At 72.0% G+C, this 57231-nt stretch carries 48 protein-coding genes and 1 tRNA gene (1 of these 49 only partly in view); 32 read left to right on the forward strand and 17 right to left on the reverse strand.

What is annotated here, in order from left to right; genetic code table 11:
* Positions 1–130: 130 nt before the first annotated feature.
* Positions 131–2680 carry an ABC transporter permease gene (locus ACGFNH_RS31580; protein ID WP_393659644.1) on the reverse strand — a complete coding sequence of 850 codons (2550 nt, stop codon included), beginning with the start codon at positions 2678–2680 and terminating at the stop codon, positions 131–133.
* 46 nt (positions 2681–2726) lie between these two features.
* Positions 2727–3539 carry an ABC transporter ATP-binding protein gene (locus ACGFNH_RS31585; RefSeq protein ID WP_393659646.1) on the reverse strand — a complete coding sequence of 271 codons (813 nt, stop codon included), beginning with the start codon at positions 3537–3539 and terminating at the stop codon, positions 2727–2729.
* Positions 3540–3918: 379 nt separating this feature from the next.
* Here ACGFNH_RS31585 and ACGFNH_RS31590 point away from each other — a divergent pair.
* Both ACGFNH_RS31590 and ACGFNH_RS31595 read left to right on the forward strand, forming a co-directional pair.
* Positions 3919–4002 (forward strand) — tRNA-Leu (locus tag ACGFNH_RS31590).
* A gap of 144 nt (positions 4003–4146) precedes the next feature.
* Positions 4147–4995: a Bax inhibitor-1/YccA family protein gene (locus tag ACGFNH_RS31595; RefSeq protein WP_393659648.1), complete on the forward strand. Its 849-nt coding sequence runs from the start codon at positions 4147–4149 to the stop codon at positions 4993–4995.
* Positions 4996–5112: 117 nt separating this feature from the next.
* Here ACGFNH_RS31595 and ACGFNH_RS31600 read toward each other — a convergent pair whose 3' ends face one another.
* Positions 5113–5343 carry a DUF4287 domain-containing protein gene (locus tag ACGFNH_RS31600; RefSeq protein ID WP_360845145.1) on the reverse strand — a complete coding sequence of 77 codons (231 nt, stop codon included), beginning with the start codon at positions 5341–5343 and terminating at the stop codon, positions 5113–5115.
* Between the two features lie 121 nt (positions 5344–5464).
* On the opposite strand from ACGFNH_RS31600, the gene ACGFNH_RS31605 reads away from it, so the two are divergent.
* Positions 5465–5776 carry a hypothetical protein gene (locus tag ACGFNH_RS31605; RefSeq protein WP_393659650.1) on the forward strand — a complete coding sequence of 104 codons (312 nt, stop codon included), beginning with the start codon at positions 5465–5467 and terminating at the stop codon, positions 5774–5776.
* Between the two features lie 114 nt (positions 5777–5890).
* Here the strand turns inward: ACGFNH_RS31605 and ACGFNH_RS31610 are convergent, their stop codons facing one another.
* The 3 genes from ACGFNH_RS31610 to ACGFNH_RS31620 form a co-directional block, all read right to left on the reverse strand.
* A complete protein-coding gene (locus ACGFNH_RS31610; RefSeq protein ID WP_393659652.1) occupies positions 5891–6802 on the reverse strand; it encodes a hypothetical protein in 912 nt (303 codons plus the stop codon).
* A gap of 232 nt (positions 6803–7034) precedes the next feature.
* Positions 7035–8255, reverse strand: coding sequence for an acetyl-CoA C-acetyltransferase (locus ACGFNH_RS31615; protein WP_393659654.1), 1221 nt, complete (start codon positions 8253–8255; stop codon positions 7035–7037).
* A gap of 552 nt (positions 8256–8807) precedes the next feature.
* On the reverse strand, positions 8808–9863 hold the full coding sequence (locus ACGFNH_RS31620) for an SGNH/GDSL hydrolase family protein (protein ID WP_393659655.1): 1056 nt from the start codon (positions 9861–9863) through the stop codon (positions 8808–8810).
* A gap of 254 nt (positions 9864–10117) precedes the next feature.
* On the opposite strand from ACGFNH_RS31620, the gene ACGFNH_RS31625 reads away from it, so the two are divergent.
* Positions 10118–11503: a cystathionine beta-synthase gene (locus tag ACGFNH_RS31625; protein WP_393659657.1), complete on the forward strand. Its 1386-nt coding sequence runs from the start codon at positions 10118–10120 to the stop codon at positions 11501–11503.
* 693 nt (positions 11504–12196) lie between these two features.
* Here ACGFNH_RS31625 and ACGFNH_RS31630 read toward each other — a convergent pair.
* A complete protein-coding gene (locus tag ACGFNH_RS31630; protein ID WP_393659659.1) occupies positions 12197–12622 on the reverse strand; it encodes a hypothetical protein in 426 nt (141 codons plus the stop codon).
* A gap of 114 nt (positions 12623–12736) precedes the next feature.
* On the opposite strand from ACGFNH_RS31630, the gene ACGFNH_RS31635 reads away from it, so the two are divergent.
* Positions 12737–14158 (forward strand): AMP-binding protein, encoded by a 1422-nt coding sequence (locus tag ACGFNH_RS31635; RefSeq protein ID WP_393659766.1) that lies wholly within the window; start codon positions 12737–12739, stop codon positions 14156–14158.
* 92 nt (positions 14159–14250) lie between these two features.
* Here the strand turns inward: ACGFNH_RS31635 and ACGFNH_RS31640 are convergent, their stop codons facing one another.
* Positions 14251–15171: an NADP-dependent oxidoreductase gene (locus ACGFNH_RS31640; protein WP_393659661.1), complete on the reverse strand. Its 921-nt coding sequence runs from the start codon at positions 15169–15171 to the stop codon at positions 14251–14253.
* Between the two features lie 247 nt (positions 15172–15418).
* On the opposite strand from ACGFNH_RS31640, the gene ACGFNH_RS31645 reads away from it, so the two are divergent.
* Positions 15419–16297: a MurR/RpiR family transcriptional regulator gene (locus ACGFNH_RS31645; protein WP_393659663.1), complete on the forward strand. Its 879-nt coding sequence runs from the start codon at positions 15419–15421 to the stop codon at positions 16295–16297.
* A 63-nt stretch (positions 16298–16360) separates the two neighbouring features.
* On the opposite strand, the gene ACGFNH_RS31650 is transcribed toward ACGFNH_RS31645, so the two are convergent.
* Positions 16361–17716 (reverse strand): APC family permease, encoded by a 1356-nt coding sequence (locus ACGFNH_RS31650; protein WP_393659664.1) that lies wholly within the window; start codon positions 17714–17716, stop codon positions 16361–16363.
* A gap of 100 nt (positions 17717–17816) precedes the next feature.
* Positions 17817–19259 (reverse strand): diaminopimelate decarboxylase, encoded by a 1443-nt coding sequence (locus ACGFNH_RS31655; protein WP_393659666.1) that lies wholly within the window; start codon positions 19257–19259, stop codon positions 17817–17819.
* Positions 19260–19350: 91 nt separating this feature from the next.
* Here ACGFNH_RS31655 and ACGFNH_RS31660 point away from each other — a divergent pair, with 91 nt between their 5' ends.
* The 11 genes from ACGFNH_RS31660 to ACGFNH_RS31710 all read left to right on the forward strand — a co-directional run bounded on the left by ACGFNH_RS31660 (position 19351) and on the right by ACGFNH_RS31710 (position 31823).
* Positions 19351–19944, forward strand: coding sequence for a helix-turn-helix domain-containing protein (locus tag ACGFNH_RS31660; RefSeq protein ID WP_393659668.1), 594 nt, complete (start codon positions 19351–19353; stop codon positions 19942–19944).
* 58 nt (positions 19945–20002) lie between these two features.
* Positions 20003–21208, forward strand: coding sequence for an NAD(P)/FAD-dependent oxidoreductase (locus tag ACGFNH_RS31665; protein ID WP_393659767.1), 1206 nt, complete (start codon positions 20003–20005; stop codon positions 21206–21208).
* Positions 21196–21462: a (2Fe-2S)-binding protein gene (locus tag ACGFNH_RS31670; RefSeq protein ID WP_393659670.1), complete on the forward strand. Its 267-nt coding sequence runs from the start codon at positions 21196–21198 to the stop codon at positions 21460–21462. The genes ACGFNH_RS31665 and ACGFNH_RS31670 overlap by 13 nt, the downstream gene beginning before the upstream one ends.
* Entirely contained in the window at positions 21459–22826 is a 1368-nt protein-coding gene (locus ACGFNH_RS31675; protein ID WP_393659672.1) for an FAD-dependent oxidoreductase, read from the forward strand. Before ACGFNH_RS31670 ends, ACGFNH_RS31675 begins: the two co-directional genes overlap by 4 nt.
* Positions 22827–22979: 153 nt before the next feature.
* Positions 22980–24008, forward strand: coding sequence for a dihydrodipicolinate synthase family protein (locus ACGFNH_RS31680; RefSeq protein WP_393659674.1), 1029 nt, complete (start codon positions 22980–22982; stop codon positions 24006–24008).
* Positions 24005–25024 (forward strand): proline racemase family protein, encoded by a 1020-nt coding sequence (locus ACGFNH_RS31685; RefSeq protein WP_393659676.1) that lies wholly within the window; start codon positions 24005–24007, stop codon positions 25022–25024. The genes ACGFNH_RS31680 and ACGFNH_RS31685 overlap by 4 nt, the downstream gene beginning before the upstream one ends.
* A 185-nt stretch (positions 25025–25209) precedes the next feature.
* The gene (gene hutU, locus ACGFNH_RS31690; protein ID WP_393659677.1) at positions 25210–26868 is read left to right on the forward strand and encodes a urocanate hydratase; all 1659 of its coding nucleotides are present in this window, start codon (positions 25210–25212) and stop codon (positions 26866–26868) included.
* Between the two features lie 230 nt (positions 26869–27098).
* The gene (locus ACGFNH_RS31695; RefSeq protein WP_393659769.1) at positions 27099–28298 is read left to right on the forward strand and encodes an allantoate amidohydrolase; all 1200 of its coding nucleotides are present in this window, start codon (positions 27099–27101) and stop codon (positions 28296–28298) included.
* Positions 28289–29659 (forward strand): formimidoylglutamate deiminase, encoded by a 1371-nt coding sequence (locus ACGFNH_RS31700; protein WP_393659679.1) that lies wholly within the window; start codon positions 28289–28291, stop codon positions 29657–29659. The genes ACGFNH_RS31695 and ACGFNH_RS31700 overlap by 10 nt, the downstream gene beginning before the upstream one ends.
* A 233-nt stretch (positions 29660–29892) precedes the next feature.
* Positions 29893–31098 (forward strand): imidazolonepropionase, encoded by a 1206-nt coding sequence (gene hutI / locus ACGFNH_RS31705; protein WP_393659681.1) that lies wholly within the window; start codon positions 29893–29895, stop codon positions 31096–31098.
* Positions 31099–31112: 14 nt separating this feature from the next.
* On the forward strand, positions 31113–31823 hold the full coding sequence (locus tag ACGFNH_RS31710) for a YoaK family protein (RefSeq protein WP_393659683.1): 711 nt from the start codon (positions 31113–31115) through the stop codon (positions 31821–31823).
* Positions 31824–31902: 79 nt separating this feature from the next.
* Here ACGFNH_RS31710 and ACGFNH_RS31715 read toward each other — a convergent pair whose 3' ends face one another.
* Positions 31903–32898 (reverse strand): RNA polymerase sigma factor SigF, encoded by a 996-nt coding sequence (locus ACGFNH_RS31715; protein WP_393659685.1) that lies wholly within the window; start codon positions 32896–32898, stop codon positions 31903–31905.
* A gap of 242 nt (positions 32899–33140) precedes the next feature.
* On the opposite strand from ACGFNH_RS31715, the gene ACGFNH_RS31720 reads away from it, so the two are divergent.
* The 6 genes from ACGFNH_RS31720 to ACGFNH_RS31745 all read left to right on the forward strand — a co-directional run bounded on the left by ACGFNH_RS31720 (position 33141) and on the right by ACGFNH_RS31745 (position 39016).
* Positions 33141–33521, forward strand: a complete 381-nt coding sequence (locus ACGFNH_RS31720) for an STAS domain-containing protein (RefSeq protein WP_393659687.1) — start codon at positions 33141–33143, stop codon at positions 33519–33521.
* Between the two features lie 176 nt (positions 33522–33697).
* Entirely contained in the window at positions 33698–34183 is a 486-nt protein-coding gene (locus ACGFNH_RS31725) for an ATP-binding protein (protein ID WP_393659688.1), read from the forward strand.
* Positions 34184–34340: 157 nt separating this feature from the next.
* Positions 34341–35042 (forward strand): LPXTG cell wall anchor domain-containing protein, encoded by a 702-nt coding sequence (locus ACGFNH_RS31730; protein ID WP_393659690.1) that lies wholly within the window; start codon positions 34341–34343, stop codon positions 35040–35042.
* A 409-nt stretch (positions 35043–35451) separates the two neighbouring features.
* The gene (locus ACGFNH_RS31735; protein WP_393659692.1) at positions 35452–36444 is read left to right on the forward strand and encodes a hypothetical protein; all 993 of its coding nucleotides are present in this window, start codon (positions 35452–35454) and stop codon (positions 36442–36444) included.
* Positions 36441–37613: a hypothetical protein gene (locus tag ACGFNH_RS31740; protein WP_393659694.1), complete on the forward strand. Its 1173-nt coding sequence runs from the start codon at positions 36441–36443 to the stop codon at positions 37611–37613. Before ACGFNH_RS31735 ends, ACGFNH_RS31740 begins: the two co-directional genes overlap by 4 nt.
* A 38-nt stretch (positions 37614–37651) precedes the next feature.
* Positions 37652–39016 (forward strand): hypothetical protein, encoded by a 1365-nt coding sequence (locus ACGFNH_RS31745; RefSeq protein WP_393659771.1) that lies wholly within the window; start codon positions 37652–37654, stop codon positions 39014–39016.
* A gap of 127 nt (positions 39017–39143) precedes the next feature.
* Here the strand turns inward: ACGFNH_RS31745 and ACGFNH_RS31750 are convergent, their stop codons facing one another.
* Positions 39144–40670, reverse strand: coding sequence for a peptide MFS transporter (locus ACGFNH_RS31750; RefSeq protein ID WP_393659696.1), 1527 nt, complete (start codon positions 40668–40670; stop codon positions 39144–39146).
* 314 nt (positions 40671–40984) lie between these two features.
* Here ACGFNH_RS31750 and ACGFNH_RS31755 point away from each other — a divergent pair, with 314 nt between their 5' ends.
* Positions 40985–41665: a response regulator transcription factor gene (locus ACGFNH_RS31755; RefSeq protein ID WP_393659698.1), complete on the forward strand. Its 681-nt coding sequence runs from the start codon at positions 40985–40987 to the stop codon at positions 41663–41665.
* Positions 41666–41693: 28 nt separating this feature from the next.
* The gene (locus tag ACGFNH_RS31760) at positions 41694–42956 is read left to right on the forward strand and encodes an ATP-binding protein (RefSeq protein ID WP_393659700.1); all 1263 of its coding nucleotides are present in this window, start codon (positions 41694–41696) and stop codon (positions 42954–42956) included.
* On the opposite strand, the gene ACGFNH_RS31765 is transcribed toward ACGFNH_RS31760, so the two are convergent.
* The gene (locus tag ACGFNH_RS31765; protein ID WP_393659701.1) at positions 42940–43449 is read right to left on the reverse strand and encodes a GtrA family protein; all 510 of its coding nucleotides are present in this window, start codon (positions 43447–43449) and stop codon (positions 42940–42942) included. The two genes, ACGFNH_RS31760 and ACGFNH_RS31765, sit on opposite strands and share 17 nt — an antisense overlap.
* A gap of 197 nt (positions 43450–43646) precedes the next feature.
* On the opposite strand from ACGFNH_RS31765, the gene ACGFNH_RS31770 reads away from it, so the two are divergent.
* The 4 genes from ACGFNH_RS31770 to ACGFNH_RS31785 all read left to right on the forward strand — a co-directional run bounded on the left by ACGFNH_RS31770 (position 43647) and on the right by ACGFNH_RS31785 (position 47852).
* A complete protein-coding gene (locus ACGFNH_RS31770) occupies positions 43647–44798 on the forward strand; it encodes a 5-(carboxyamino)imidazole ribonucleotide synthase (protein ID WP_393659703.1) in 1152 nt (383 codons plus the stop codon).
* Positions 44795–45337, forward strand: a complete 543-nt coding sequence (gene purE, locus ACGFNH_RS31775; RefSeq protein ID WP_393659705.1) for a 5-(carboxyamino)imidazole ribonucleotide mutase — start codon at positions 44795–44797, stop codon at positions 45335–45337. Before ACGFNH_RS31770 ends, purE begins: the two co-directional genes overlap by 4 nt.
* Positions 45338–45348: 11 nt before the next feature.
* Complete coding sequence (locus ACGFNH_RS31780) at positions 45349–46542, forward strand: dipeptidase (RefSeq protein WP_393659707.1); 1194 nt, start codon at positions 45349–45351, stop codon at positions 46540–46542.
* A gap of 128 nt (positions 46543–46670) precedes the next feature.
* Positions 46671–47852 (forward strand): dipeptidase, encoded by a 1182-nt coding sequence (locus ACGFNH_RS31785; RefSeq protein WP_393659709.1) that lies wholly within the window; start codon positions 46671–46673, stop codon positions 47850–47852.
* A 207-nt stretch (positions 47853–48059) separates the two neighbouring features.
* On the opposite strand, the gene ACGFNH_RS31790 is transcribed toward ACGFNH_RS31785, so the two are convergent.
* Positions 48060–49403 (reverse strand): UDP-glucose dehydrogenase family protein, encoded by a 1344-nt coding sequence (locus tag ACGFNH_RS31790; RefSeq protein ID WP_393659711.1) that lies wholly within the window; start codon positions 49401–49403, stop codon positions 48060–48062.
* 180 nt (positions 49404–49583) lie between these two features.
* Here ACGFNH_RS31790 and ACGFNH_RS31795 point away from each other — a divergent pair, with 180 nt between their 5' ends.
* A complete protein-coding gene (locus tag ACGFNH_RS31795) occupies positions 49584–50744 on the forward strand; it encodes an acyl-CoA dehydrogenase (RefSeq protein ID WP_393659713.1) in 1161 nt (386 codons plus the stop codon).
* 86 nt (positions 50745–50830) lie between these two features.
* Here the strand turns inward: ACGFNH_RS31795 and ACGFNH_RS31800 are convergent, their stop codons facing one another.
* Positions 50831–52135 carry an LCP family protein gene (locus ACGFNH_RS31800; RefSeq protein ID WP_393659715.1) on the reverse strand — a complete coding sequence of 435 codons (1305 nt, stop codon included), beginning with the start codon at positions 52133–52135 and terminating at the stop codon, positions 50831–50833.
* A 129-nt stretch (positions 52136–52264) separates the two neighbouring features.
* On the opposite strand from ACGFNH_RS31800, the gene ACGFNH_RS31805 reads away from it, so the two are divergent.
* Positions 52265–52813 carry an acyl-CoA thioesterase gene (locus ACGFNH_RS31805; protein ID WP_393659717.1) on the forward strand — a complete coding sequence of 183 codons (549 nt, stop codon included), beginning with the start codon at positions 52265–52267 and terminating at the stop codon, positions 52811–52813.
* 82 nt (positions 52814–52895) lie between these two features.
* Here ACGFNH_RS31805 and ACGFNH_RS31810 read toward each other — a convergent pair whose 3' ends face one another.
* Positions 52896–54374 carry an LCP family protein gene (locus ACGFNH_RS31810; protein WP_393659719.1) on the reverse strand — a complete coding sequence of 493 codons (1479 nt, stop codon included), beginning with the start codon at positions 54372–54374 and terminating at the stop codon, positions 52896–52898.
* Between the two features lie 147 nt (positions 54375–54521).
* Between ACGFNH_RS31810 and ACGFNH_RS31815 the strand changes: the two genes are divergently transcribed.
* On the forward strand, positions 54522–55571 hold the full coding sequence (locus ACGFNH_RS31815; RefSeq protein WP_393659721.1) for a glycosyltransferase family 2 protein: 1050 nt from the start codon (positions 54522–54524) through the stop codon (positions 55569–55571).
* A 187-nt stretch (positions 55572–55758) separates the two neighbouring features.
* Here ACGFNH_RS31815 and ACGFNH_RS31820 read toward each other — a convergent pair whose 3' ends face one another.
* Positions 55759–57231, reverse strand: partial view of an LCP family protein gene (locus tag ACGFNH_RS31820; protein ID WP_393659723.1) — the 3' portion only. The gene runs 171 nt beyond the window's last position; 1473 of the gene's 1644 nt are visible here — the last part of the coding sequence; its start codon lies off the right edge, out of view — the gene reads right to left on this strand; it ends in the stop codon at positions 55759–55761.

A 57231-nucleotide genomic window follows, 5' to 3' on the forward strand; every position in this document is an offset into this window, starting at 1 on the left:
CGCCCCCCCGGGGGCGGGCCGCGGGGGTCGGGCGAATCCGCGGGGGGGGGGCGGCCCCCCCCCCCCCCCGCCCCCGGGCCGGGCCGCCCGGGGCCCCCCGCCGGGGCCGGCGCCGTGTCCAGGGGTGCGGCTACTCGGCCTTGATGGCCTCCAGCGCATTGAGCCTGGCCGCCCGGCGCGCCGGCCAGAGTGCGGCCAACACACCGACCAGCGCGGCCATGCCCAGGAAGATGCCGATCTCCGCGAACGGGATCTTCATGGTGTACGTGGTCACCGTCCCCGAGATGGAGGTCCCGGCGGCCCAGGCGATGAAGAGTCCGAGGCCGATGCCGAGGACCGCGCCGAACAGCGAGATGACCACGGCCTCCAGACGGACCATCCGCTTGACCCGCGAGCGGTCGAGGCCGATCGCCCGCAACATCCCGATCTCGTGCTTCCGCTCGAAGACCGACATGGCCAGGGTGTTCACCACACCGAGGACCGCGATGAGGATCGCCATGGCCAGCAGCCCGTAGAGCATCTTGAGCAACAGGTTGATCGCCTGGGCGAGCTCGTCGCTGATGGCCTGCTTGTCCTTCACGGAGATGGCAGGGTTCTTGCCGAGCGCGTCGATGATGGCGGCCTCGGCGGTGTCCGACGGCCCGCCCTTCATCTTCACCAGCACCTGGTCGTCGGCGACCTTGTCCAGGTGCGGGTCCACCACGGAGGTCGCGGCGTACAGGCCCTGGAACATGTCGTTGCCCTCGTAGACCCCACCGATCTTCACGGCCCGGGTCTTGCCGTCGTCGAACCTGAACCGCACGGAGTCGCCCACGGCGACGTGCAGGTCGTCGGCGAGCTCCTCGTCGATCAGCGCCTTCTTCCCGGTCAGGCCGTCGAACGAGCCACTGCTGAACTTGAAGTTGAGCAGTTCCGGGGCGGTGCGGGGGTCGACGCCGGTCATCTGCGTGAAGTTGCTTCCTGCCTCCCCGTACGCGGTCCGCAGGGGGCTGCTCGCCTCGACCTCGGGGAGCTCGTCCAGCTTCGAACGGACTTCGGGTGACAGCTCGTTGAAGTTGGCCATGGTCACCGAGTAGTCGGACTTCAGGGAGTCCACGGCCATCTTGTTGATCGCCGCCTGCATGGAGGTGGCGAGGACGGTCATGCCGGTGATGAGCGTGAGGCCGATCATCAGGGCCGCCGCGGTGGCGGCCGTACGGCGCGGGTTGCGGACCGCGTTCCGCCGCGCCAGGGTGCCGGCGACCCCGAAGCGGGCGAGCACCGGGGCCGCGGCCGCGATGACCGGACGGGACAGCAGAGGCGTGAGCACGATGACGCCGATGAGGACGAGTGCGGCGCCGCCCGCGAGGACGGTGTTCGCGGAGCCCTGCGTGCCCATGAACACCATGGCCGTGCCGAGAGCGGTGATGGCGGAGCCGATGCTGTTGCGCACGACGAGGCCGCGGGTGGTGGGCGTGGCATGCACGCTGTTCATCGCGGCGACCGGCGGGATCCTCGCGGCCCGCCGGCCGGGCAGCCAGGCGGCGAGCATGGTGATGACGACACCGACCAGCAGCGCGTACAGGCCGGTGCTGGGGGCGATGACGAGCGGGCCGTCGGGCAGTTCGGCGCCCATGGCGTTCACACCGGCGCGCATGGCGACGGCGACGCCGCTGCCGAGCAGGAAGCCGGTCACCGAGGCGACCAGGCCGATGAGGAGGGCCTCCAGGAGGACGGAGCGGGTCACCTGACGGCGGGTCGCGCCGATGGCGCGCAGCAGCGCCAGCTCCTTGGTGCGCTGGGCGACGAGCATGGTGAAGGTGTTGGCGATGAGGAAGATGCCGACGAACAGCGCGATGCCGGCGAAGTAGAGGAGCACCTGGCTCATCTGCTCGGTGTCCTTGGCGATGTTCTCGGCCTGCTCGTCCGCCAGCACCTTGCCGGTGGTGACCTCGGTGCCCTTCGGCACGATCTTCTCGACGGCGCTCTTGAGCGCGGCATCGGAGGCGCCCGGCTCGGCCCGGACGGTGATCTCGCTGTACTCGCCGCCGGTGTCGAGGACCTTCATGGCGGTGGCGTTGTCGAAGAGGACGAGGCTGCCGCCCGCCGTGACGCTGCCGTCGTCGGTGTCGAAGACGCCCGTGATGCGCTGCTTCGTCACCGGGCCGTCGGTGGAGACACGGGCGGTGTCGCCGGGCTTGAAGCCGGTGCGCTCCGCGGTGCGGCTGTCGAGGGCGATCTCGCCCCGCGCCTTCGGCGCGCGGCCGTCGGTGAAGGTGTAGCGGTCGTCCTTGCCGCCGGGGCCGGGGTAGTAGTTGGCACCGGTGCTGCCCCAGCCCTGGCCGACGAGCTTGCCGTCCTTGTCGGCGAGGGCGGTGAAGCCGGTGAGGGTGCCGGTGGCCGAACGGGCGCCCGGCGCGTTCTCGATCCTCTTGAGCAGCCGCTCGGTGAGGACGGGGTCCTCCTTGGCCTCGTCGCCTCCGCCGCCGGACTCGCCGTACGAAGCGGACGCCCCGTCGGAGCGCACGGCGACCGAGACGTTCTCGAAGCTCTTCGCGGACCGGTTCTTGAAAGCGGTGCCGACGGAGTCGGTGAAGATGAGGGTGCCGGAGACGAACGCGACGCCGAGCATGACGGCGAGCACGGTCATCATCAGCCTGGCTTTGTGCGCGAGCACATTACGCACGGCAGTACGGAACATGGTTCTGTGTCCTGGGGTCGGGCCGGTGGCGGTCGGTTGTGCGCTGTCAGCCAGTGGGGCTCTTGGCGGTCCGGGAGGCGGGGGCGCCGGCGCCTCCGGAGATGCGCAGCATGCGGTCCAGGACGGAGTCGGCGGTGGGCTCGCGCAGTTCGTCGACGATCCGGCCGTCGGCCAGGAAGATGACGCGGTCGGCGTACGCGGCGGCGACCGGGTCGTGGGTGACCATCACGATCGTCTGGCCCAGCGCCCGGACCGAGTTGCGGAGGAAGCCCAGGACCTCGGCGCCGGAGCGGGAGTCGAGGTTGCCGGTCGGCTCGTCCGCGAAGATGATCTCCGGCTTGGAGGCCAGGGCCCGTGCCACGGCGACGCGCTGCTGCTGACCACCCGACAGCTCCGTGGGGCGGTGCTTCAGGCGCCCCGACAGACCGACGGTCTCGATGACCTGGTCCAGCCACTGCCGGTCGGGCTTGCGGCCCGCGATGTCCATGGGCAGCGTGATGTTCTCCAGGGCGTTGAGCGTGGGCAGCAGATTGAAGGCCTGGAAGATGAAGCCGATCTTGTCCCGGCGCAAACGGGTGAGCTGCTTGTCCTTCAGGGACGTCAGCTCCACTTCGCCGATGCGCGCGGAGCCGGAGGAGACGGTGTCCAGGCCCGCGACACAGTGCATGAGCGTGGACTTGCCGGAGCCCGAGGGCCCCATGATCGCGGTGAACTCGGCCTGCCGGAACTCGACGGACACGTGGTCCAGGGCGACCACCTGGGTCTCGCCTTGGCCGTACACCTTGGACAGTTCCGTGGCGCGGGCTGCCACGGCGGTGGTGCGGGCGGCGGTCTGGACGCCGTACGGGGTGGTGGTCACGGGAACGGGCTCCTGTCGGGCCGTGGGGCGGATGGGCGGATTCCATCGTCCCGTCCGGAAAGCCCGTCAGGATCAGTCCAGGTTCTGGTTCCAGGGGCAGCCCAGGGAGGTACCCGGAGGCCCCCGTGTCCTCCTTGGGGATGACCACGACCCCCGAGAGTCCCCCTGAGAAGGGCGACGACTTTCCGTCAATCCCACGGCATGGAGGCGGAGCCGTGTACCCCGCCCGGGCATGTGCCTACCGCAGGTACCGCGTGTCTGACGCTCTCTCAGTTGCCCATAAAATCAGACAACCTCGCACCGCCCGGCCGGAGTTCGAGGGATGAAGCCGGATAGGCTCTGTGTGCGCCCTGGGGGGACCGTCAGAGTCCGGGACCCTGCCCGGATGGTGGAATGCAGACACGGTGAGCTTAAACCTCACTGGCCCTATTGGGCCGTGCCGGTTCAAGTCCGGCTCCGGGCACCCGCAAATTCCCCGGGCGCACACCGGGCGGCGGCCCGGTCTCAGGGCTTCCTCTCAAAGATCCTCCCGTGGTACTAGGGTGCATTCTTTGCCCACCCATTACTCTGATGGCAAGGTCGCGCCCGGCGGCCATGGAGGAGTGAGATGAGGAGCAGCAACCCGGTCTTCTCGCGACGGGGATTCAGCCGCGACAATGGCTTCGCGAGCTTCAACGCGGCGCAGCAGGCCGGGGGCCCCGCCGCAGTTCAGCAGGGCAACCCGTACGCTTCGGGCAATCCGTACGCCCAGACCGCGGACGGCACCTTGCAGGGCGCGCCCCCGGTAGCACCGCCGCAGACCGACCGGATGACGATGGACGACGTCGTCATGCGGACGGGCATCACGCTCGGCACCGTCGTGGTCGGCGCGGCCGTCGCATGGATCATGAGCATGCCCCTGCCGCTCGCTGTGGGCTGTGGTCTTGTCGCGATGGTCCTGGGCCTGGTGCAGGCGTTCAAGCGCAAGGCCTCGCCTCCGCTGATCATCGCCTACGCCGCCTTCGAGGGCCTGTTCCTGGGTGCGCTGAGCAGCGCCATCAACGAGCGGCTCGACGGCGCCCCGATGCAGGCCGTGCTGGGCACGATGGCCGTCTTCGTCGGTGTGCTCATCGCCTACAAGACCCGCCTGATCCGGGTCAATCAGCGCTTCTACCGCTACGTGATGGCCGCCGCGATCGGCTTCCTTCTGCTGACCGCGGTGAACCTGCTCTTCATGGCGTTCGGCGGCGGTGACGGACTCGGCTTCCGCAGCGGCGGACTCGGCATCCTCTTCGGTGTCGTCGGCGTCATCCTCGGCGCCTGCTTCCTCGCCCTGGACTTCAAGCAGGTCGAGGACGGCATCGCCTACGGCGCCCCCCGCGAGGAGTCCTGGCTGGCCGCCTTCGGCCTCACCATGACCCTGGTGTGGATCTACCTGGAGCTGCTGCGCCTGATCTCGATCCTGCGCGGCGACTGACCGCAGTCCGGCGGGCCCGGGCGCGGACCCGCCGGACACCGGACACAGCGAAGGGCCCGGAGGCTTGCCTCCGGGCCCTTTCGTCTTTCTCGCTCGGGGCGGGGTCCGCGGTCGGTGCTAGAGCAGCTTCCGCGCGGCGCGCCGCAGGTCGTACTCGTGGATGATCGCTTTCGCGTGGCCGTAGGCGAGGTTGTGCGCGCCACGCAGCCAGTTGACCTTTTCTTCGAAACGGAAGAGGGCGGGGCCTTCGTCGACGGTGCGAAGCCAGTCGGAGACTTCACGGCCGGTGCACTGAGGGATACGGGAGAGCAGGTTCCGGTGGGTCTCTTCGGAGAAGACTTGGGACATCGGCGCCTCCGGACGCGTCCATTGCCGGGTCATGAGCCTGGCCAGGTGTGGTCCTTCACGACACCGTGCCTGAGTGTTCGCCTGTTGGCAACAGGCAGGGGGAGGCGCATAGGCTCGCGCCGTGCTCGATGTGACGCCTCTGGTGACTGCTGTGGATCAACTCGCCGACCGGCTGCGGGCGGCCCCGCAGAGCAGGCTGCAACGCGGTGCTGCGGCGGAAGGGCTTGCCCTTGCGCGGGAGTTGGCGGCCCGGGCGCACCGCCTGGAGTTCCCCGGGGAGGATCCCTGGCCGATGCCGGATGCGGGGATGTTCGCGGTGTCCGACCAGGTGGCCGTGGCCGGCCATGATTTGGCCGAAGCCCTGCGGTCGGCCTCGGAGGAGGAGCTGGCGGAGGCGGTCGCGCTCGTGGAGAAGGCGACCGGGCACGTCTAGCCGCGGGTGCGTGTGCGGGTGCGGCGCGGACTCGTGCCCTGTGCGTCCGCCGGGACCGCCGGACCCTCGGTGGTCCAGGTACGCGATCTCTGTTCGACGGGGGACTCCCGAGGATCAGAGTGAGGCGATGACCCGGTCCGCGAGGATGTAGACGGTTTCCTCGCCGTCGTCGCCGTACGCGAAGGTCAGCGCATAGGCGCCCGAAATGCCCGATCCGCCCAACAGGACGGGGGTCTTGCCCTCGCGCAGCGCCCGCGCGAGCCGTTCAGCGGTCTCGCGGTGGCCCGGGGTCATGCAGATCGTCGTGCCGTCCGTGAAGACATAGACATCCAGCGTGCCCAGAGGGCCGGGGCGTACGTCCGTCAGCGGAGTCGCGTCGGCGGCGAGTTGCCCCAGCCGGCTCATGGTGCGGTCGTGGTCGGCGAAGGCCGGTGCCGCGGGCGAGCCCGGCTCGCGGTGGTTGTCCGGGTTCGAGGGGTGGCGGCGGCGCGCGGCCGCCAGCTCCGGCGACTCCTCGGTCTCGGCGGGGCCGCTGTCGGCGGCGGGGCCGGCCGTCGTGGCGCCCTGCTCGTACGCGTCGATGGAGGCGTCCACGGCCTCGATGCTCTCCAGCACTTCGGCGACCTCGGCGAGGTCGGCCCCCAGGAACGGCTCCAGGCCCGCGAAGTCGGCCTGGCGCGGCACATAGACCGCCGGCTCGTCGCTCAGCGGGCCCGGGCTGCCGAGCATCGGAGGTGAGTCCGCCGCGTCACGCGCCTCCTGCGCCGCCCAGAACGCGCGGGCCTCCGCCAGCTCCCGCTCCCGCTCCTCGGCGAGCGCGTCGGCGACCGCCGCCCGTATCTCCTCGGCGGGGGTGGCGCGAGCCGCCGGTACGGAGGCGGTTCCGGACTGCGCCGGCCGCTCGGCGAGCTCGGCGCGCAGCGCGGAGAGCTGCTTGCGAAGCCCCCGGGCGGCGTGCAGGGCGGCGGCGCCCACGGCCGTGGCCGTGGCAGCCGCCAGCAGCAGGGCAACGGACATGGCGCTCACTGACGTACTCCCGGATGTGGATGAGGTCCCCCGAATTCCTACCTCAGGTTGCCGCGGGCCGCGGCCCGCTGTCAGTGCATAACATCATGAATCGGATGCGAGCACAGCCCGAACGTCTGTCCGTCCAACCACTCTGACCTGCTGAAACGAATCTCCCCCAGGACATACATCACATCCTGGGGGAGATTCGGTCACGACGTTGTGGTGATTGTGACGCGTGGGGCGCGCGGGGTCAGCTCAGACGCTCGATGACCATGGCCATGCCCTGGCCGCCGCCGACGCACATGGTCTCCAGACCGAACTGCTTGTCGTGGAACTGGAGGGAGTTGATGAGCGTGCCGGTGATCCGGGCGCCCGTCATGCCGAAGGGGTGGCCGACCGCGATCGCGCCGCCGTTGACGTTCAGCTTGTCGATGTCGATGCCCAGGTCGCGGTAGGAGGGGATGACCTGCGCGGCGAACGCCTCGTTGATCTCGGCCAGATCGATGTCGTCGATGGTCAGGCCGGCGCGGGCCAGCGCCTGCTTGGACGCCTCGACCGGGCCGTAGCCCATGATCTCGGGGGAGAGCCCGGAGACGCCGGTGGAGACGATCCGTGCCAGCGGCGTCAGGCCCAGCTCGCGCGCCTTGGTGTCCGACATGATCACCAGCGCGGCGGCGCCGTCGTTCAGCGGACAGCAGTTGCCGGCCGTGACCAGGCCGTCGGGGCGGAACACGGGCTTCAGGCCCTGCACGCCCTCCAGGGTCACGCCGGCGCGCGGACCGTCGTCCTTGGAGACGACCGTGCCATCGGGGGTGGTGACCGGAGTGATCTCGCGCTCCCAGAAGCCCTTCTTGATGGCTTCCTCGGCGAGGTTCTGGGAGCGGACGCCGAACTCGTCCATGTCCTGGCGGGTGATGCCCTTGAGGCGGGCCAGGTTCTCGGCGGTCTGGCCCATGGCGATGTACGCGTCCGGGATCGCGCCGTCCTCGCGCGGGTCGTGCCAGTCGGTGCCCTCCTGCTCGCTACGCGCCACCGTACGGGCCTCGGCGTCGGCGAACAGCGGGTTGTGGGTGTCCGGCAGACCGTCGGAGCTGCCCTTGATGCTCCGCGAGACCATCTCGACACCCGCGGAGATGAACACATCGCCCTCGCCCGCCTTGATGGCGTGCAGCGCCATCCGGGAGGTCTGCAGGGACGAGGAGCAGTACCGCGTGATGGTGCAGCCCGGCAGGTGGTCCATGCCCATCTGCACGGCGACGATCCGGCCGAGATTGTGGCCCTGCTCGCCGCCGGGGAGGCCGCAGCCCAGCATGAGGTCGTCGATCTCGCGCGGGTCCAGCTCGGGGACCTTGGCGAGCGCGGCCTGAATGATCTCGGCGGTCAGGTCGTCGGGGCGGACCTCCTTCAGGGAGCCCTTGAAGGCACGGCCGATCGGCGAACGGGCGGCTGAGACGATCACGGCTTCGGGCATCACGGCTCCCTGGAGAGGGCGGGGATACGGCAGGACTGTCTGGGAAGTTACCTGCACGTACGGCAGAGGTCACGGCCTGTGTGCTGTGACGCGGAACTCTTTTCTAAGCGCTTGCTCACCCCAGTGTGCCACCGGAACCCCCGCGGCGGGGACCGGAACGGGAGCTCCGGACCGACCGGGCGGGGCGGCGGCCCACCCCGCGTGCGCGTCCACGGCGGCACGCCGACGGGCCGGGCGGTGTCCGGCGGGAGCGGGCCGTATCGGATCCGGCGTCGTCCACGAGCGGCCGTCACGGAGGCCGGGCCTTCCCCGGCGGGTGCTTTCCCCGGTGCGTGCCGGACAGGCCGTTCGCCCCCGCAAGGGCGCGGTGCGCCGCGGCGGCGTGCCGGAGCGGCCCAACCGTCGAGGTGCGGGAACGGGTGCCCCACCGGCACCGCGGTGGTGGTGGCGGCGCTGCTGCTCACCGCGGACAGCGGGCCGGGGGACTCCCGCCCGCAGACAGCGGGCCGGAGGACTCCCGTGGCAGCCCCGCCGCCCCGTTGCCGCCCCCGGTCACGCCTCCGGCATGCGGATGGTCGCCGGGGTTTCCGCGCCGGTGGCGTCCTTCGCGGCCGCGTCGGACGCAGGGAGCCGCCGCCGGCGGCGGTGTTTGAGCAGCACCCAGGGCCCGCGGGTGCCCACCGGTGCGGCCGCGGCCACCTCCGTACCGCTCTCGGACGCCGCCTGTGCCGCCGCCTCCGCGACCGGCAGGATGCCCTCGCGGCGTGCCGCCTCCGGCCGCTCCGCATCCGGCCACAGGCCCAGTGCCGCGCACAGCGTCGGGAGCATCGCCATCGCGGCCGTCGCGTAACCCTCCGCCGACGGGTGGTAGTTGTCGGGGCCGAAGAGCTCGCGCGGGTTCGCCTCGAACTCCGGGCCGAGCAGGTCGCCCAGCGAGACCGTACGGCCGCCCTGTTCCACCACGCCGATGGTCTGTGCCGCGGCGAGCTGCCGGCTCATCCGCCGGGCCAGCCAGCGCAGCGGCTGGTAGACCGGCTCGATCGTGCCGAGGTCCGGACAGGTGCCGACCACCACTTGGCAGTTCTTCTCGCGCAGCCGCCGTACCGCGTCCGCGAGCAGCCGCACCGAGCGGGCGGGCGGCATGCGGTGCGTGACGTCGTTGGCGCCGATCATGATCACGCAGACGTCGGGGATCAGGCTGCTGTCCCCCAGCAGCATCGTGACCTGGCGCTCCAGGTCGTCGGACTGCGCGCCCGGGAGCGCCACCGTCCGCAGATCCACGGGCCGTTCCGCGACGGCCGCGAGGCCCGACGCGAGCAGCGCCCCCGGCGTCTGGCGGGGGCGGTGCACACCCTGGCCCGCCGCGGTGGAGTCCCCGGCGAGGGCGAGCCGCAGCGGCCGCTGGTTCGCGTGGTGCGCGAACACCGCCCCGTAGCCTCCGTCCGCGACCGGTGGTACGTCCCCCGAGCTGCCCACGGATCGCCTCGCGAGCTGCACCTCGGTCAGCAGCAGTCCGATCGTCGCCCCGCCCAGCAGCCCGATCCCGCCGCCGCCGTACGCCGCCGCGGCCGCGATCCGCCGTGCCACCCTTGCCCTCGACATCGACATCCGCCGACCGCCTCCCGCCCGCGCCTCGTGCCTCCACGCCCTGCAGTACGTATGCCGCGGCAGGACCGACGTACGCCCTGCCACTAGCTGGTTGCCCGCTGTGGCCCGTCGCGCAACGCCCCCGTACGGCGGGTACGGGCCAGTTTGCGGTGCCACTGCTGAGGCGTGGCCCGGCGGAATAGGCTGGCCGCACGGGCCGTACGAGTGCGGCTGCCACCCGACCCGCGGAGACCCCGCCAGACCTGGAGAACGTCGTGCATTATCACGATTCGATGATTGAGCTCGTCGGCAACACCCCGCTGGTGAAGCTCAACAGCGTGACCGAGGGTATCCAGGCAACTGTCCTGGCCAAGGTCGAGTACTTCAACCCCGGCGGCTCCGTCAAGGACCGCATCGCCGTGCGCATGATCGAGGCCGCGGAGGAGTCCGGGGCGCTGCAGCCGGGCGGCACCATCGTCGAGCCGACCTCGGGCAACACCGGCGTGGGGCTGGCGATCGTGGCCCAGCAGAAGGGCTACCACTGCATTTTCGTGTGCCCGGACAAGGTGTCCACGGACAAGATCAATGTGCTGCGCGCGTACGGGGCGGAGGTCGTCGTCTGCCCGACCGCCGTCGATCCCGAGCACCCGGACTCGTACTACAACGTCTCCGACCGGCTCGTCCGGGAGACGCCGAACGCCTGGAAGCCGGACCAGTACAGCAACCAGAACAACCCGCGGTCGCACTACGAGACGACCGGCCCCGAGCTGTGGGAGCAGACCGAGGGGAAGATCACGCACTTCGTGGCGGGCGTCGGCACCGGCGGCACCATCACCGGAACCGGTCGCTATCTGAAGGAGATCTCCGAGGGCCGGGTGCGGATCGTGGGCGCGGACCCCGAGGGCTCGGTCTACTCGGGCGGTTCCGGGCGCCCGTATCTGATCGAGGGCGTCGGCGAGGACTTCTGGCCGACCGCCTACGACCCGAAGGTCACCGACGAGATCGTCGCGGTGTCCGACAAGGACGCCTTCCAGATGACCCGGCGGCTCGCCAAGGAGGAGGGTCTGCTCGTCGGCGGCTCCTGCGGCATGGCGGTCATGGGCGCGCTGAAGGTGGCCGAGAGTCTCGGTCCGGACGACGTGGTCGTGGTCCTGCTCCCCGACAGCGGCCGCGGCTATCTGTCGAAGATCTTCAACGACGAGTGGATGGCCGACTACGGCTTCCTGGAGGAGGGCGAGCCGAGCGCCCGCGTCGCGGACGTGCTGGCGTACAAGGAGGGCGCGCTGCCCTCGCTCGTCCACATGCACCCGGACGAGACCGTGGGCGAGGCCATCGAGGTGCTGCGCGAGTACGGCGTCTCGCAGATGCCGATCGTGAAGCCGGGCGCGGGCCACCCGGACGTGATGGCCGCGGAGGTCATCGGCTCGGTCGTCGAACGCGAGCTGCTGGACGCGCTGTTCACGCAACGCGCGTCACTCGGCGACCCGCTGGAGAAGCACATGTCCCCGCCGCTGCCGCAGGTTGGCTCAGGCGAGCAGGTCGAGGACCTCATGGCGGTCCTGGAGGGGGCCGACGCGGCGATCGTCCTCGTCGAGGGCAAGCCGACGGGTGTGGTGAGCCGACAGGACCTGCTGGCGTTCCTCGCCAAGGCCGGCAAGTAGAGACCGTCAAGTAGGGGGCGACACGGGGTAGTCGCGGCGGCGCGCACCGGAGGCGCGAGGGGGAGCCCAAGTGCCCGTCGGCGCCGCGTCGTTCGTGCCACGCAACTGGTACGCGTGTGTCACGCGCGTGCAGCACGCATTTAACACGGGTCCGGCACATTGGTGGTTGTCGGCACGAGCGCACGGGGCGGCGGGCACTGCCCACCGCACCGCGGTGCACGCGCCGGCACCCGAGAACGGCGCCATGGACCTCCGGAGCGGCTCCCGGACCTCCTGGTCGCCGCGGACGTGGAAGAAACCGGCCCTGACCCGGCCCGCGTCCACCGCGGGGACCGCCGTCGTCCCGCCCCCGGCTCGCGCCGGGGTGCGGCGGTCCCCGCCAACCCCCCACAGCCGAACGGCCCGTGATCCATGACCACGGGCCGTTCGGTTTTTCCGGAATCCGCTGTACGGGTGCCGTGCGGGTGCGGGTGCGGGTGCCGGTGCGGGTCTCGCTGACCGCGGTGTCGGCGCCGGTGCCGGTGTCAGTGCCGGTCCCGGTCTTCCGGTGCCCCGGCTGTCCGTGCGCCGGGTCGGCGGCCTACGGGGCGCAGCTGACGCCCGCTCCCGTGCCTGCCGTCGGGTCGCCCGCGCGCGACGGCAGGCACGGGCGGTTGGGGGCCGACAGGTCGTCGCCCCACCGGTCGTCGGCCCTCAGTCCCAGTCGCTGTCCGGCTTCCCGCGGCGCTGCCAGGGCATCCGGCCCGTCGCCTGGACCGCGTTCACCCCGACGATGCCCGCCCAGGTGACGATCAGCCCCGGCAGGCCCTCGTTCACCACGCCGATCGCCGACAGCGGCACGGCCAGAACGAGCGTGACGATGCCGAAGCCGAACCGCTCACCGAAGGTGCTGCCGCCTCCGGAACCGTGGGAGGGGGACGGTGCCGCGCCGCGCGCGACCACCATCTGGTGCTCGGCGAGCCGGCGGCGCATCCGCTGGTCGAGCGTCCCGTCCAGCCGCTGCTCGACCTTCTCCAGGAAGGACTCGATCAGCTCCGCCTCGTACTCGGGCCCCAGCTCTTTGCGCGCGTGCACGGTCGCGTCGAGTTCCTTCTGCAGCTCGTTGTCGCGGGCTTCCATGGTCGTCACGTTACGGTCGCCGATGGAGGGTGTCAGTAGGGGTATCCCCCGTAATCGGCGTAACGCGATGATGGGGCCGGTCCCCGGAGAGAAGGAGCGTACGTGTCCGAGGTCCTGCTGCCGTCGCTGACCGGGACGTACGCGTCCGGCCTTTCCGCTTCCGGACCCGGCGACCGTGACCGCCCGGACGCGATCACCGTGGCCGGACGGTCCTGCTCGCGGGAGGACCTTGCGGGCGCCGCCGGAGCGGTCGCGGCCCGTATCGCGGGGGCCGCGGCGGTCGCCGTACGGGCGGAGGCTTCGCTGGAGACGGTCGCGGCGGTGGTCGGCGGTCTGCTGGCCGGCGTGCCGGTCGTGCCCGTGCCGCCCGACTCGGGACCGGCGGAGCGGGACCACATCCTGCGGGACTCGGGTGCCGAGCTGCTGCTGCGCGGCGCGGAGGCCGCCGAGGACACCGTGCCCTTGCCGCCCGGAATCCGGCTCCTGCCCGTCGATACCGCCGAGCGCGCCACATGGACCGCGCCGGAGCCGGAGTCCGGCTCGACCGCGCTGATCCTCTACACCTCCGGCACGACGGGCGCCCCGAAGGGCGCGCTGCTGCCCCGGGGCGCGCTGGCCGCCGACCTCGACGCCCTCGCCGAGGTGTGGGAGTGGACCCCGGAGGACACCCTGGCCCACGGCCTCCCGCTGTTCCATGTGCACGGTCTGGTGCTGGGTGTGCTCGGTGCGCTGCGGGTCGGCAGCCGCCTGGTGCACACGGGACGGCCGACCCCGGAGGCGTACGCGGCGGCGGGCGGCAGCCTGTACTTCGGCGTCCCGACGGTGTGGGGGCGCGTCGTCCGCGACGCCACCGCGGCCCGCGCGCTGTCCGGCGCCCGCGTCCTCGTCTCGGGCAGCGCGCCGCTGCCCGCGCCCGTCTTCCGCGACCTGGAGGCGCTGACCGGCCACCGGCCGGTCGAGCGCTACGGCATGACGGAGACCCTCATCACGGTCTCCGCACGGGCGGGCGGCGAGCGCAGGCCGGGGTACGTGGGCTCGCCGCTGCCCGGCGTGCGTACCCGGGTCGTGGCGGAGGAGGGCGCCGAGATCGGTGAACTCCAGGTCACCGGGGAGACGTTGTTCACCGGCTACCTCGGCCGCCCCGAGGCGACCGCGGACTCCTTCACCGACGACGGCTGGTTCCGTACGGGCGACATCGCGGCCGTCGAGCCCGACGGCTTCCATCGCATCGTCGGCCGCGCCTCCACCGACCTCATCAAGTCCGGCGGCTACCGGATCGGCGCGGGCGAGGTCGAGAACGCGCTGCTCGACCACCCGGCGGTCCAGGAGGCGGCGGTCGTCGGCTCCCCGCACGAGGACCTCGGCCAGCAGATCGTCGCGTACGTCGTCGCCGACGGCATCACCGAGCGGGAGCTGACGGACCATGTGGCGGCCCATCTGTCGGTCCACAAGAGGCCCCGCCGCGTCGTCTTCCTCGACGCCCTGCCGCGCAACGCCATGGGCAAGCCGCAGAAGAAGCTGCTGCCGCCGCTGTGAGGCCGCGGCCCGTGGCGGGGTGACGGACCGGCCCCCGGGCGGGGGTGACGGACCGCCCCGGGGCGCGCGGTGCCCCGTACGGCCGGTCGGGATCAGGGCTTGAGCACGATCTTCCCGCGCGTGTGGCGCTGCTCCAGCTCCCGGAATGCCTCACGCACCTGGTCCAGGGGATAGGTCCGTGCGATCGGCAGCTCCAGGGTGCCCTGGTCGATCAGCCGGGCGAGCTCGGCGAGCACGTCGGAACTGGCGCCGGCCGCGTTGGCCTCCGTCTTCACCCCGTACTTCTGGGCCGCGGCGTAGTTGATGATGGTGTCGATGCGGTCCGGGGCGACGCCGAGTTCGACGGCGAGTTCGACGTAGTCGGCGCCGAAGGTGTCGATGAAGGCGTCCACCGAGCCGCCGGACGCGGCCCGGATGCGGTCGGCGACCCCCTCGCCGTACGTCACGGGGATCACGCCGTGGTCGGTGAGCCACGGGTGGTTGGCCTCGCTCGCCAGGCCGATCACGGTGGCGCCGGTGTGCCGGGCCAGTTGGACGGTGAGCGAGCCGACGCCGCCCGCGGCGCCGGAGACGATGACGGTGTCACCCGGCCCGGGAGCCACGGCCCGGACGGCGGCGTAGGCGGTCGCGCCCACGACGAACAGTGACCCCGCCACCTCCCACGGGATGCCCGGGGGCCGCATGATCAGGTTCCCGGCCTCGACGACGACGAAGTCCGCGTGGCTGGCTCGCTGCTCGCTGAAGCCCAGCACCTCGTCCCCGGCGGCGAATCCGCCCACGCCCTCGCCCGTCTCCGCGACGACCCCGGCGAGATCGCTGCCCTGGCCGGACGGGAAGGTCGCGGGGAACATCTCGTGCAGGCGGCCCTCGCGGATCGCGGCCTCGCCGGGGTTGATCCCCGCGGCCCTCACCTCGACGAGGACCTGCCCCGGACCGGGTGAGGGGCGTTCGACCTCCTCCACCCGCAGCACGTCGACCCCGCCGTACTCGTCGAACCGGACAGCCCTGGGCATCGCACGACCCCTCTCACAACCCCGATGCGGCTCTTCTCCTTCCATCCTTGCCGCGTATCCCGGGTGTCGGCCGGTCCCTCACCCGAGAGGCCCAGGGGCGACGTGTGCCCTTCCCGGGCCCGGCCGGCCTTGCCCGGCTTGTATATGGTCATGCAGAGTTTGTGGTGACTGAATAGCTGTCGGGTGCCGAGCTGCCGGCCCGTGACGATGCGCGCGGCGCGGCGGCGACCGACGGGAGGGCGACGACATGGGCGACGGGGACGAGGGCGGGACCGGCGGTGGGGACGCCGGTACGGCCGGTGCGTCCGCCCGGCTGCAAAAGCTCTTCGAGGGCCACCGGTTGACGCCGACGCAGCGGCGCATCGCGCACTGCATGGTGCGGCGGGCCGGGGACGCGCCGTTCCTCTCCAGCGTCGAACTGGCCGAACTGGCCGGAGTCAGCCAGCCGTCCGTCACCCGCTTCGCCGTTGCCCTCGGGTTCGACGGCTATCCGGCGCTGCGCAAGCACCTGCGCGAGGTCGCGCCCGCGGAGCGGGCGGAGGGCGCCGACGCGTACAACGAGTACCAGCAGGCGGTGCAGGCCGAGATCGAGAACCTGCGGCATCTCGCCGCCTCCCTCGCCGACCCCGGACCGGCCGAACGGGCGGGCCGGCTGCTCGCCGACTCCCGCCCGCTGCCCGTGCTCGGACTGCGCGCCGCCTCCGCCCAGGCGCGCGGCTTCGCGTACTTCGCGGCGAAGGTCCACCCGGACGTACGGCTGCTGGACGAGGGCGGCACGATGCTCGCCGACCGCATCGACGGGGTCCGGCGCGCGGGCGCGACCGCTCTGCTGTGCTTCGCGCTGCCGCGTCACCCGCGCGAGGTCGTCGAGGCCCTCGGCCATGCGCGCGAGGCGGGGCTGAGCGTGGTGACCGTCGCCGACAGCGCGTTCGCCCCGGTCGCGGCGCTCAGCGACGTGCTGCTGCCGGCGGCCGTCGGCACGGGGCTGGCCTTCGACACGGCGTGCGCGCCGATGATGCTCGGCCGGGTCCTGCTGGAGTCGATGTGCGACGCGCTGCCGGACGCCCAGGCCCGCCTGGAGGAGTTCGACGCGCAGGCGACGGCGCGCGGACTCTTCGTGGAGTGACGCATGACGGCCCCGGTTCGTACGGGCCGGGCGCCGGCACGCCGAATGCCAACGGACCCGCCGTCACTCTCCCCGCGCCCGCAGCACCAGCTTGTTGACCCCCCACAGGACGATCCCGATCGCCACCAGCACACCCGCCCGGATGTAGACGTCGGCCTCCCGGTCCGCCATCGGGCTCGCCAGGATGACGGACGTGATGGCACCCAGGACGGGCAGGGCGGTGGGGGTGCGGAAGTGCGCGTGCGGCACCGGGTTCCGGCGAAGTACCAGCACGGCGATGTTGACCACGGCGAAGACGCACAGCAGCAGGAAGGCCGTCGTGTCGCCGAGGCCCTCGATCTCGCCCGTCGACACCAGTCCGATCGCGATCGCGGTGACGAACAGGATCCCGGCGATGGGCGTCTGGCGGTGCGGGAGGACGCGGGCCATTCCGCGCGGGAGGATGCGTTCGTTCGCCATCCCGTAGCAGAGACGGGAGGCCATCATGATGTTGATCAGCGCCGAGTTGGTGACCGCGAACAGCGCGATGAGGGCGAACAGCTTGGGCGGGAAGTCGACTCCGCCGGCCTTGACGACTTCGAGCAGCGGCCCGGAGGACCCCTCCAGCACCTTGTAGTCGACGAGCAGCGAGGAGACGAGGCCGACCAGGACGTAGATCGTGCCGGTCACCGCCACGCCCAGGAAGATGGCCCGCGGGAAGGTGCGGGCCGGATCGCGGGTCTCCTCGGCCATGTTGACCGAGTCCTCGAAGCCGACGAACGCGAAGAACGCCAGCGCGGTCGCGCCCAGCACTCCGGTGTAGACCGCATAGCCCGTCCCGCCCGTTTGCAAATCGCCGAGCCGCGACGGCTCCCCGTCGCCCGTGATCACCGCCCAGACCCCGATCGCGAGGATGATCACCAGCCCGGTCAGTTCGACGAGCGTCAGCACCACGTTCGTCTTCACCGACTCCGAGACGCCGCGCAGTGTCAGGGCGGCCAGGGCAAGGATGAAGAGGATCGAGATGAGCGTCGGCGAGATGTCCACGAACTCCTGGAGGTAGTCGCCGCTGAAGGCACGGGCCGCGGCGCTCGCCGACGACAGCCCGGAGCACATCACCATGAACGCGACGATGAAGGTCACGAAGGGGACCTTGAACGCCTTCTGGGTGTAGAGCGCGGCGCCGGCAGCCTTGGGGTACTTGCCGACCAGCTCCACGTACGACGCCGCCGTCAGCACCGCGACGACGAAGCCGATCGCGAACGGCAGCCACAGGGCGCCGCCGATCTTTCCGGCGACCTTGCCCGTGGTGGCGTAGATGCCGGTGCCCAGGATGTCCCCGATGACGAAGAGGATCATCAGCTTGGGGCCGATGGCGCGCTTGAGCGGGGTGCCGTTGTCCGGCGTACCGCTCTCGGTGGAGGACGTGTCGGCGGTCATGGAGGGCGGCTACCCCGTGACGGACCTCACATCACCCCGTGACGCCCCGTACCCCCCGGATGGGAGGCGCGGAACACCCGCCGCGCGCGGGGCCGGTGCGTCAGTCGCGGCGCAGACCGCCGGTCAGCGCGTCGCGTTGCGCCCCGCCGCTCTCGGCGACGATCTCCTCCACCGTCTGCTGCGGGCGCGCGAGCGCGAAGCGCACGCCCCCCGGCGCGGACGGATCGTCGGTGAACCCGTACACGGCGGGCCGCGGCAGGCTGTTGTACGCGAAGTGGTTCGAGAAGTAGTACGCGCCGGTGTCGAGCAGAGCGGTCAGATCGCCCGCGGCCAGCAACGGCAGCGGCCGGTCCTCCGCCACCAGGTCACCCGCGAAGCAGCAGGGCCCGGCCACGTCCTGAGCCACCGAAGGCCCGCTCTTGGGCAGCCCCTTCGCGTCGTAGGCCCGTACGCGCAGAGGCCAGGACTGCGGGGCGAAGACCGTACGGGTGGCGAGCTGGGCGCCCGCGTGCGTGACCGCGATGGGCCGCCCGCCCGCCGACTTGGCGTACTCCACGCGCGCCAGCACCAGCCCGTTCTTGGCGAGCAGCGAACGGCCGAACTCGGTGACCAGGCCGTACCGGCCGTCGAGCAGTCCGGGTACTCCGGCGGCCAGCAGACGCGCGTACCCGGCGAAGTCCGGCGGCGTGTCGGAGCCGAAGTCGACCGGGAGTCCTCCGCCGATGTCGAGGGTGTCGACCTGGCGGCGCCCGGCCGCCGCGTTGATCTCCTCGGCGAGTTCGTACGCGGCGCGCGTGCCCGCCGCCATCGCCGCGGGCTCCATGCCCTGCGAGCCGGCGTGCACGTGCACCCGGGTCAGCCAGGGCCGGTCCAGGAAGGCGCGGACGACCCGCGCCCTGACCTCCTCCGGCGTCCCCCCGTCCGGTCCGTCGTCGTGCAGCGGCACCCCGAACTTCGAGGTGGCGGTGGCGGTGGACAGCGCGTCGATGGCGCCGCCCCCGATCTGCGGATTGATGCGCAGGCCCAGCGGCGGCAGCGTCTCTGGCCCCGCCGCGGCCAGGGCGTCGAGGCGGGCCAGCTCCTCCCAGTTGTCGGCGTTGAGGGCGATCCCGAGGTCCAGGGCCTCGCGCAGCTCGGCGTCCGTCTTGGCGGGGGAGTCGAGCACCGTACGGGACGCGGGCAGGCCCGCCGCGCGCGCCAGCGCCAGCTCCCCGGGGCTCGCGACCTCGCAGCCGAGCCCCTCGTCGGCCAGCAGCCGCAGCACCGGCACCAGCGACGCGGCCTTGACGGCGAATGCGTGCAGGACGGGCGTGCCGGGGGCGGTGACCTCGTCGAACGCGGTACGCAGCGAGGCGGTGGCCGAGCGGATCCCGGTGATGTCCAGCAGGCCGGCGACCGGTGACGCGTCGGTGATGAGGCCTTGCTCGACGGCCGCGCGCACGGCCCGGTCCCGGCGGGCGGCGGGCCCGTCCCCGTCGCGGCCCTGCGGGGTGCCGCCCGGCTCGTCGTGTGCGCGGGGTCCTGCGGAATCACTGGTGCTCATGGGCCCACTCCACCACCCCCGGACCGGACCTGCCCATCGTTTCCGGGCGTGCGGCTCGTTACAGTGGCGGCCCGCCGAGCGAGGAGGAGCCGTGAACGGGGCACAGGGACAGGCGGGGCGCATGCTGGGGGCCAACCTCCGCGCGCTGCGCACCGAGCGCGGCCTCTCGCTCTCCGAGGTCTCCCGCAGGTCCGGCGTCGCCAAGAGCGCCCTCTCGCAGCTCGAGGCCGGACACGGCAACCCGACCATCCAGACGGTGTTCTCTCTGTCGAACGCTCTGCGGGTGCCGGTCTCCGATCTCCTCGTCGAGCGGACCGAGCCGGACGTGCTGCTCGTACGCGGCGCGGGCCTGGATGTGCTCAGCAGCGAGGCCGTCGATCTGCGGCTGCTGCGCCGTGTCGAGCCCCGCGGCGGCGTGCTGGAGGTGTACGACCAGCGGGTGCGGCCGGGGGAGCGACAGCACTCCGATGGCCACCCCGGCCTGGAACATGTCGTGGTCACCGAGGGTGTGCTCCGCGTCGGACCGCCCGGTGACCCGTACGAGTTGGGCCCCGGCGACTACGTCTGCCTGCCCGGCTCCCGCCCCCACATCTACGAGACGGCCGGCGAAGTCCCGGTGGTCTCGGTGCTGTTGCTGGAGTACCCGGACGGCGCGGGTATTGACCCCGCAGGCCCGCCTCATTAGCGTCGTTCCCGTTCTCTGAAGAGAACGATTCCCGAGTCAGGGAACGGCGGTGCGCGGCATGCACGTCCTCCGGCAACACCCCGACGTCGTCGTCGTCGGCAGCGGCATCGCCGGCGCCGCCTGCGCCGAGTCCCTCACCCGGCGCGGTGTGCGTGTCACAGTCATCGACCGCGGGCCCCTCGCCTCCGGCACCACGGCGTGCGGTGAGGGCAACCTCCTGGTCTCCGACAAGGCGCCCGGGCCCGAACTCGCCCTCGCGCAGGCGTCCTTGCGCCGCTGGCCCGCCCTGCTCGCGGAGCTGGCCGAGGAGCTGGGGCCGCGGACCGCCGCGTGCGAGTACGAGCCCAAGGGCGGTCTCGTCGTCGCCCTCGGCGAGCGCGACGTGCCCGGCCTGCGGGCCTTCGCCGCCGCCCAGCGCGACTCCGGTGTCGACGTGCGCGACCTCTCCGCCGCCGAAGTCCCCTGCTACGAGCCGGGGGTGACGCGCAGGGCCCGCGCTGCCGCGTTCTATCCCGAGGACGCCCAGGTCCAGCCGGTGCTCGCCGCCACGGCCCTGCTCGCAGCCGTCCGTGCCCGCGGGAGCCGGGTCCGTACGGGCGTCCGCGCGAGCGGAGTCGACCACGGCGCGGACGGACGGGTGCGCGCCCTTGTCACCGCCGACGGGCCCCTCCCGTGCGGCGCGGTGGTCAACGCCTGCGGCCCGTGGGCCGGGTCATTCGCCGAGGCGGCGGGGGCACCGCTGCCCGTCCTGCCCCGCCGCGGCCTGGTCCTGGTCACCGCGCCGCTGCCGCCCGGCACCGTACGGCACAAGGTCTACGACGCCGACTACGCCTCCGCGGTCGGCAGCGGCGACGCCGAGCTGCAGACCTCCACGGTCGTCGAGTCGACCCGGGCCGGGACGGTGCTCATCGGGTCGAGCCGGGAGCGGGCCGGATTCGACGAGCGCGTGCGCCTGGCCGTGCTGCGCGAACTCGCCCGCAAGGCCGCGGCCCTCTTCCCCGCCCTGCGGGACGTCCACGCCCTGCGCGCCTACGGCGGCTTCCGCCCGTACACCCCTGACCATCTGCCGGTCATCGGCGAGGACCCGCGCCGCCCCGGGCTGTGGCACGCCACGGGCCACGAGGGCGCCGGTATCGGACTGGCCGCCGCCACGGGCGAGTTGCTCGCCGAGCTGTATGCGGGAGAGCCCCCGCACCTCGCCCCCGAGCCCTTCCGGGTGGACCGGCCGGGCCTGTCGACCGAGGAGGAACCATGCGAGAAGTGACCATCGACGGCGAGCCGCACGCCTTTGTGCCAGGACGCACCGTCGCGGCGATCCTCCTCGCCGCGGGCCGCCGGTCCTGGCGCACCACACGCCACGGCGGCCGGCCGCGCGGCGTGTTCTGCGGCATCGGCGTCTGCCACGACTGCCTCGTGACCGTCAACGGCCTTCCGGACGTGCGCGCCTGCCTGCGCGAGGCCGCACCGGGCGACACCATCCGCACCGGCACCACGCCGGCCGACGAGGAGGACCTGTGATCGTCGTCGTCGGCGCCGGGCCCGCGGGCACGGCGGCCGCTCTCGCCGCGGCGGATGCCGGAGCCTCCGTCGTTCTGCTCGACAACGCCCCGCGCGCCGGCGGCCAGTACGACCGCCGGTCGCTCGTCGGCCGGCACTCCCCAGCCCCTGGCGAAGCGGCCCTGGACGCGCACCCCCGGATCGACCACCGGCCCCGCACCTCCGTCTGGGCACTCGAACCGGACGGCCCGGACGGCATCCTCGTCCACACCCAGCAGGGCCCCGCCGATGCGGCCCGCCCCGTACGGACGCTCCGGGCGTCCGCGCTGATCCTGTGCACCGGCGCGTACGACCGTGCTTTCCCCTTCCCCGGCTGGGAGTTGCCCGGAGTGATCACGGCGGGCGCGGCGCAGGCCCTCGTCAAGGGGCAGGGGATCGCACCCGGCGGCCGGACCGTCCTCTCGGGCACGGGCCCGTTCCTGCTGCCGGTGGCCTCGGCCCTGCTGTCCGTCGGCGCGGACATCGCCGGGGTCTACGAGGCGGGATCGCCCACCGGCTGGCTGCGCAGCCCTCTCACCGCGCTCCGCGACGGCCGCTCCAAGCTCCCCGAACTGGCCGCCCACGCAGCCACGCTGGCCCGTCACCGGGTCCCGTACCGCACCCGTACCGCCGTAGTCGCCGCCCACGGCAGCGACCGCGTCGAGTCGGTGACCCTCGCCCGCCTGAGGCGGGACTGGACCGTCCGCAGCCGCCGCCGCGTCGCCGCGGACACCGTGTGCGTCGGCTACGGCTTCACGCCCCAGCTCGAACTGGCCGTGGCCGCCGGATGCGCCCTGCGGGACGAGCGGTTCGTGGCGGTCGACGAAGCCCAGGCCACCTCCGTCCCGGGGGTGTATGCGGCAGGCGAGATCACCGGCATCGGCGGAGCCGAACTCGCAGTCGCGGAGGGGGAGGTGGCGGGCGCGGCCGCGGCTCACGGCCTCGCCGGGGCAGCGCCCGCCGCCGGCCCCGTACGGCCCGGGCGCCGCGCCGCGGCCCGCGTACGGTCGGGACGCCGCTTCGCTGCGGCGCTCGCCGCGGCCCACCCGGTCCGCCCGGGCTGGCGGAGCTGGCTGACCGACGCCACGCTCGTGTGCCGCTGTGAGGAGGTCACGTACGCGGACCTGCGGGCGGCGGTCGAGGACCGCGGGGCGGACGGGATGCGCGCGCTCAAACTCACCAGCCGCGCGGGGCTGGGCGCCTGCCAGGGGCGCGTCTGCGGCCGCACCGCGGCCGAACTGGCCGGCGTCCCCGAGTCCCACCGCCGCCCGCTCGCCCAGCCCGTGCGCCTGGGCGACCTGGGAAGCCGGGAACAGCCGCAGGACCCGTACCCCGGAGGGCAGTGAGCGTGAGGACCGGCAAGCCTCAAGGGTCCTGCGAGCCGGGCCCGCAGCCGAGGAACCCATGAGCCCAGGGACCCGAGCCCGGTGACCCCCTGACCCCCTGACCCCGAGAACCGTGACCACTTCCGCAGATCCCCGGACCACTCGGAGGAAAGCATGCCCCAGCCCCAGAACCGGCCCGACGCCCGGAACCGGCCCGACGCCCGGAACCGGCCCGTCGACCGGAACCGGCCCGGCCCCAAGCCCCACGCCGGCCGCCTCACCGGCGTCATCGTCGCCACCGCCCTCCCCTACGCCGAGGACCCCGCCGCGCCCGCCGGCCTCCGCCCCGACCTCGACGCCTACGCCGACCACTGCCGCTGGCTGATCGACAACGGCTGCGACGGCGTGGGCCCCAACGGCTCGCTCGGCGAGTACTCCTCGCTCACCGACGCCGAGCGCCGCGCCGTCGCCCGTACGGCCGTGGACGCGGTCGGACGTGACGCGCTCGTCGTGGTCGGTGTGCACGGCGCCGGAGCGCACCAGGCGCGGCGGCACGCCGAGATCGCCGCCGAGGACGGCGCCGACGGCGTGCTCTGCCTGCCGCCGACCCTCTACCGGGCCAACACCGCCGAGATCGTGCACCACTTCGAGGAGGTCGCGAAGGTGGGCCTGCCGGTCATGGCGTACAACAATCCGCTGGACACCAAGGTCGACCTGACCCCGGAGACCGTCCGCGAGCTCGCGGCCATCGACAACGTCGTCGCCGTCAAGGAGTTCTCCGGTGACGTACGGCGGGTGCTCCACATCCGCGAGCAGGCGCCGGGCCTCGCGGTCGTCGCGGGGGCGGACGACCTGGTCCTGGAGGCTCTGCTCATGGGCGCCACGGGCTGGTTCGCCGGGTTCCCGAACGTCTTCCCCGCCGAGTCCGCCCGCCTCTTCGCCCTCGCCCGCGCGGGACGGCTGGACGAGGCACGGGAGCTGTACGAGCCGCTGGTCGCCGCCTTCCGGTGGGACTCCCGCACCGAGTTCGTGCAGGCGATCAAGCGCGGCATGGACCAGGTGGGCCGGTACGGCGGCCCCTGCCGCCCGCCGCGCGGTCCGCTCTCGCCCGGTCAACTGGCGGAGCTGGACGCCGACATGAAGCGCGCCACGCAGGCGCTGGCCGCTGCCGAGCCGCCCGCCCCGCACGGGCCCGTCCGGTGAGAGCCGCCCGCTGCTTCCATGCCGTCGACTCCCACACCGAGGGCATGCCCACCCGCGTCGTCACCGGCGGGATCGGCCCGGTGCCCGGCGCGACCATGGCCGACCGGCGCCTCCACTTCGTCGAACACCTCGACCACATCCGCCGTCTGCTGGTGAACGAGCCCCGCGGGCACGCCGCGATGAGCGGCGCGATCCTCCAGCCGCCGACCCGGCCGGACGCCGACTGGGGCGTGCTGTTCATCGAGGTCTCCGGCGCTCTGCCGATGTGCGGGCACGGCACGATCGGCGTGGCCACGGTCCTCGTCGAGACCGGCATGGTCGAGGTGACCGAGCCGGTCACGACGGTGCGGCTGGACACCCCGGCGGGCCTGGTCGAGGCCCGCGTCGCCGTGCGCGAGGGCCGCGCCGAGGAGGTGACGCTGCGGAACGTGCCGTCGTACGCCCATGAACTCGACGCCGTGGTGGAGGTGCCCGGTCTCGGGGAGGTCCGCTACGACATGGCGTACGGCGGCAACTTCTACGCGATCACGCCGCTGGACCGGCTCGGCATCCCGTTCTCGCGTGCCCACAAGGAGCGGATCATGGCCGCCGGCCTGGCGGTGATGGAGGCGATCAATCGCTCGCGGCCGCCGGTCCACCCGGAGGACCCGGGGATCACCGGCTGCCGCCATGTGCAGTTCACGGCCCCCGGCGCGCCCGCGCCGGACGGCGGGCCCGCCTCGGATGCGCGCAACGCGATGGTCATCCACCCCGGCTGGTTCGACCGTTCCCCTTGCGGCACGGGCACCAGCGCCCGTATGGCACAGCTCCATGCCCGCGGGGAGCTGCCGGTCGGCCGGGACTTCGTCAACGAGTCCCTCATCGGAACGCGGTTCACCGGGCGCCTGGCCGGGACCGCGCGGGTGGGGGAGCGGGACGGGGTCGTGCCCACGGTCACGGGGCGGGCGTGGATCACGGGCATGGGCCAGTACCTGCTGGACCCGCGCGACCCGTTCCCGGCCGGGTTCACGCTGTAGCCACCGGCCGGATGGGTCACGGGGCGGTGCGGAAGGGGTCGGCCCCGCTGTGGCGGGGCACGGTCCCGGCGGGAGGGGCGGCCCGTGACGGGCACGGTCCCGGCGGAAGGCCCTGTTGACTACGTCTATTCATCTCGGGAGTATGTGAATAGCTCAATCCAATCGATGGCTGGGAGGCTGGGCTCATGTCAGGACCGCGACCCGTGCGAGCACCGCGTGGAACGGAACTGAGCACTCTGGGATGGCAGCAGGAGGCCGCGCTGCGGATGCTCCAGAACAACCTCGACCCCGAGGTCGCCGAGCACCCGGACCAGCTCGTCGTCTACGGCGGCACGGGCAAGGCGGCCCGCGACTGGCGCTCGTTCGACGCCATGGTCCGCACCCTGCGGACGCTCAAGCAGGACGAGACGATGCTCGTCCAGTCCGGCCGCCCGGTCGGCGTCATGCAGACCCACGAGTGGGCGCCCCGCGTCCTGATCGCCAACTCCAACCTCGTCGGCGACTGGGCGAACTGGGAGGAGTTCCGGCGGCTGGAGGCCCTCGGCCTGACCATGTACGGCCAGATGACCGCCGGTTCTTGGATCTACATCGGCACCCAGGGCATCCTCCAGGGCACCTACGAGACCTTCGCCGCCGTCGCCGAGAAGCGGTTCGGCGGCACGCTCGCCGGGACCATCACCCTCACCGCCGGCCTCGGCGGCATGGGTGGCGCCCAGCCGCTCGCCGTCACCATGAACGACGGCGTCGCCCTCTGCATCGACTGCGACCCCCGCGCCATCGACCGCCGTATCGAGCACCGCTTCCTGGACGTGAAGGCCGACTCGCTCGACCACGCTCTGCGGCTGGCCGTCGAGGCGCGCGACCAGCGCAAGCCGCTGTCCATCGGGGTCATCGGCAACGCGGCCGAACTGGTTCCGCAACTGCTCGCGATGAACGCCCCCATCGACATCGTCACCGACCAGACCTCCGCCCACGACCCGCTCGCGTACCTCCCGGTCGGCGTGGACTTCGACGACATGGCCTCCTACGCGGCCGAGAAGCCCGCCGACTTCACCCAGCGCGCACGTGAGTCCATGGCGCAGCACGTCGAGGCGATGGTCGGCTTCATGGACGCCGGGGCCGAGGTCTTCGACTACGGCAACTCGATCCGCGGCGAGGCCCAACTCGCCGGATTCGAGCGGGCGTTCGCCTTCCCCGGCTTCGTCCCCGCCTACATCCGCCCGCTGTTCTGCGAGGGCAAGGGCCCCTTCCGCTGGGCCGCCCTCTCCGGCGACCCCAAGGACATCGCGGCGACCGACAAGGCGATCCTCGATCTCTTCCCGGAGAACGAGTCGCTGGCCCGCTGGATCCGGATGGCCCGCGAACGGGTCCACTTCCAGGGCCTTCCCGCCCGTATCTGCTGGCTCGGCTACGGGGAGCGGGACCGCGCCGGCGAGCGCTTCAACGACATGGTGGCCTCGGGCGAGCTGACCGCTCCGCTGGCCATCGGCCGCGACCACCTGGACTGCGGCTCGGTCGCCTCCCCGTACCGCGAGACCGAGGCCATGCTCGACGGCTCGGACGCGATCGCCGACTGGCCGCTGCTCAACGCGATGGTCAACGTCGCCTCCGGCGCGTCCTGGGTCTCCCTCCACCACGGCGGTGGCGTGGGGATGGGGCGCTCGATCCACGCGGGCCAGGTGACGGTCGCCGACGGCACGCGGCTGGGCGGCGAGAAGATCCGCCGGGTGCTGACCAACGACCCGGGCATGGGCGTGATCCGCCACGTCGACGCGGGCTACGAGCCGGCCGACGCCGTCGCGCGCGACCGTGGGGTCCGCATCCCGATGCGGGAGGGCGAATGACCGGGACGGCTGACGAGCGCCCCGCCGGCCCGCACGCGGCGGGCACGGCGGACGGCAGGGACACGGCGGACCGGGCGGGCACCGCGGACCGGGCGGGCACGGCGGACGGTGGCGGCAGGGTGGACCGGGAGGGCACGGCGGACCGGACGGGTACGCCGGCGGCCGCGGCCGAACGGCGGCCCGCACCCGCCTCGTTCCCCCGGACGCCCGCACCCCCCTCGTTCCACGCGATGTGGGCCGACCTGCTGCCCATCGGCCGCCACACGGCCACCGGCGGCTACCGCCGCTACGCCTGGACCCCCGCCGACGCCGACTGCCGCGCCTGGTTCCGCGCGCAGGCCGAATCCCGAGGCCTGGTCCACGAACTGGACCGCAACGGCAACCAGTGGGCCTGGCACGGCGACCCGGACGCCGGGAACGCCGTCGTCACCGGCTCGCACCTCGACTCCGTACCGGACGGCGGCGCGTTCGACGGGCCGCTCGGCGTCGTCTCCTCCTTCGCCGCCCTCGACGAACTGCGGGCGCGCGGGTCCGCGCCCGACCGCCCGCTCGCGATCGTCAACTTCGGTGACGAGGAAGGAGCGCGCTTCGGCCTTGCCTGCGTCGGCTCGCGCCTGACCGCCGGGCAGCTCACCGCCGAGCAGGCGCACGCCCTGCGCGACGCCGATGGCGTGACCCTCGCGCAGGCGATGGAACGCGCCGGGTACGACCCGGAGGCGATCGGCCCCGACCCCGAACGCCTCGCCCGCATCGGCGCGTTCGTGGAACTCCATGTCGAGCAGGGCCGCGCCCTGGACCGTACGGGCCATGCCGTCGGAGTCGCCTCCGCGATCTGGCCGCACGGGCGCTGGCGCTTCGACTTCCGCGGCGAGGCCAACCACGCCGGGACCACCCGTATCGAGGACCGCCGCGACCCGATGCTCACCTACGCGGCCACCGTGCTCGTGGCCCGGGAGAAGGCGGCGCGCGCCGGCGCGCTGGCCACCTTCGGCAAGGTCGGCGTCGAGCCGAACGGCGTCAACGCCATCGCCTCCCTCGTCCGCGGCTGGCTCGACTCCCGCGCCGCCGACGAGCACACCCTCGCCACCGTCGTCGGCGAGATCGAGCGCGCCGCGGGAGAACGGGGCGCGCGCGACGGTGTCGAGGTGAGCGTCACCCGCGAGTCCTTCACCCCCGTGGTGGAATTCGAGCACGGGCTGCGGGACAAACTCGCAGCCCTGCTGGCGACGGGCGGCGCGCCCGTCCCCGTCCTGCCCACCGGAGCGGGCCACGATGCCGGTATTTTGTCGGCCTCGGTGCCCACCGCCATGCTGTTCGTACGGAATCCCACCGGCGTCTCGCACTCGCCTGCCGAGACAGCCTCCGAGGACGACTGCGTCGCCGGTGTCACCGCACTCGCCGACGTACTGGAGGGGCTCGCGTGTCGCTGACACCGCAGACCTACTGGGCCGAACACGCATGGCTGAACGGCACGGTCGAACAGCAGGTCGTGATCGAGACGGGAGCCGACGGGCGGATCGCCGCGGTGCGCCCGGACACGCCCACCGCCCCGCCCGGCTCGGTCGCCCTGCCCGGGCTGACCATCCCCGGCCTGGCCAACGCGCACTCGCACGCTTTCCACCGCGCCCTGCGCGGCACGGTCCAGGTCGGCTCCGGCACCTTCTGGACCTGGCGCGAGATCATGTATCAATTCGCCGCCAAGCTCACCCCCGAGACGTACTTCGACCTGGCGAAGGGCGTCTACGCGGAGATGGCCCTGGCCGGGATCACCGCCGTGGGCGAGTTCCACTATCTGCACCACGCCCCCGAGGGGGAGCGGTACGCCAACCCCAACGCCATGGGCGAGGCCCTCGTCGCGGCCGCGGCCGACGCCGGCATCCGCATCACCCTCCTCGACACCTGCTATCTGGCCTCCGGCTTCGGAACGGGCCGCAGCGGGGCACCGCCGGACCACCACCAGCTGCGGTTCAGCGACGGCACCGCCGAGGCATGGGCGGAGCGCGTTTCGGCCTTCCCCCGTGACGTGCTGGGCGAGCACGCGCGGCTCGGCGCCGCCATCCACTCCGTACGCGCCGTCCCCGCCGCCCAGCTGGGCACCGTCGCCGCCTGGGCCGAGGACAACGAGACCCCCCTCCACATCCATCTGTCCGAGCAGACCGCCGAGAACGAGGCCTGCCGCCGGACCCATGGCTGTACGCCCACCCGGCTGCTCGCCGACCACGGGGTGCTCGGCCCGCGCACCACCGCCGTCCACGCCACCCACCTCATCGCGGGGGACATCGCCCTCCTCGGCGGCTCGTCCACCGGCGTCTGCATGTGCCCCACGACGGAACGGGACCTCGCCGACGGCATCGGCCCGGCCAAGGAGCTCCAGGACAGGGGGAGCACCCTCAGCCTCGGCAGTGACAGCCACGCCGTCATCGATCTGCTCGAGGAGGCCCGCGCGATGGAGCTCGACGAGCGGCTCCGTACGCGCACCCGCGGACACTGGACGGCCTCTCAGCTCATGCGCGCGGCCACCGCCGACGGCCACGCCGCCCTCGGCTGGCACGAGGCGGGCCGCATCGAGGCCGGCGCCATGGCCGACTTCACCACGATCGGGCTGGACTCCGTGCGCACCGTGGGAACGCTGCCCCGACTGGCCACCGAGACGGCCATATTCGCGGCGACCAACGCGGATGTCCGGCACACCGTGGTCGGAGGGCGCCACATCGTCCGCGAGGGAGTCCACCAACTCGTCCCGCACGTCCCGGCCTCGCTGGCCGAGGCGATCGCGGCCTTGAGGGGCTGACGGGCCCGGCGCACCGTCCCGACGCCACGACCCGTCCCGACGCCACGACCCGCGCGGACGCGACCGCCGCGGACCTCAAGACCGCGGACCTCACGACCGCCGCGGACCCGGTGCGCGCCGCCGATCCGGCGCGCGCCGCGGCTCCCACGACCGCCGCGGCTCCCACGACCGCCGCGGCTCCCACGACCGCCGCGGTCCCGACGCACACCCAACGGTTGGAGAAGAGCGCGCCCATGGCCACCGCCACCGCCATCACCCACATCGCCAGTCTGGTCACCAACGACCCCTCCCTCGCCTCCACCGTGGGCGCCGGCCCCGGTACGAGCCCCCTCGGCCTGATCCAGGACGCCGCCGTCGTCATCGAGGGCGACCGCGTGGCCTGGGTCGGTGAGACCAGCCAAGCACCCGCCACCGACAACCGGATCGACGCCGAGGGCCGGGCCGTGATCCCCGGCTTCGTCGACTCCCACTCCCACGTGGTCTTCGCGGGCGACCGCACCGAGGAGTTCAACGCCCGTATGTCGGGCCGCGCGTACACCGCGGGCGGTATCCGCACCACCGTCGCCGCCACCCGTGCCGCCTCGAACAACGTCCTGCACGCCAACGCCGGCCGCTACGTCCACGAGGCGCTGCGCCAGGGCACCACCACCATGGAGATCAAGTCCGGCTACGGACTCACCGTCGAGGACGAGGCCCGCACCCTGGGCATCGCCGCCGCCCACACCGACGAAGTCACCTATCTCGGCGCGCACATCGTGGCCCCCGAGTTCGCCGACGACCCCGCCGCCTACGTCGACCTCGTCACCGGCCCGATGCTCGACGCCTGCGCCCCGTACGCCCGCTGGATCGACGTCTTCTGCGAGAAGGGCGCGTTCGACGGCGACCAGGCCCGCGCCGTCCTCACCGCCGGTGCCGCCCGCGGCCTGACCCCGCGCGTGCACGCCAACCAGCTGTCCTACGGGCCGGGCGTCCAGCTCGCCGTCGAACTCGGCGCGGCCTCCGCCGACCACTGCACGCACCTCACCGATGCCGACGTCGACGCCCTCGCGCACAGCGAGACCGTCGCGACCCTGCTGCCCGGCGCCGAGTTCTCCACCCGCGCCGACTATCCGGACGCACGCCGCCTGCTGGCCGCCGGCGCCACCGTCGCGCTGTCCCCCGACTGCAACCCCGGCTCGTCCTTCACCACCTCCATGGCCTTCTGCATCGCCGTCGCCGTACGGGAGATGGGGATGACGCCGGACGAGGCGCTGTGGTCGGCGACCGCGGGCGGCGCCGCGGCACTGCGCCGTACCGACGTGGGCCGCATCGCCCCCGGCGCCCGCGCCGACCTGGTGCTGCTGGACGCCCCGTCGCACGTCCACCTCGCCTACCGCCCCGGCGTGCCCCTCGCGGCGGCAGTCTGGCGCCGGGGCGAGCTCGTCACCGACCTGGTCTGAGCGGGGCCGCGCCCGTGCACGTCAAGCGCGAGCCCGCCCGGAGCGTGGCCATGATGGCGCTCACGCTGACCACGGGCATGGTCGAGGCTGTCAGCTTCATCGCCCTCGGCCCGGCCTTCACGGCCGTCCAGACCGGCAACACGCTCTTCCTCGCCTTCGCGCTCGGCGGGACGCCCGGCATGACCGTCGGGCCGCCCGTCGCCTCTCTCTGCGGCTTCGCCGCGGGCGCGGTGGTCGCCGCCCGCCTGGAGTCGCGCATGGACGTCCGCGGGCGGCGCTGGTACGTGCTGTCCCTCGTCGCCGAGGCCGTACTGCTCGCGGTGGCGGGGCTCGCGGCGTGGGAGCTGGAGCCCCTCGGCACGTCCGACACCGCCCGGCACTACGCGGTGATCGCCCTCGTGGCCGTGGCGATGGGGATGCGGAACGTGACGATGCTGCGGGCGCCGGTACCCGACATGTCGACGACCGTGCTCACCCGGTCGATGACCGCACTCCTCGGCGGCTCGCCCCTCGGGCTCGACACGAGGATCCCCTCAGGCCTCGCCCCCACCGCCCGCAGAGCGGCGACGGTGGGGGCCATGGTCGCGGGCGGCCTGCTCGGCGCCTGGCTGCTCCACGAGGCCGTACGAGCGCCCGTGGTGCTGCTGGCCGTGGCCGGCTGCGTCCTGGCGGTGGCGGGCGCCTACTGCTTCGTGCCCCGCGTGAACGCCCCCGAGACCGGCTGAACCGGTCTCGGGGGCGTACGAGGCGTCATGCGCGTCGCCGGGCGCCGGGAGCGCGGCGGGCGCTCCCGGCTGGGGCGTGTCACTCCTCGATCATCAGACCCTTGCGGAGTCTGGTCAGTGTCCGCGTCAGCAGCCGGGACACATGCATCTGCGAGATGCCGAGCTCCTCGCCGATCTCCGCCTGCGTCATGTTGGCCACGAAGCGCAGGGAGAGGATCGTGCGGTCGCGCGGCTGCAACTCGGCGATCAGCGGCTTCAGGGACTCCACGTACTCGATGCCTTCGAGGCCGTGGTCCTCGTAGCCGATGCGGTCGGCGAGCGCGCCCTCGGCGTCGTCCTCCTCGGGCTGGGCGTCCAGCGAGCTCGCGGTGTACGCGTTGCTCGCGGACATGCCCTCGACGACCTCCTGCCGGGTGAGGCCCAGGCGCTCGGCGAGTTCGGCCACCGAGGGGGCGCGGTCGAGCTTCTGCGACAGCTCGTCGCCGGCCTTGGCCAGGTCCAGGCGCAGCTCCTGAAGCCGTCGCGGGACCCGTACCGACCAGCTCGTGTCGCGGAAGAACCGCTTGATCTCACCGATGATCGTCGGCATCGCGAAGGTGGGGAACTCCACTCCGCGGCTCAGTTCGAAACGGTCGATGGCCTTGATCAGACCGATGGTGCCGACCTGGACGATGTCCTCCATCGGCTCGCTGCGGGAGCGGAAACGGGAGGCGGCGAACTTCACCAGCGCGAGGTTGAGCTCGACCAGCGTGTTCCGTACGTACGCGTACTCGTGGGTGCCTTCCTCGAGCGACTCCAGGCGCGCGAAGAGGGTCTTGGACATGGCCCGGGCGTCGAGCGGGGCCACCTCGTCGTACGGAGGGATTTCGGGGAGGTCCGCGAAGAGCTCGTCCTCGCGACCCTGGGGGGCGTCGAAGTCCTGGTCCTCGTCGGCGTCACGCGCCGCGGGGATTTCGGAATTACTTTGCCCGATCTGGGTTTCCTCCCGCCGGACGGTGGGGGAGGTTGTCGACGTCGCGGACCGCCGCACATGGCGATCGTCAGCGGTGCGCGGCTCGTCGAGCCGGGGTGACATGGTCTCCTCCATCATTCTCGGCATATGGCTGCCGGTGCCGGTTTCTCGTTCTGCGGTGTGCGGCGCCTCCGAAGCCGGCAGTGGTCGAACGTGTCGCTACTAGCCCTACCCGGTCCGGCCAGGGGAAAGCAAGGTCGGGATGGTGCGCTATGTCCTTTTCGAGGGGATGTTCGTCTACCGGACCGCGTATCGAAGGCGTAGGGTTCGGGGTGCGCCGTCGCAAGCAACCAGAAGGGGTGCGCATGGACCGCGGGATGGTCGGCAGTACCAGCAGGGGCCGGCTCCAGGTCGAGGTTCGGCACCACGGGTCCAGTGCTGTCGTGACGCCGGCGGGTGAGCTCGATCACCACACCGCCGAGGTGCTGCGGGAGCCTCTGGAAGGATGCGTCGACCAGGGACGATCCCGCCTCGTGGTGGACTGCTCACGGCTCGAGTTCTGCGACTCCACCGGGCTCAATGTGCTGCTCGGTGCGCGGCTCAAGGCCGAGGCGGCGGGTGGCGGTGTCCATCTGGTGGGCATGCTCCCGGTCGTTGCACGCGTGTTTGAGATCACGGGCGCGGAGGCAGTCTTCACCGTCCACGACACGCTCGACGAGGCGCTTGCCGACTCGCCGGCCGACTGAACCCTTTTCTCTGCCCGCCCGCTCCGTGGCGTGATGCGCGCGTTATATGCGTCACACGTTCCGTATCGAAGAAGTGGGTGTTCCCGTCGATTGGTCGGGCAGGAGACTGCTGAATCTGATGAATCTGTCAGGCAACCGTTACCTGTGTATCGGCGAATCGGTGAGGTGAAGCGCTGATGAGCACCACGCGGCCGTACTCGCCGGGTGATCGCGGCCCGGAGGCGGGCGGTGCTTCCCCTGCTGTGCCCTCGTCCGGCCAGGTGCGCAGACTCGACCTCAATGACGCCAGCGGGATCGTCCCCAGCGCCCGGGACTTCACCCGCCAGGCCCTCTACGACTGGGGCTGGCTGCCCGCGGCCACCGGTGACCAGCGTGCCGCCGCCGAGGACGTACTGCTCGTCGTCTCCGAACTCGTCACCAATGCGTGTCTGCACGCCGACGGCCCCGAGGAACTGCGCGTCGGCTGCACCGGCAAGGTGCTGCGCCTGGAGGTCGTGGACCTCGGCTCCGGCTCGCCCGCCCCCCGCACTCCGCACCGCGCGAGCCGGCCCGGCGGCCACGGCATGTTCATCGTCCAGCGGCTCTGCCTGGACTGGGGGGTCGTGCGGAACGCCGACGGAGTCGGCAAGACCGTATGGGCGGAGCTCGCCGCTCCCGCCTAGGCGACCGCCCCGCCCGCAGTCCGTTTCTCTTCCGAACACGCCGATCCGGCGTGTTCTTTGTCTTCCCTCTCCAAGGTCCCCGGCGTACTGTCGGCGCGCGAATCTGATGTGTCGTCAGTAAATCGCGCGCGGCGACAACCGACGAGAGGGGATCGAGGTGTCCCGTACGAAGAGCCGGACGGCCGCTCGCGGGGGAGTGCTCGCGGTGGCAACGGCCGTTGCGACCGGGGCCGCGGTGCTGCTGGCCGCCCCGACGGCCCACGCCGATGTGGTGGACGTCGACTACCGGTGCAAGACGCCGATCGGTGACAAGGGCGCGGTCTCGCCCATCGACATCAAGAGCGTCAAGAGCGGCAGCTCCTACAGACTCACCATGACCTTCGAGAAGGGTGTCTCCTCCAGCCCCGTGGAATTGGGCAAGGGGGCCATGAACCCCAGTGCGCTGATCAAGCTGGGCGGTGCCGAGAAGGGCACCCTCCGCGTAACGGGCCCGCCGAACAGCGAGGCCATCCCCGCCAACACCCCCATCAAGATCAGCGACTTGTCGGGTACCTACACCCCCAAGGGGAGCGGCGAGGCCACCTTCACGGCCTCGACGCTGACGATCAAGGCGCTGGGCACCACCACGACCTGCACCCCGGCGAACAACCCCAAGCCGTCGCTGACGCTCGATGTGAAGGGCGCGGGCGGCGGATCGTCCGCCCCCTCGGGCGGGGAGGAGGCGGGCGGCGAGGAACTGCCGCAGACCGGCCCGGCCGATTCGGCGGTCGCGCTCGGCACGCTCGGCGGAACCGTTCTCCTCGCCGGAGTGGCCGGAGTGCTCTGGCTGACGCGGCGCGGCGGGCGGCCGGCGGCATAGCCGTCCGCGGCTCGGCGGTCCGTGGCCCGGCGGTCCGTGGCCCGGCGCTCTCTGGTCCGGCGGGTCAGTGGCCCGGCGCTCTCCGGTCCGACGGTCCGGCGGTCCGTGGCCCGGCGGACCGTGGACGCGGTGCGCGGTTGGGGCCCGCGCACCGCCGATGGCCGGGCCGCCCAACGGTACGGGCCGGACCGCCGTACCCGGTCCGGCCGGGGCGGAGTCCGGCGAACCCCCCGCCCCACCCGCAGCATTGATCCGCGAGCGAGCAGCCGAGGAGCCGCCGATGGAGTCCCGGACCCGCAGGGCACGGAGGGCAGCGAGGGCGCTCGTGCCGGTGCCGGCGGCAGTGGCGGCACTCTGCGCCGCCGTCCCGGCGTATGCGGCACCGGCTTCCGTCTCCGTAACGGCTTCCGTGTCCGCACATGCGCCCCTCTCCGCACCGGCTCCCCTCTCCGCCGCACCGGTCGATCCTGCCTCCGCGCCGGTCGTCGCCGGTGACTGGTCCGCCGCGCCCGCGTCCGGGGGCGGCAGCAGACCGAGTGCGGGCGGGCGACCGTACTTCTACCTGGAGGGGCGGCCGGGCACCGTGCTGGAGGACACGGTCACCGTCACCAACTCCGGTACGCAGGCGCGGACCGTCCGGCTGCGCGGCGCCGACGGCTACACCGCGGACGCGGGGTCCTTCGCCGTACGAGGGCCGGGCCGGAGCACCGCCTCCGGCGCATGGGTCACCCTGGCGTCCTCGCGGGTGACGGTGCCGCCCCGCACCCGGGCCGACATCCCGTTCAGCGTGACCGTCCCGCCCGATGCCGTACCGGGTGACCATCCCGCCGCGATCGTGGTGACCGGCGGTGGACGGGAGTCGGGCGTACGGCTCCATCTGCGGGTCACCGGGCCGACGTTGGCGGCCCTGTCGGTCGAGGACGTGTCCGTCGCGCGCACCGGCGACGGCGCCGAGATCCGCTACGCACTCGTCAACCGGGGCAACACCGCGCTCGAACCGCGCCTCGCGGTCCGCGCCGACGGCCTGTTCGGCGGCGGGACGCTGCGCCGCGCCGCCCGCGACCTCCCCGTGGAACTGCTGCCGGGCGCGCGGGTCCGGCTGGCGGAGAAGTGGCCCGGGGCGCCCCGGCTCGACGCGGCGGACGTCACGCTCACCGCCACCGCGGCGGGCGGCGCCCACGCCACGGCCAGCGCCTCGTACACCCCGTTCCCCTGGACGGCGTCCGCGCTGCTGGTGCTCGGTCTGCTCGCGACGGGGGCGGGCGGCTGGTACGTACGGCGGCACCGCAAGCGGACCGGTTCCGTCCCCGACGGCATGGACCGCACAGGGGAGCACCAAGGGCAGCACGAGTTGCGCGGCGCACGGGAGTTGGCCGACGCGGGATCGGGGGCGACGCGATGAGGCGGGGCAGCGGGCCGGGCGCAACCGGGTGCGGAACGGTGTCGACGACGCTGCCGGCCGTACGGCGCGTGGCGTCCGTCCTGTCGATGCTGTCCCTGCTGGGGGCGTTCGTCCTCCTCCCCGCCACGAGCGCCGCCGCTGCCGAGCCCGACGGCCGACCGAGCGTCCGGCTGTCCAAGGCGGAGGCGGGCGTTGGCGGAACGATCACCGTCACGGGCAAGGGCTGGCGCCCCCGCACCCTGCTGACCCTCCTCGTCTGCGGCCAGAACATGATCGGCGGCACCAACGCCTGCGCCAACGCCGACGGACGTGCCGTCACCACCCGGCGCGACGGCACCTTCACCCGCAACCTGCCGGTCGCCGAACCGCCCAAGCCCTGCCCCTGCGTCGTGCACGTCGCCACCGTCACCGGCGAGGCCGCTTCGGTCGACGCGCCGCTGAAGGTCGCCGGGCACCCGGTCGCCCCGCTCCCCGAGGAGGAGGGCACCGGACGGCTCGCCGTGCTCGCGGCCCGGCTCGAGGGGTCGAGCGGTCTGCTCACATGGTTCGGGGCGCCGCCGCAGCGCCGGCTCGTCCTGACGGTCGGCAACCTCGGCTCGGCACCGGCACGCAACCCCGTGTTCCGCATGGGCACGTCGCACGGGGTGTTCGCGCCGCAGTGGGAGGAGCAGCAGTGGCGGGGCTCCGTCGAGCCGGGGAAGAAGGCCCGGATCGAACTGCCCGTGGAGCTGGCCGCGGGAGCGCACGGCGACTATCTCGTCTCCCTGAAGTACGGCAACAAGGTGCTCACCGAGCAGCCGTGGGGCGTCGAACGCCCCTGGGGCGTCACGCTCTTCTGGCTCCTGCTGTGCGTCGTCGTCCCCGCCGCGGTCTTCCGGATCGGGATGGCGGTCGTCGACCGCGTCCGCCCGCATCTGCCCACCCGTACGCGAGGCCGGGGCCGTTCGCGAGGCCGCGGCCGTACGGGAAGCCGCGACCGTACGGGGCGAGGCGACGCCGGGCGGACCGCGCGCCCCGACCCCGGGGCGGGCCACGCGGCCTCCGGTGACGGGGGAGCGGGCGAACCCGCCACCGCTCTGCCCTGGTTCACCCCCGACACCCTCCCCTCCCGGGAGGAGCAAGTCTCCGCACCGTCAGAAGACCGTTCCTCGTCGAAAGGAAGCTCGTGAAGACGCAACGGAGGGTGAGCGCGGCCGGTGTCGCGCTGATGCTCGGCGGTGCGGGGCTCCTGATCGCCGCGAGCCCGGCACAGGCGGCAGAGGTCAGTTACGCCACGGAGTGTCTCCCGCCGCCGATCTCCGGCCTGCCACCGGTGCAGGGCACCACCACGGTGGACATCAAGGCCCCGGAGACGGCGAAGGTGGGCGACACGGTCGAGGTCGTGTGGACGACCGTGAAGGCGGCGTCCAAGAACCCCGACATCCTCGACCTGGCCAAGGACACCGTCCAGCCGACCGGGAAAATCACGGTGGCGGGCGCGCAGACCGGTGAACTGGCCGTGGAGGGGCCGCGGGAGAACCCGCCGATCCCCAAGAACAGCCCCATGGTGCTGTCCGCCATGAAGGGCACGCTGAAGCTGGAGAAGGCCGGTGAGGTCACGCTGGCACCGGGCTTCTACAACATCAACGTCAACAAGCCCATCTCCACGGACACCAAGTGCTCCGCGAAGGAGGAGGTGAAGGCGGCCGCCACGATCAAGGTGACCGACGGCGGTGGCACGACGGGCGGCACCACCTCGGGCGGCTCGACCGGCGGAGACTCGGGCGGTACGACGGGTGGCGACTCGGGTGGTTCGGACTCCGGTGGTTCCACCGGCGGCGACACCGGGGGCGACACGGGCGGGACGGACGGCGGTTCGGACTCCGGTGGCTCCACGTCCGGCGGGACGACGGGCGGCGGCGGGGACCCGGACGGCACGAGCTACACCGGCAAGGAGGTCGAGGTCCCGTACAAGTGCAAGACCCCCATCGGCGACAAGGAGGCGACCTCCCCCGTCCGGATCGACGCCAAGAAGAACGGCGGCGACTTCGATCTGACGGTGAAGTTCAGCAAATCCGTCATGGACAGCCCGGCCGACATTCCCGCGGACTCGGTCAAGCCGTCCATGGAGGTGAAGCTCGGCGGCGCCGACAAGGGCACCGTCCACGTCGAGGGGCCGGCCAACAAGGAGCCCATCAAGTCCGGTGACCCCATTGAGATTCCCGATCTCCAGGGCACGTACAAGCCCGGAGCCACCGGCAAGGCCACGCTGACCCCGGGCGTCCTGACCATCGAGGCGCTGGGCACGACCACCACCTGCACACCCGCCGAGGACCCGGGTGTCTCGCTCGAACTCGACACCTCTGAGCAGCCGGGCGGCGCCTCCGGCGGCTCGTCCACGGGCGGCTCCGGCACGGGTGGCGCGTCGGGCGGTTCGGCGGGCGGCTCCTCCTCGGGCGGCGGTCTCGCCGAGACGGGCGCGAACGACAACGGCGGGCTGCGCGCGCTCGGCCTCGTCGCCGGCACGGTCGTCCTGCTCGGCGGCGCGGTCTTCACCTTCACCCCGTGGAGCAGGCTGCGCGGCACCCGCTGAGAGCTTCACGCGTAAAACGCCGTCAACAGGGCCGTGACGAGGCTTCGTTGACGGCGAAGGGCCCCGGCGCTCGACGGCGCCGGGGCCCTTCATGCCTCCCGGAGAGGCGATGCGGACGGTACGGAGGTCAGTGCACGTCACCCATCAGTGCCTCGACCTTCTTGCGGTACTGGAGGATCGCGCATCCGGCGATGATCGCCAGGGCCGCCTCGACCCCGACCACCTTGGAGCCGCTGAGGTCGACGCCCCCCAGCGAGAGGAGGCCGGTGATGCAGTCGCCCGCGGTGACGGCGAGGAACCACACGCCCATCATCTGGCTGGCGTACTTGGCGGGGGCCATCTTCGTGGTCACCGACAGGCCGACCGGGGAGAGGCACAGCTCGCCGATCGTCTGGATCATGTAGATCGACACCAGCCACATCGGGCTGACCTTGGCGCCGTCCTCGGCCATCAGCATCGGCACGACGAAGACGAAGAACGAGGCACCGACCAGCATCAGTGCACCGCCGAACTTCTTCGTGGTGCTCGGCTCGCGGTCGCGCCGCGCCAGCGCCAGCCACCACCAGGCGAAGACCGGGGCCAGCGCCATGATGAACAGCGGGTTCAGCGACTGGAACCACGACGAGGGGAAGTTGAGCCCGAACAGCGAGTCCGAGGTCTTGGTCTCGGCGAACGCGGCCAGCGTCGAACCGCCCTGGTCGTAGATCATCCAGAAGACGGCCGCGGCGACGAAGAACCAGATGTAGCCGCTCATCCTGGTCTGCTCGGTGGCCGACAGCTCCTTGTCCCGCTTGATGCGGACCAGGACCGCGGTCGGGATGATCAGGCCGAGCAGAGTGATCGGCACCAGCGCCCAGTTGAGGGTGAAGCGGCCGGAGAAGTAGACGACGCCGTAGAAGACGGCGGCGATCCCCAGCCACAGCAGGCCCTTGCGCAGCGTGGAGGTGCGCTCCTCGGGCGAGAGCGGGGCGTTGACGATGCTGCTCTTCTCGCTGAGGTGGCGCGAGCCGATCAGGAACTGCAGCAGACCCAGCCCCATGCCGACCGCGGCGAGCGCGAAGCCGTAGTGCCAGCCGACCTTCTGGCCGACGGTGCCGATGACCAGCGGGGCGGCGAAGGCACCGAGGTTGATGCCCATGTAGAAGACGGTGAAGCCACCGTCACGGCGCGGGTCCTGGGGGCCGTCGTAGAGGTGGCCGACCATCGTGGAGATGTTGGCCTTCAGCAGGCCGGAGCCCAGCGCCACCAGCGCCAGGCCCGCGAAGAACGACGCCTGGCCGGGCAGTGCGAGCGCGAGGTGACCGGCGATGATGACGGCGCCCGCGATGGCTACCGTCTTCCTCGGGCCCCAGACGCGGTCGCCGAACCAACCGCCGGGCATGGCCAGCAGATAGACCATCGCCAGGTAGACGGAGTAGATGGCCACCGCGTTGGCCTCGGACATCCCGAGGCCGCCGCCCTGGCTGCCGGGCTTGGCATCGGGGCCGCCGGCGATGAGATAGACGACGAGCAGGGCCCGCATCCCGTAGAAGCTGAAGCGCTCCCACATCTCGGTCATGAAGAGAGTGGCCAGTCCGCGCGGGTGGCCGAAGAAGGTCTTGCCGCCGGCAGGGTTCTCCTGCTGCGCTGATCCCTTCGTCAGGCTGGACGCCATGGTCGATCCTTGTGGGTTCGGGACGCTCCAGCCGGGTGAAGCGCCCGTGTGTGGGGGGAAAGTGGCGGTTCTGCGCACAGACGAAGAAGACCTCCGGCGTGCGAGCGCTGCCAAAGGTCCCCTGATAGTGCTTATGGACGCGCGGACACCTTACGGCACGTCATGGGCGCATATGGAAGGCCTTGAGATCAATGTCACAGGCGAACGCGGAACCCACGCGGCGCACTCGACGGTAGTCCACCCTCCCGCCTCTCCTGCCCCGGGGCCTTGCCGGATAGGCCCAGCTCGGCGGGCATGCGGACTACCATCGGTCCATGACCCGAGTACTGCTCGCCGAGGATGACGCCTCCATCTCGGAACCGCTGGCCCGGGCCCTGCGCCGCGAGGGCTACGAGGTCGAGGTGCGCGAAGACGGTCCGACCGCCCTCGACGCCGGTCTGCAGGGGGGTGTGGACCTCCTGGTCCTCGACCTCGGCCTGCCCGGCATGGACGGTCTCGAGGTCTGCCGCAGACTCCGCAACGAGGGCCACGGTTTCCCGGTCCTCGTCCTGACCGCGCGGGCCGACGAGGTGGACACCGTTGTCGGCCTCGACGCCGGCGCCGACGACTACGTCACCAAGCCCTTCCGCCTGGCCGAGCTCCTCGCCCGCGTACGGGCGCTGCTGCGCCGCGGCGCGGCCGAGACCCAGGCGCAGCCGCCCGCCACCCACGGCGTGCGGATCGACGTGGAGTCGCACCGCGCCTGGATGGGCGAGGAGGAGTTGCAGCTCACCGCCAAGGAGTTCGACCTGCTGCGGGTCCTCGTACGCGACGCGGGGCGGGTCGTCACGCGCGACCAGCTGATGCGCGAGGTGTGGGACACCACCTGGTGGTCCTCCACCAAGACCCTGGACATGCACATCTCCTGGCTCCGCAAGAAGCTCGGCGACGACGCGGCGAACCCGCGCTACATCGCCACGGTGCGCGGCGTCGGCTTCCGGTTCGAGAAGAGCTAGTGCGCTCCGAGCCGGCCCGGGGGGCCCTGTGCGCCGCCGACTGATCAACTCCACGCTCGCCGTGGTGCTCGTCGTGATCGCCGTCTTCGGCATCTCCCTGGTGATCGTCGAGACCAGGACGATCGAGAACAGCGCCCAGGAGAGCGTCGATTCCGAGGCCGTACGGCTGGTCAGCATCGTCGACAGCCGCCTCCTGGGCGGCGAGCGGGTCAGCGCCCGGGTGCTGAACAACCAGATCACCCCCAACCGCTACGCCCGCATCGAGATGCCCGGCGAGAAGCCCATCGAGGTCGGGAAGCGGCCCCCGGGCGATGTCATCGAGGCGAAGGAGCGCGGCGAGGAGGGCGAGACGGTCGTCGTCCAGGAGTCCGCCAGCACGGTCAGCGGTGAGATCGGCCGGACGTTGCTGATCATCCTCGCGGTCGCCCTGCTCGCCGTCATCGCGGCCGTCCTGCTCGCCGTACGCCAGGCACGCCGCCTCACCGCCCCGCTCACCGACCTCGCCGAGACCGCCGAACGGCTGGGCTCCGGCGACCCGCGGCCGCGCCACCGGCGGTACGGCGTCCCGGAGCTGGACCGTGTCGCGGACGTCCTCGACTCCAGCGCCGAGCGCATCGGGCGGATGCTGACCGCCGAGCGGCGGCTGGCCGCCGACGCGTCCCACCAGCTCCGTACGCCGCTGACCGCGCTGACCATGCGGCTGGAGGAGATCACCGCCACCGACGACCCGGCGACCGTGAAGGACGAGGCGTCGATCGCACTGGGGCAGGTCGAGCGCCTCACCGACGTCGTCCAGCGGCTGCTGACCAACTCCCGTGACCCGCGCACCGGATCGGCCGTCGGCTTCGACCTCGACGAGATCGTCAAGCAGCAGATCGAGGAGTGGCGGCCGGCCTACCGCAACGCCGGGCGGATCATCGTCCGCTCGGGCAAGAAAGGCCTGCGGGCCGTCGGCACCCCGGGCGCGGTCGCCCAGGTGCTGGCGACGCTGATCGAGAACTCGCTGATGCACGGCGCCGGTCCGGTGGCCATCCGCACCCGCGTCACCGGCAACCAGGTCGTGGTCGAGGTCACGGACGAGGGCCCCGGTGTCCCGCCGGACCTGGGCTCGCGGGTCTTCGAACGCACGGTCAGCGGGCGGAACTCCACCGGGCTCGGCCTGGCGGTGGCCCGGGACCTGGCGGAGGCGGACGGCGGACGGCTGGAGTTGCTCCAGCAGCATCCGCCGGTCTTCGCGCTGTTCCTGAGCTGTGAGACGGTCCAGCCGGACGAGGTCACTTCGTCCGGTTGAGCTCGTCCTCCTCCAGGAACGATTCGGCGGTGGTGACGGCGTCGCGGCCGGGCATGGTGCGGAAGACCCAGGTGCGGTACGACCAGAATCGGAAGACCGTGGCGATGCCGAGGCCGATCCCGTTCTTGGCGATGTTGTCCGCGACGGTCGTGGTGAACCCGAGGCCGTAGTGCGAGATGGCCAGGATGCCGTTCTCGATCACCAGGCCGACGCCGCTGAAGAGGAAGAAGAGCGTGAGCTCGCGGCTGCGGCGGTTCTTGTCGGTGTCGCGGTAGGTCCAGTAGCGGTTGCCGACGTAGTTGGTGCAGATCGCGATGAAGGTGGCGATCACTCCGGAGCGCACCACGGCCAGGCCGAAGGCGTGCACGCACAGATTGAACACGACGAAATTGACCAGGAAGCCGACGGCGCCGACGGTCCCGAACTTGGCGAGTTCACGGGCGAGCTGCTTGAGCTGCTGCAACCGCGAACGACCTGTGCGCCGTTCACCCATAGTGATCGTGTGGCTCCGTTTGTTGGCGTTGTTCCGGCTTCTGTCCGGCCTCTCATGCTAACCAGGGCCCCCCGCTGCCGGTGGCCGACACCCGCGAAGAGCCGGACGTCTCATATGGAGTTCTTCACAGGGGCGCGCCTGGAGGATCGTCCAAACAGGCGGCCGGGGCAGTCCTGGAGTGCGGATACCCTGGGTGAGTGACGTTCCCGGTAGTCGGCATGGTCGGAGGCGGCCAGCTCGCCCGTATGACCCACGAGGCGGGCATCCCCCTCGGCCTGAAGTTCAAGCTCCTCAGCGACAGCCCGCAGGACTCTGCGGCGCAGGTCGTCAGCGACGTCGTCGTCGGTGACCACCGCGACCTCGACACCCTTCGTGCTTTCGCACAGGGCTGCGATGTGATCACCTTCGATCACGAGCATGTGCCCACCGAGCACCTGCGCGCCCTGGAGGCGGACGGGGTCGTCATCCGCCCCGGCATCGAGGCCCTGATCCATGCCCAGGACAAGGGCGTCATGCGGTCCCGGCTCGACGCGATCGGCATCCCGTGCCCGCGCCACCGGATCGTGACGGACCCGGCCGACGTGGCGCGCTTCGCGGAAGAGGGCGACGGCTTCCCCGTCGTCCTCAAGACGGTCCGCGGCGGCTACGACGGCAAGGGCGTCTGGGTCGTCGACAGCGCGGAGGAGGCGGGCGACCCGTTCAAGGCCGGTGTCCCCGTCCTCGCCGAGGAGAAGGTCGACTTCGTCCGCGAGCTCGCCGCCAATGTCGTACGGTCCCCGCACGGCCAGGCCGTTGCCTATCCGGTCGTGGAGTCGATCCAGGTCGGCGGGGTCTGCGACACGGTGATCGCCCCGGCCCCCGGCCTGCCGGAGGAGCTGTCCCTCCGCGCGCAGGAGCTGGCGCTGACCATCGCCAAGGAACTGGACGTCGTCGGGCACCTCGCGGTCGAGCTGTTCGAGACCGTCGAGCCGGACGGCACCCGCGGCATCGCCGTCAACGAGCTGGCGATGCGCCCGCACAACTCCGGCCACTGGACCCAGGACGGCGCTGTCACCTCGCAGTTCGCCAACCACGTACGGGCCGTGCTCGACCTGCCGCTCGGCGACCCGCGCCCCCGCGCGCGCTGGACCGTGATGGCCAACGTCCTCGGCGGCGACTTCCCCGACATGTACTCCGCGTACCTGCACTGCATGGCCCGGGATCCGCAGCTCAAGATCCATATGTATGGCAAGGACGTGAAGCCCGGCCGTAAGGTCGGCCACGTCAACGTCTACGGCGACGATCTGGACGATGTGCGCGAACGCGCCCGGCACGCCGCCGACTATCTGCGAGGGACACTGCTCGAATGACTGAGTTGGACCGCAGGGGGGCATCCCCCGTCATCGGGATCGTGATGGGATCCGACTCGGACTGGCCGGTGATGGAGGCCGCGGCCAAGGCGCTCGACGAGTTCGAGGTGCCCTACGAGGTCGACGTCGTCTCGGCGCACCGCATGCCCCGCGAGATGCTCACCTACGGCGAACAGGCCGCCGAGCGCGGCCTGAAGGCCATCATCGCGGGCGCGGGCGGTGCCGCCCATCTGCCCGGCATGCTCGCGTCGGTGACCCCGCTGCCGGTCATCGGCGTCCCCGTGCCGCTGAAGTACCTCGACGGCATGGACAGCCTGCTCTCCATCGTGCAGATGCCGGCCGGGGTCCCCGTGGCCACCGTCTCCGTCGCGGGCGCCCGGAACGCCGGCCTTCTCGCGGTGCGGATGCTCGCCTCCCACGACCCCGAACTGCTGGACCGCATGCGGAAGTTCCAGGAGGAGCTGGGCGAACAGGCGGCGCAGAAGGGCAAACGCCTGCGTGCCAAGGTCGAGGGCACCGGCTTCGGCTTCGGCCAGTGAAGGCGGGGACGATGTCCGAACACGGCGATCTCGCCCGCGAACTCCTGGCCGCCCACCCCGTCGTCGACGGCCACAACGACCTGCCCTGGGCCCTGCGCGAGCAGGTCCGCTACGACCTCGGCCGGCGCGACATCGCCACCGACCAGAGCACACATCTGCACACCGACATCCCGCGGCTGCGGGCGGGCGGCGTGGGCGCGCAGTTCTGGTCGGTGTACGTCCGCACCGACCTGTCCGGGGATGCGGCGGTCAGCGCCACCCTCGAACAGATCGACGTGGTCGGGCAACTGATCGAGCGCTACCCGGCCGACCTGCGCCGTGCGCTGATCGCCGACGACCTGGAAGCCGCCCGCAGCGAAGGCCGTATCGCCTCGCTCATGGGCGCCGAGGGCGGCCACAGCATCAACTGCTCGCTGGCCACGCTCCGCGCGCTCCACGCCCTCGGTGTGCGGTACATGACGCTCACCCACAACGACAACATCCCGTGGGCGGACTCGGCGACCGACGAGCCGCGGGCGCACGGCCTCACCCGCTTCGGCGAGGAGGTCGTCAGCGAGATGAACCGGTCCGGGATGCTCGTCGACCTCTCGCACGTCTCGGCCGCCACCATGCGCGACGCGCTGCGGGTCACCGAGGCGCCGGTGATCTTCTCGCACTCCTCCTCCCGCGCCGTCTGCGACCACCCGCGCAACATCCCGGACGACGTGCTGGAACGCCTGCCGGGCAACGGCGGCGTCGCGATGGTCACCTTCGTCCCGAAGTTCATCCTCCCCGCCGCCATCGAGTGGACCCAGGGCGCCGACGCGAACATGCGGGCCAACGGTCTGCACCCGCTCGACACCACGGAGGCCGGCCTCAAGGTCCAGCGCGCGTACGAGGAGGGCCACCCCCGGCCGGTCGCGACCGCGGCCACCGTGGCCGACCACCTCGATCACATGCGCGAGGTGGCGGGCGTCGACCACATCGGGATCGGCGGCGACTACGACGGCACGGCTTTCACGCCCTCGGGCCTGGACGATGTCTCGGGCTATCCGAACCTGATCGCCGAGCTGCTCCGCCGCGGCTGGTCCTCGGCCGATATCGCCAAGCTAACCTGGCACAACGCCGTACGGGTCCTGCGCTCCGCCGAGGACGTGGCGCGCGGGATCCAGGACGACCCGCGCCGCACCCCCTCGAACGCGACGATCGAGGAGCTCGACACCTGACAAGCTGTCAGGTCGCGGTGGGAGGTGAGCGCCGGGGCACCACCCGTACGCCTCTCCCACCGCGAAACGACCGGACCCCCGTGCGAAGGTGACGACGTACCTCGACCGCCGAGCACGGAGTCCGCGCCATGGCCGACCTTGCCCCTGCCCTCCTGGACGCGCCCGCCCCCTCAGTCGCACCGGTCGCCCCGGCCGGTGACGAGGTGGAGACCAAGCCCGACCCGGAGGCGCCCGATCCGGGGGCGCGGGCCCGGGCGGTCCTCGCCCGGCACCCGGTGGCGGACGGCTTCAACGGCCTCGCCTGGGAGCTGCGGCTGCGGTCCGGCCACGAACTGACCCCCACCCGCTTCGACCTCGACACCGGCGAGGGCGGGGTGAGCACCGACATCCCCCGGCTCCGGGCGGGGCATGTGGCCGCGCAGTTCTGGTCGGTCGCCGTACCGGACGTGGTGGTGGGCGACCGTGCGGTCAGCGTCGCACTGGAGCAGATCGAGTTCGTGCACGCCCTGATCCGGGCCTACCCCGACGCATTCCGGCTGGCCCTCACCTCGGACGACATGATCGAGGCCCGCAAGCGCGGCCGTATCGCCTCGCTGCTGGCCGCCGGCGGCGGGCAGTGCATCGACAGCTCGCTGGGCGCGCTGCGGTCGCTGTTCAAGCTGGGCGTGCGCCGAATGACCCTCGCCGAGGGACGGAACACCCCGTGGGCGGACGCGGCGACCGACGAGCCCCGCGTGGGCGGCCTCACCCTCTTCGGTGAGGAGGTCATCCGGGAGATGAACCGAATCGGGATGCTCATCGACCTCTCGGGCAGCTCGCCCGCCGTCATGCGCCGGGCCATCGCCGTCAGCAAGGCCCCGGTCGTCTTCTCCCACTCCGCCGCCCTCGCCGTGAGCGACCACCCCGCCAACGTCCCGGACGACGTGCTGGAACGCATGGCCGCACGCGGCGGCGTCTGCATGGTCACCTTCGAGTCGGAGTACGTGTGCGGGGAGGGGGCGGGGACCGCGACCGTGTCGGACGTCGCCGATCACCTCGACCACGTCAGGGCCGTGGCGGGCGCGGACCATGTCGGCCTCGGCGGCTCGTACGACACCGGCGGCAGCGCGCACCCGGCGGGGCTCGAGGACGCCTCCGGCTATCCGCATCTGGTCGCGGAGCTGCTGAGGCGCGGCTGGACGGAAGCCGACCTGGCCAAGCTGACCTGGCAGAACACCTTGCGGATGATGCGCGACACGGAGTTCACCGCACGGTCGACCCAGCACCGCCGCGCGCCCTCGACCGTCACCATCGGGCGCCTGGACGGTTAGGCCCCGACCTCGGATGCCGGCTGGCCGGCCACTCCCGGCCGGTCCGCAGCGAACCGCGGTTGCGCCCCCCGGTGGAGGCCGGGAACGCCGCACGTCCACGCCTGCCGGCGGCCCGCGAGGACGGCGCCGGACGACCGGGGCCGCCGTCGTATCCGGCCCGGCCGGGCGCCGCATCCGGCCGTCACGCCCACCGGTCCGGCTGCCGGCTCAGGCCCGGGGGCGGCCCAGGGCCCGGTACGTCCAGCCCGCCTCGCGCCACGCGTCCGGGTCCAGCGCGTTGCGCCCGTCCAGGATCCGGCGCTCCGCGACGGCCTCGCCCAGCGTCGCCGGGTCCAGGTCGCGGAACTCGCGCCACTCGGTGAGGTGCAGCACCACGTCCGCGCCGCGGGCGGCCTCCAGCGCGGTCGGTGCGTAGCCCAGGGTGGGGAAGAGGCGGCGGGCGTTGTCCATGCCCTTGGGGTCGTAGACCGTGACCTGGCCGCCCTGGAGGTGTATCTGCCCGGCCACATTCAGCGCGGGGGAGTCCCGTACGTCGTCGGAGTCCGGCTTGAAGGTCGCCCCGAGCACCGCCACCCGCTTGCCCAGGAAGCTGCCGCCGCCCAGCTCCTCGCGGGCCAGCTCGACCATCCGGGCGCGGCTGCGCATGTTGATCGAGTCGACCTCGCGGAGGAAGGTCAGCGCCTGGTCGGCGCCCAGTTCCCCGGCGCGGGCCATGAAGGCGCGGATGTCCTTGGGCAGGCAGCCGCCGCCGAAGCCGATCCCGGCGCGGAGGAACTTCTTCCCGATCCGGTCGTCGTAGCCGATGGCCTCGGCGAGCTTCACCACATCGCCGTCCGCGGCCTCGCAGACCTCGGCCATGGCGTTGATGAAGGAGATCTTGGTGGAGAGGAAGGAGTTGGCGGAGGTCTTCACCAGCTCGGCGGTCGGGAAGTCGGTGACGACGAAGGGCGAGCCCTCGGTGATCGGCTTCGCGTAGACCTCGCGGAGCTGCTTCTCCGCCCGCTCGCTCGTGACACCGGCCACGATCCTGTCCGGGTGGAGCGTGTCCTGCACGGCGAAGCCCTCGCGCAGGAACTCGGGGTTCCAGGCCAGCTCCGCCTCCTCGCCCACCGGGGCGAGCTCGGCCAGCCGGCGGGCCAGCCGGGCCGCGCTGCCGACCGGCACCGTGGACTTGCCGACGACGAGGGCGGGGCGGGTCAGCAGCGGGGCGAGCGACTCGAAGGCGGCGTCGACGTAGCTCATGTCGCACGCGTACTCGCCGTGCTTCTGCGGGGTGTTCACGCAGACGAAGTGGATGTCGCCGAAGGCACCGGCCTCCTCGTAGGAGGTGGTGAAGCGCAGCCGTCCGGTGGAGCCCTCCAGGCCCTCGACGTGCTTGGCGAGCAGATCCTCCAGCCCCGGCTCGTACATCGGCACCCGGCCCGTCGAGAGCATCTCGACCTTTTCGGGGACGACGTCCACCCCGAGTACCTCGAAGCCCAGCTCCGCCATTGCGGCGGCATGGGTCGCACCGAGGTAACCGGTGCCGATCACGGTGATCTTCGGGGCCATGCGTGCTCCACGGGGGCGTCGGTCCGGACTGCGCGCCCGAGCATAGTCGGGCCCGAGGGTGGGCACGTGGCCGGTAAGGGGAAGCGAGCTGTCACCAAGCTCACGTATGCCCGGCCGCGGCCCGCCCCTAGAATCGAGTTACTTAACGGTAGTTAGCATTTCTGTGGGAGTGAGGACACCTTGGCGGGCTCGACTGATTTCGACCTCTACCGGCCGTCCGAGGAGCACGACATGCTCCGGGAGTCGGTTCGCTCGCTCGCCGAGGCGAAGATCGCACCCTTCGCCGCCGAGGTGGACGAGGAGGGCCGCTTCCCGCAGGAGGCGCTGGACGCGCTGGTCACCAACGACCTGCACGCCGTGCACGTACCCGAGTCGTACGGCGGCGCGGGCGCGGACGCGCTGGCCACCGTGATCGTGATCGAGGAGGTCGCCCGCGTCTGTGCCTCCTCCTCCCTGATCCCCGCGGTCAACAAGCTCGGCTCCCTCCCGGTCGTTCTCTCCGGTTCCGAGGACCTGAAGAAGAAGTACCTGGGTCCGCTCGCCAAGGGCGACGCGATGTTCTCGTACTGCCTCTCGGAGCCGGACGCGGGCTCGGACGCGGCGGGCATGAAGACCCGGGCCGTGCGCGACGGCGACTTCTACGTCCTCAACGGCGTGAAGCGCTGGATCACCAACGCCGGCGTCAGCGAGTTCTACACGGTCATGGCCGTGACCGACCCGGAGAAGCGCTCCAAGGGCATATCCGCGTTCGTCGTCGAGAAGGGCGACGAGGGCGTCACCTTCGGTGCCCCGGAGAAGAAGCTCGGCATCAAGGGCTCGCCGACCCGCGAGGTCTACCTCGACAACGTCCGCATCCCCGCGGACCGCATGATCGGCGCCGAGGGCACCGGCTTCGCCACCGCCATGAAGACCCTCGACCACACCCGCATCACCATCGCCGGGCAGGCGCTCGGCATCGCGCAGGGCGCGCTGGACTACGCCAAGGGCTACATCCAGGAGCGCAAGCAGTTCGGCAAGCCGATCGCCGACTTCCAGGGCATCCAGTTCATGATCGCCGACATGGCGATGAAGATCGAGGCCGCCCGCCAGCTCACGTACGCGGCCGCCGCCAAGTCCGAGCGCGGCGACAGCGACCTCACCTTCCAGGGCGCCGCCGCCAAGTGCTTCGCCTCCGACGTCGCCATGGAGGTCACCGTCGACGCGGTCCAGCTCCTCGGCGGCTACGGCTACACCCGTGACTACCCGCTGGAGCGCATGATGCGCGATGCGAAGATCACGCAGATCTACGAGGGCACCAACCAGGTCCAGCGCATCGTGATGGCGCGCAACCTGCCGAAGTAGGGCGCCCGCAGGACAGGCCGCTCAACACGGAGGCCCCGCACCGCAGTTCGCGGTGCGGGGCCTCCGCGTTGAGCGGCCGGTGCGGTCTAGCGGTCGCTGGTGACCGTGACCGTCTCGTCGTTCTTGAGCTGCTGCACGAGCTGCTTGACCTTGGTCCGGTCCCACTGGAGGTTGCCGTTCGGGGCGTTGCCCGAGATCGGCATGTTCATGGACTTGCCCTCGCCGCTCGTGACGCCCTTCATCGCCCAGAACATCTCGGCCAGGTCGAACAGGCCCATGTCCTTGTCGACGATCAGGGTGTCCAGGCCGGCGCCCATGGTCGGGTAGAGCTTGAACGGGTTGAGCACGGTCGACGGCGTGGCCGTCTGACTGGCCAGCGCCGAGAGGAACTTCTGCTGGTTCTTCGTACGGTCCAGGTCACTGCCCGGCAGCGCGTAGCGGGTCCGGACGAAGGCCAGCGACTGCTCGCCGTTGAGGGTCTGGGTGCCCGACTTGAAGTCCGCGCCGGACTTCTCGTCCTTGAAGCCCTTCGGGATGTCCATCTCGACGCCGCCGACGGAGTCCACGATCTTGGCGAAACCGCCGAAGCCGATCTCCGCGTAATGGTCGATCCTCAGGCCGGTGTTGGCCTCGACGGTACGGACCAGCAGCTCCGCACCGTCCTCCGCGTACGCCGCGTTGAGCTTGGTGCGCCGGCCCTCGCCCGGGAAGACGTTGCCCGACTCCGAGCCGCGGAAGGAGGGGATCTCCACGTCCGAGTCGCGCGGCAGCGAGACCATGGTGCTGCCGTTGTCGCCGACGTGCAGGATCATCATCGAGTCGGTGCGCTTGCCATCGGCGGAGCCGGTGTGGAGCTTCTTCTTCTCCTCGGCCGTCATGCCCTTGCGGGAGTCGGAACCCACGATCAGGTAATTGGTCCCCGAGCCGCTCCCCGGTCGCTCGATGACCTTGCTGAGGTCAACGTCACGCTGGAGCTTGGAGTCGGCCCAGAAGTAGGTGGCCACGGAGACGCCGAGGAAGACGACGAGCAGCGTCAGGGTGCCTATCTTGAGGCGGCGGCGCCAGTTGGGGGCCGAGCGGCCGTAGGGGTCGTGGCCGTCGCGCCCGCCGCGGCCACCGCCGTAGACCTGGCCGTCGCTGTAGCCGTCGTTCGCGTAGTCGTCGTAGTCGTACCCCCGCTGGCCCGGGACGCCGGGAGCGTGGGGCGACATGCCGGGTGGCATGGGAGGCTCGGCCTGGTACGGGCCCCCGCCGTAGCCTCCGTATCCGTTGTCACCTCCGCCACGCTGAATGTGGCGCATGGTGCGCGCGGACTCCGGGCGGCGACCGGCGCTGCCGCGCCCGTAACCGTCCCTGCTGTCGCCGGTCCATCCCTGTGGCCACTCGTTCATACCCGGCAGTGTGCCTTCTCGGGCCGACTGTCATACAGGGTGAGTGGCGAATCGCACCGCCCCTGTAGCAGACCTGATGCAAAGACACGGAGGCGGGGTCACGGTTTTTCGCCGCATAAGGTGGTCGGCATGACTGAACAGGCAGCGGCCCCGGAAGATTCGATTCCGGGCAAGCCCACCTCCGCTTCCCGCACCACGCTCAGTCACATCATGACGGCGAGCGACACCAATCTCCTCGGCACCGTCCACGGTGGCGTGATCATGAAACTGGTGGACGACGCGGCAGGTGCGGTGGCCGGGCGGCACTCGGGCGGGCCCGCGGTCACGGCCTCCATGGACGAGATGGTCTTCCTCGAGCCCGTTCACGTCGGGGACCTCGTCCATGTCAAGGCGCAGTGCAACTGGACCGGCCGTTCCTCCATGGAGATCGGCGTACGCGTCCTGGCCGAGCGCTGGAACGAGTCCACCCCCGGCACCCAGGTCGGCAGCGCCTATCTGGTCTTCGCGGCAGTCGACTCCGACGGCAAACCCCGGTCGGTGCCCTCGGTGGTCCCCGAGACCGAACGGGACAAGCGCCGCTACCAGGAGGCCCAGATCCGGCGTACGCACCGGCTCGCCCGCCGCCGCGCCATCAAGGAGCTGCGCGCCAAGCGCGCCGCCGAGGGCATCGGCGACTGACACCCGCCGCCTTCCCCCGCCCTCCGCCGTTCTTGCGCTGATGCCCGATGCCATGGGCGCGGCCGCGGAAGCGGGCGCCCGGCTACTCGCAGAGCACCTGGTCGCCGGTGACCGCTCTCACGTTCGCAGCACTCGGGCCCGCGGTCTGCGTCACCGGATCCTCCGCGCGCACCTTCCGCACCTGCCGGAAGTCCTCGCCGACCGTGACCTTCATCACCGGGCCGTTCCCGTACGCGGGCCTGAGCCGCGCGCCCGGCAGTGCGGCCGCGACCGTGCGCGCCGAGCGGTCCCACGCCGGGTCGTACGTGACGACGGTGCGGCGCGTGGAACCGCCCGCGTCCCCGGGGGAGCCGGAGGTCACGAAGCCGTTGGCGCGCAGCGCGCGGTTCACCCGGTGCCCGAGGCCCTCGCGCCCCGTGCCGTTGTCGACCCGGACCCGGACGCGCTCGGGCGCCACGTCGACCAGCGCCGGGGGATGCCCGCCCCCGGCCCGCGCGGCAAGCGGCCGGTCGGCGCGCAGGGCGCGGAAGATCTTCCCGGCCTTCTCCGTGTCCCATTTCACGGTCGCCCCGAGGCCCGGCACCGGGTGGTTCGGATCGGCGACCGGCACCGAGACGAACTCCGAGGAGGACGGCTTGAAATGCCGCATGGCCCGGCCGACGTCCACCATCTCGTCCGTGCCGAAGCCGCGGTCGGCGCGTACGGAACCCAGCAGGGTGGTGGCGACCTGGTGGAACTTCGCCGGGTTCATCAGCACGCCGCCGTCCGTCGCCTTCGCCACCAGCGCGGCGAGGAAGCGCTGCTGGCGCTGCATCCGGCCGAGGTCCGCGGCACCGTCGATGTGCCGGGAGCGCACGTACTGCAGGGCCTTTCCGCCGTTCAGCCTGCTGGTGCCGACGGGCAGGTCCAGCCCGGAGTAGCGGTCGTACATCGGGCGCATCGAGCAGATCTCGACGCCGCCGAGGACGTCGACCGTCTCCATGAAGCTGGTGAAGTCCACTTCGAGGTAGTGGTCGATGTGCAGCTCGGTCATGGCCTCGACGGTGCGGATGGTGAGCTGCGGACCGCCTTGCGCGTACGCCGCGTTGATCTTGCCGGGGCGGGCGGGCAGACGCTCGCCGGTCGCCCCGTCGGTGTGCGCAGGGAGCTGGACGTAGGAGTCGCGCGGGATGCTGATGACGCTGACCCGGCGCCGGTCCCCGGACAGATGCACCAGCATGATCGTGTCGGTGCAGTGACAGGGGGCACCGCCGAGGTGGTACCGCTTCCGCTGCTCCCAGGTCAGCTTGTCCCGTCCGTCGGTGCCGACCAGCAGGAAGTTCTGTCCGTCGCTTCCGCGGGGCCGGTTGTTGAGCCCCTCGAAGGGGTCGATCCGGCCGATGGCCGTGTCCATCCGGGAGACCACGGCGTGCCCGCAGCCGCCGGCCGCCAGCAGCAGCGCGGAGACGCCAGTGGCCAGCCGCAGCCCCCAGCGGGAGCGGCGGGGCCCGGGGACGCGGCGGATGCGGGGGCGGGGGCGGTGGCGTGGCTGCGACCGGGGTGCGCGAACCGGTGCGGTCAAGAGAAGGACTCCTCGGCGGAGCAGGGGGCGACCGGCGCCACGCTAGGCCCGCGCGGTACGCCCGGCCGCGGTCCCACGCCGCCGGTGGCCCGGGCTGCACTCGGCCGCGTACGGCCATGTCCTCCGTTCGCGGTAACGTGAGGCCTGATGAACGCATCCCCTGAATCCCGGGCTCCGGCCGTTTCCGTGATCATGCCGGTGCTCAACGAGGAACGCCACCTGCGCAATTCGGTGCGCCACATCCTGGAGCAGGAGTACACCGGTGCGATGGAGGTGGTGATCGCCCTCGGCCCGTCCACGGACCGTACGGACGAGATCGCCGCCGAGCTGGTGCGCGAGGACCCCCGCGTGCACACGGTGCCCAACCCCACGGGCCGTACGCCCGCCGCGCTGAACGCGGCGATCAAGGCGTCCCGGCACCCGGTCGTGGTGCGGGTCGACGGCCACGGGATGCTCTCGCCGGACTACATCGCCACGGCCGTACGGCTGCTGGAGGAGACCGGCGCGCAGAACGTCGGCGGGATCATGCATGCCGAGGGCGAGAACGACTGGGAGCGGGCCGTCGCCGCCGCCATGACCTCCAAGGTCGGCGTCGGGAACGCGGCCTTCCACACGGGCGGCGCGGCAGGCCCGGCCGAGACCGTGTACCTCGGCGTCTTCCGGCGCGAGGCGCTGGAGCAGCAGGGCGGCTACAACGAGGAGTTCATCCGCGCCCAGGACTGGGAGCTGAACTTCCGGATCCGCGAGTCGGGCGGGCTGATCTGGTTCTCGCCCGAGCTGAAGGTCTCGTACCGCCCCCGGCCGAGCGTGCGCGCACTGGCCAAGCAGTACAAGAACTACGGCCGTTGGCGGCATGTGGTGGCCCGCTACCACGAGGGCTCCATCAACCTCCGCTACCTCGCCCCGCCGACCGCGCTCACCGCCCTCACGGCGGGGTTCGTGGCGGGCGTCGCCGGTCCGGCCGCGGGCGTCCCCGCCCTGGCGTGGGGCTTCGCCGTCCCGGCCGGCTATCTCGCGGCGATCGTCGCGGGGTCGGTCCCGGCGGGCCGCGGTCTGCCGGCGGCGGCACGGCTGCGCATCCCCGTCGCGCTGGCCACGATGCACATGTCCTGGGGCTGGGGCTTCCTGACCAGCCCGCGGGCGCTGGCGCGGAAGGTCATCGCCAGCCGCCGCCCCGCGGTCGTCACCTCCGCCTGACGCTTCCGCCTGACACCTGCGGCAACGACCGGGCAGCAGCGACCGGGCACAGGACCGGGCCGCAGCGACCGGGCCACAACGCGACGGAAAGCGTCCGGCGGTGCACCTCCCCCTCGGGGGAGGGCACCGCCGGACGCTTCTGTGTCGTACGGATCGCACGAGTGGTACGGGAGCTTGTGCCGTACGGCTACCGGATGTTCGCCGGGTTGACCTTCATGCAGGCCGACTTGTCGTTGCCGTTGAGCGCGTCCGCGCTCTCCGGAGCCTTGGAGTCGTCGCGGCTGCCCGCCCCGGCCGACTTCGGGTAGGCCGTCCCGGTGCGCCAGTCCGCCCCGAGGACGATGGTGATCTGCGGCACGGACGAGGAGTGCCGGACCGCGCCCGGGGGCAGCCCGAGCGCCTTCGCCACCGCGAGCGCGTCGCCGCGCTCCGAGCCCTTTCGGTACGAAACCGTGGTGTCCGCACGGGACTTGGGCGTTGCGTCCGCCGTGGCCTGGGTGAAGCCGAGCTGGGAGAGCCGGTCGGCGATCAGCGCGGCACGGCCGGTGACGGCGGCCTGAGTGGCCGTACCGGTGCCGTTCTGGACGGTGACGGGGATCTCGGCCTTCGGCGCCGCCGGGTCGCTGGGGGCGGGGCTCTTCTTGGGGCTCTTCTTCTTGTCCTTGCCGTCGAGCGCGGTGTCGTTGCGCAGCATGGAGAAGATCTGGTCCGCGTCGTCCGGCTTCGGCACGATGTGTGCGGCATTCTGCGGGTCCGGCACCCACGGCATGGTCGCCATGGTGATGCGTCCCGTCGGCACTCGCTTGAGGTCGTTGCCGAGGTCGTAGAGCTTCTTGACCGTGCCGAGGCCGCGGTCGACGGTGAGCGCCTTCGTGGCCGCCTCGGCGAGGCCGTTGAGCTTGCCGGGGTCGGTGAGCTTGGTGCCCGACTTGAGCTGCCGGACCATCGAGTTCATGTACATGTGCTGGGCCTTGGCCCGGCCGATGTCGCTGCCGTCCTCGAAGCCGTGCCGGGTGCGCAGCCACTGCAGGGCCTGCTCGCCCTTGATGACCGACTCGCCCTTGTCGAGGCGGAGTCCGGACTTGGAGTCGTACACGTTGTTGTCGACGCACACCGGGACGCCGCCGACGGCGTCGGCCATGTCCACCACGCCGGCGAAGTCGATCATCATGAAGTGGTCGATCGGGACGCCGGTCAGCTCCTCCCAGGTGGCCACCGTGCAGCCCGGACCGCCGTTCGCGAGGCTGGCGTTGATCGTCGCGCTGGTCTTCGGGTAGACCTTGCCGTCGTCGGTGTCGGTGCACTTCGGGATGGTCACCCGGGTGTCGCGCGGCACGCTGATCACCGACATGCTGCTGCGGTCGGCCGAGACGTGCAGCAGCATCTGCACATCGGCCAGCGGCTTGCGGTCCCGGTCGGCGCGAGCCCCGCCGAGCCGGACGTTCGCGTTGGACTTACGGCTGTCGGAGCCGAGCAGCAGGATGTTGAGCGGGGTCTGGCCCGCGGCGTTCGGCGCGCTCTTGTCGAGCTTGCTGTCCCCGAGGTTGAGATCGTCCTTGCCGAGGTTGCCGTTGAGGTGCTCCATGTAGAGGTATCCGCCCGCTGCCGTCACGAGTATCAGCAGCGACACCGTGGTGACGAACCAGCGCAGGACGCGGCG

The organism is Streptomyces sp. NPDC048639 (assembly GCF_043199075.1).
Classification (GTDB): domain Bacteria; phylum Actinomycetota; class Actinomycetes; order Streptomycetales; family Streptomycetaceae; genus Streptomyces.

What these genes read in the sequence shown, in the direction of transcription:
- ACGFNH_RS31580 (WP_393659644.1), bottom strand. Translation starts at nt 2,680, where the DNA reads ATGTTCCGTACTGCCGTGCGTAATGTGCTCGCGCACAAAGCCAGGCTG.
- ACGFNH_RS31595 (WP_393659648.1), top strand. Translation starts at nt 4,147, where the DNA reads ATGAGGAGCAGCAACCCGGTCTTCTCGCGACGGGGATTCAGCCGCGAC.
- ACGFNH_RS31600 (WP_360845145.1), bottom strand. Translation starts at nt 5,343, where the DNA reads ATGTCCCAAGTCTTCTCCGAAGAGACCCACCGGAACCTGCTCTCCCGT.
- ACGFNH_RS31615 (WP_393659654.1), bottom strand. Translation starts at nt 8,255, where the DNA reads ATGCCCGAAGCCGTGATCGTCTCAGCCGCCCGTTCGCCGATCGGCCGT.
- ACGFNH_RS31620 (WP_393659655.1), bottom strand. Translation starts at nt 9,863, where the DNA reads ATGTCGATGTCGAGGGCAAGGGTGGCACGGCGGATCGCGGCCGCGGCG.
- ACGFNH_RS31630 (WP_393659659.1), bottom strand. Translation starts at nt 12,622, where the DNA reads ATGGAAGCCCGCGACAACGAGCTGCAGAAGGAACTCGACGCGACCGTG.
- ACGFNH_RS31640 (WP_393659661.1), bottom strand. Translation starts at nt 15,171, where the DNA reads ATGCCCAGGGCTGTCCGGTTCGACGAGTACGGCGGGGTCGACGTGCTG.
- ACGFNH_RS31645 (WP_393659663.1), top strand. Translation starts at nt 15,419, where the DNA reads ATGGGCGACGGGGACGAGGGCGGGACCGGCGGTGGGGACGCCGGTACG.
- ACGFNH_RS31650 (WP_393659664.1), bottom strand. Translation starts at nt 17,716, where the DNA reads ATGACCGCCGACACGTCCTCCACCGAGAGCGGTACGCCGGACAACGGC.
- ACGFNH_RS31655 (WP_393659666.1), bottom strand. Translation starts at nt 19,259, where the DNA reads ATGAGCACCAGTGATTCCGCAGGACCCCGCGCACACGACGAGCCGGGC.
- ACGFNH_RS31665 (WP_393659767.1), top strand. Translation starts at nt 20,003, where the DNA reads ATGCACGTCCTCCGGCAACACCCCGACGTCGTCGTCGTCGGCAGCGGC.
- ACGFNH_RS31670 (WP_393659670.1), top strand. Translation starts at nt 21,196, where the DNA reads ATGCGAGAAGTGACCATCGACGGCGAGCCGCACGCCTTTGTGCCAGGA.
- ACGFNH_RS31680 (WP_393659674.1), top strand. Translation starts at nt 22,980, where the DNA reads ATGCCCCAGCCCCAGAACCGGCCCGACGCCCGGAACCGGCCCGACGCC.
- hutU (WP_393659677.1), top strand. Translation starts at nt 25,210, where the DNA reads ATGTCAGGACCGCGACCCGTGCGAGCACCGCGTGGAACGGAACTGAGC.
- ACGFNH_RS31695 (WP_393659769.1), top strand. Translation starts at nt 27,099, where the DNA reads ATGTGGGCCGACCTGCTGCCCATCGGCCGCCACACGGCCACCGGCGGC.
- hutI (WP_393659681.1), top strand. Translation starts at nt 29,893, where the DNA reads ATGGCCACCGCCACCGCCATCACCCACATCGCCAGTCTGGTCACCAAC.
- ACGFNH_RS31715 (WP_393659685.1), bottom strand. Translation starts at nt 32,898, where the DNA reads ATGTCACCCCGGCTCGACGAGCCGCGCACCGCTGACGATCGCCATGTG.
- ACGFNH_RS31720 (WP_393659687.1), top strand. Translation starts at nt 33,141, where the DNA reads ATGGACCGCGGGATGGTCGGCAGTACCAGCAGGGGCCGGCTCCAGGTC.
- ACGFNH_RS31725 (WP_393659688.1), top strand. Translation starts at nt 33,698, where the DNA reads ATGAGCACCACGCGGCCGTACTCGCCGGGTGATCGCGGCCCGGAGGCG.
- ACGFNH_RS31740 (WP_393659694.1), top strand. Translation starts at nt 36,441, where the DNA reads ATGAGGCGGGGCAGCGGGCCGGGCGCAACCGGGTGCGGAACGGTGTCG.
- ACGFNH_RS31745 (WP_393659771.1), top strand. Translation starts at nt 37,652, where the DNA reads ATGCTCGGCGGTGCGGGGCTCCTGATCGCCGCGAGCCCGGCACAGGCG.
- ACGFNH_RS31750 (WP_393659696.1), bottom strand. Translation starts at nt 40,670, where the DNA reads ATGGCGTCCAGCCTGACGAAGGGATCAGCGCAGCAGGAGAACCCTGCC.
- ACGFNH_RS31755 (WP_393659698.1), top strand. Translation starts at nt 40,985, where the DNA reads ATGACCCGAGTACTGCTCGCCGAGGATGACGCCTCCATCTCGGAACCG.
- ACGFNH_RS31765 (WP_393659701.1), bottom strand. Translation starts at nt 43,449, where the DNA reads ATGGGTGAACGGCGCACAGGTCGTTCGCGGTTGCAGCAGCTCAAGCAG.
- purE (WP_393659705.1), top strand. Translation starts at nt 44,795, where the DNA reads ATGACTGAGTTGGACCGCAGGGGGGCATCCCCCGTCATCGGGATCGTG.
- ACGFNH_RS31780 (WP_393659707.1), top strand. Translation starts at nt 45,349, where the DNA reads ATGTCCGAACACGGCGATCTCGCCCGCGAACTCCTGGCCGCCCACCCC.
- ACGFNH_RS31785 (WP_393659709.1), top strand. Translation starts at nt 46,671, where the DNA reads ATGGCCGACCTTGCCCCTGCCCTCCTGGACGCGCCCGCCCCCTCAGTC.
- ACGFNH_RS31790 (WP_393659711.1), bottom strand. Translation starts at nt 49,403, where the DNA reads ATGGCCCCGAAGATCACCGTGATCGGCACCGGTTACCTCGGTGCGACC.
- ACGFNH_RS31800 (WP_393659715.1), bottom strand. Translation starts at nt 52,135, where the DNA reads ATGAACGAGTGGCCACAGGGATGGACCGGCGACAGCAGGGACGGTTAC.
- ACGFNH_RS31805 (WP_393659717.1), top strand. Translation starts at nt 52,265, where the DNA reads ATGACTGAACAGGCAGCGGCCCCGGAAGATTCGATTCCGGGCAAGCCC.
- ACGFNH_RS31815 (WP_393659721.1), top strand. Translation starts at nt 54,522, where the DNA reads ATGAACGCATCCCCTGAATCCCGGGCTCCGGCCGTTTCCGTGATCATG.